Source organism: Streptomyces ziwulingensis (assembly GCF_039542605.1).
Classification (GTDB): Bacteria; Actinomycetota; Actinomycetes; order Streptomycetales; family Streptomycetaceae; genus Streptomyces; species Streptomyces ziwulingensis.
On record NZ_BAABIG010000062.1, the window covers coordinates 1 to 54,437 of the forward strand.

Here is a 54,437-nt window from a genome sequence, read left to right on the forward strand (position 1 = left end):
CCGCAGCCCTCATCTGTCACCGTCGCCTCACCAAATGAAGCGACGTCTAAGGCTGACTGAGCCCGGGAGTACGCCGACGGATTGGCTGTAATACTCCTGCGCGGGGACGGATCAGTACAGGCACTGGCGACTCACGCGTGCATCCATAGGAAGGCCGTGTGGACGGACGGACGACAAGGCGAAGTCGAGGCGATAGCGCCGTGCGCGGCTGATGCCGGCTCCCGGAGGTGTTGTTGTCGGTGGCAGACCGTCGAGAACGGCCGAGTGATCAGGTGCGGCCGAACCCGAGGACGAGACATGTGCTGTGGCGAGGGTCGGGGAGCACGGTCCGGAGCGGTTCGCCATCGCCATCGCCATCGGTAGCCGTGGACGTGGACCGAGGAGGGACGAGGCGGAGTCTGAACGAGGGAAGACTGCTGACTGCCCTGCGTTCAGTCGCCCGATTGCTGGTGGCGACTGCCGCCTCGTGGCCCTGACACTGCATCAACTCAATTCGAGGAAGCTCGGCACGGGTGATTCAGGAGCGTACCTGAGCCGTGTTGGTGTTCTGGTCGGGCACACGGGCCTGGCGCGCAGTGCGACGTGGTGACAAGGGCATTTTGTTACTGTCCGGGTCGGCTGATTCGTGCTGCACCTCGGTGAATCTGCGCGCCGAACCAGCGCGGACGACTTCAGGCATACGCTCGTTGGGTCGGAAGTACGCCATCTCCCAGACCCCGTCAGAGATCCACAGATTCCAGGTCTTGAGCAGCAGCCCCAGCTGAAGTGAGCTGACAGTGTTGCCGCGCCGTGGGCGGGCTGGATTCTGGAAGTATCGGCGGACAACCCATCTGGGGTCGGCTGTGTCCAGGTGGGCTCCGGAGACCAGCCCCTGGAAGAAGTCGTGTGTGTGCGAGGTGCTCCCGCCGTCCCGGTGGACCAGGTACGCGCATGCCAGTGACGCTGCGGGGGCGGAGTACACGCCGCTCTTCAGGGAGGTCATCAGAGGCAGGAAGTCCGGCAGGTCGAGGTACTCCGACTGGAAGAATTTTACGATCTCGGCATTGGTGTAGACGACCGACCGCCATGCGGGCCAGGCAACCTTATTGCGTTCGACGTCGTAAAGTCGCAGCAGCCGGACGGTCGAAGAGATGTCCTTGCGGTGCCGCTCGACGCCCACCAGGGACAGCGCGGTGGCGGCTGAGCGCGCCTTGCCGCAGTCCATAGTGGTGGCTGTCCGGTGTGGCAGGTCCCGGACGACAAGGAAGCTGCGGGGCGTCTTGCTGATGACGACCGCTTCGAGGCGGTGCTGTCCCTGGATTGCGGCTCCGTGACCGCACAGAGACAGGACGTCGGGGTTGTAGTCGTCCCAGCTACCGCTGCACATGTCACGAGCGAGTCGCCGGGCGTGAGAGGAATCCAGCTTGCGTGGGTTGCAGCCGTGCAAGCGGGTCTTCTCAAGGATTTCTGCTGCCACAGCAGGGGTGACGACCTCACGCACCGGCAAGGGGAGCGGTGCAGAGGAAGACGTGCTCTCGTCGTTCATGTAAGACTCCGATGGATCTGGGATAGGGGCGTTTGGGCGGCGCTTTCCGTAGCGACGGTTCGTGTCTGCGCAGTCAGGAGCGCGATTACGTCGCCTGAGCCGAGGACCTTGCTTTGCGGGAAGTGAGCTGAGCGCGCTGAGTGGTGCCCGCCATTGCCGACGGCTCGGCTTCCTTTAGGATTGAGAATCAGGCGCGGTTGACGGTGTGGCGGGCGGTGCACCGTCAGCTCGAAAATGGCCGATTCAGTGGCCGATGGTGTCAGTCCGTATTTTCGTGGAAGAATCCGATGGTTCCACCGAATGCGAGGACTCCTGCGACAAGTCCGGCCAGTGGATCGCTTCTCGCGGACGCTACGATGTAGCCCACGCTGTTGGCAAGGGTGACCGCGGAGCACAACACGAGAAGAGTGCGCTGTTTGAACAATGAATCGTGCTGGGCTGCTCTGAGAGGGGCGTTCTCGGGAGGCTGCGCGTGCGAAGGCACATTGCAGAGCGGTGAAATTTCCTCCGGTTGAGGGACGGCATCACCGGGGGTCCTGCGCCAGCGTGACATGGCTCCGGATCTGGGAGACTGACTCATGACCGTGTTTCTCTTTTCGCTGGATACACGGAAGGTGGTGGGAGCCCTCTCGCTAAGGGCTCCCACCTTTATATGATCAGTCCCACCACCGAAGATCAATTTCTGTCGCGCGAATCGATGTCGTGGCGCGACCACGTGAAACCGGATGGCGCAACGAGGTGCGCCGGAGGTGACCCATCGCTCGATGATTCGGAGCTACGACGGAGACGTGACCGCAGCTTGCCGGTGGCCCTGTCAAAAGACGTTCTGCTTGGATCAGCGTGTTCCTTTCCTGTTCGATGACATTCGGGCTCCACCGACGCCCCGCCGTCCTCGGCGTGGAGCGGGACAACCGCGGAATCACTCCTCGCCGCGCAGCCCGCTGCACGGGTAGCGCCGTGACAGCAGTCCGTCTCGGCTGCTGGTCGCAGCGACACTCCGCGGTGGCCTCGCCGCAGGAGGCGGGCAAGTGTGCTGGTCGGACCTAGGGGGTAGAGCCGAAGGCTCCTGACGCACGTCCACGCCGATGTCCGAGCCGGCAACCACGTCCGAAGCTCGGCGGGGCATGGCGACGCGCGTCCGCCCGTCGAAGCTTTGGTGTCCAGCAGTGCTTCTTGAACAGGTCTGGCAGGGCGGGCAGCCCAACACCATCGCCTTGTCCGGGATACGCCTCTCATGCGGGGAAACCCTCTTTCATGGGCAGGCGCATCATGCTCATCGTCTGTCCCGGAACGCTGGCTCCGTCTCCAGCTCGGCGGCGTGGAATGACGTGTCTGTCCTGGCACGGATTCTTGAAGGCATGCTGCGCTTGTGCAGGACATGGCGCATTGACGATGTCGGGCATGCGCTGTGTCGCCCGAAAGTTGGCGATTCCCCAGGTCTGGCCGGTGACCCAAAGATTCCACGTCTTCAGGAGCAGTCCCAGGTGGAGGGCGCTTGTGATGTTGCTGCGTCGGGGCCGGGCCGGGCTGTGGAAGTACCGGCGAGTGATCCACCTGGGGTCGGCTGTGTCCAGATGGGCTCCTGAAACCAGGCCCTGGAAGAAGTCGTGTGCGTGCGAGGTGCTCCCGCCGTCCCGGTGGACCAGGTAAGCGCATGCCAGTGACGCTGCGGGGGCGGAGAACACGCCGCTCTGCAGAGCGGTCATTAGCGGCAGAAAGTCCGGCAGGTCGGAATACTTGGACTGGAAGAATCTTACGATCTCGGCATTGGTGTAGACGACCGACCGCCATGCGGGCCAGGCAACCTTTTTGCGTTCGACGTCGTAGTTCTGCAGCAGCCGGATGGTCGAAGAAATGTCCTTGCGATGCCCGCCGACGCCCACTAGGGACAGCGCGGTCGCAGCGGATCGAGCCTTGCCGCAGTCCATCGTTGTTGCCGCACCATGTGGAACGTCCCGGGCGACAAGGAAGCTGCGGGGGGTCTTGCTGATGATGACTGCTTCGAGGCGGTGCTGTCCCTGGATTGCGGCTCCGTGACCGCACAGAGACAGGACGTCGGGGTTGTAGTCGTCCCAGCTACCGCTGCACATGTCACGAGCGAGTCGCCGGGCGTGAGAGGAATCCAGCTTGCGTGGGTTGCAGCCGTGCAAGCGGGTCTTCTCAAGGATTTCTGCTGCCACAGCAGGGGTGACGACCTCGCGTACGAGATCAGGCAGCGCTACTGTAACGGGTGCGGCGTCTTCGATCACGGTTGACTCCGGTTTGTGCGGAATGCAGGGCGAGCCGGAGAGGTTCACCGTGCGGACTTTTACGCGCGATCGGGTGACCGTTCTCCGATTTGGCGTCACTTGGTTCGGTGACCTGAAGCGCGGGCAGTGACGCGGCGGCGATGTATCACATCGGGCAGCTTCATCGCCCGCAAATGCCTAGTTCATCGAGCATCCGAGACGTTGTCGCAATAGTGCCGGATGGCGCACTGCCAGTCGGCGATGACACGCATAGCAGCGGCAGGCAACCGTCCACGTACCGAAGGAATAACATGAGTGCCCTCCTGACTCTGATCGAGGAGCCCGTCACGCCACCGGCCGCTGGATTCGATTGCAGGGCGCTTCCGTCGGCCTGCGTTCGGCTTGGACCCCGATGACGGGGAGCGGGCCGGCCGAGCCACGAACCTGTTCGTCGACCAGGAGAGGCACCCCGAGGCGGACCACGTGCCGGAACCGTAGGGCGACGCGGCGCCGGAGGAGGCCATAGTGCAGCTGTGCTGTTTCGCGGCTCTGCCAGGACTGGTGCTCCACACTGTCGACCGGACCAGAAACTTACACGGGCAATTTCGTCAGCGTCAGCGTCAGCGACCTGCTCCAGGGTCTCTCTGAATCGTCCACAACGCGGTGGCCTCTGTGCGCCCCACCGATAGACGCGTACTCGACGGAGAGAGAGGGACCCTCTGGATGTCCAGAACGGCGCTCTGGCACAGTTGACGAACGAGGTGGCCCTTTGTTTTGCCGTGGCAGTCGAGCAAGGCCGCAGACTGAGTGGACAGGGCGGTTCGGGGCCAGAAGCAGGACACTGCACTCGCTTCGGCCCCGGGAGAGTTCGATGCGGGGACGATGGACATGTGGCTCGGCACCTGTCCGGCGCGCTGCTTCTCCTCGGTTGATTGGTCGGTGTCACCCATCTCGGCGTGCAGAGCGGCTTCCGCCATGGGCCCGCTCTGCCCTGGAGAGTCCGAGCCCGCCTTCGAGTCTGAAATCGGCCGGGGTCGACCCCCACCTCGCCAGCGCCTCCTACTGAGGTTGAACTCGTGGTGTCGTAGGGGCTGACGGTCCGGGGCCCCTGCGGTATCACCGGGATAGGCGGTATCCACAAGGGGGCGGGCTGACCGCCGAACGACAGCGGTTCCGCGAGGGGTTACGCCTCCGAGCGGCCGAGCGGTTCGCCCGTGGCGTGGCGAGTTCAGTGATCGCCAAGGATTTGCGCGTCAGTGTCCGGTCGGTACAGCGGTGGCGGCAGGTATGGGAGGAGGGCGAGCCGCGTGCTGTGCGGTCCCAGGGGCCCGCATCGTTGTCGAGGCTGAGTGAGAGGCAGTTCGCGCAACTGGAGGCGGAGCTGGCCAAGGGGCCGGCCGCGCACGGCTGGGAGGACCAGCGCTGGACCTTGGCCGGATCAAGACCGTGATCGGCCGGCGCTTCCACCTGGCCTGCACCCTACAGAGCGTGCGCAAGCTGCTGGTGCGCGACGGCTGGTCCTGCCAGGTCCCCGCCCGACGGGCTGTGGAACGCGACGACGAGGCCGTGGCCGGCTGGGTGAAGGAGACCTGGCCCTGCGGGGAAGACTCGCGGTGGCCCGTGGAGCCTGGCTCGTCTTCGAGGACGAAGCCGGCTTCTCTATACGCCGCCGCAGGCCAAGACCTGGTCACAGCGTGGCCGCACCCCAGTGGTGCGAGTCCGCGGGCGATCCCGCAGACGCATCTCCATCTCAGGGCTGAACTGCTACAAGCTCAGGGCTGAACTGCTACAAGCCCGGCCACCGATTTCGGCTGATCTACCGGGCCCCACCGGGACGACGGCAACCGCGACGGACGCAAGAGCTTCTCCTGGCGCGACTACCGTGACCTACTGGTTGCAGCACACCAGCAGCTCGGCGGCCCGATCGTGCTGGTCTGGGACAATCTCAACGTCCACAAGACCGCCGACCCGCGGAAATGGGCGGCATCCCGGGAGTGGCCGGCCATCTACTACCTGCCGCCCTACGCACCCGACCTCAATCCCGTCGAGGGCATCTGGTCTCTGCTGCGGCGCGGCTGGCTCTCCAACGTCGCCTTCAGCACCCCCGAACACCTCGTCCAGCGCATCCGGCGCGGTCTCCGCCATAACCAGTACCGCAGCGACCTCATGGACGGCTGCCTCACCGAGACGGGACTGATCATCGCCCCCTGACCACCGAGAACGACATCACGCGTTCAAGGTCGACGCCTACGGGCTGATTTCGATGGGCCCCTCAGTGGGCTCCCGGCCGCCCCGGAGGCCGGGACGGCGGGGAACTGTTCATGGGTGCAGCAGAGGGAGCGTACGCAATCGGTCATTGATTGTCGCGGTGACGAAATCCGGTACCGGAAAATCCCGTCGCACACTGGGCCAGGAGCTGGCCATGGCGTCTGCGGTCTCCGCGACCGTGTCGACGATCTGCTCCTCGGGCAGGCCGAGGGCGGGGGACAGACCGAGGAAGTTGTGTCGGGTGACGGCCTCGGACCTGACCGTGCCGCCCAGTGGGAAGGCGAGCTTCGGATCAATCTTCGGATACGCCGTGACGCACACCAGGTCGTACGCTGGCGACAGCCGGGCCTGCCTCCCGTCGGGGTAGCGCAGCGTCCAGTTCTTCAAGTGCGCGTCCGCGTTGCCCATGACTACGACCGCCACCAGCCGCCGTACGTACTCGATCGTGTCCTTGGGCGGACAGACCGCCCTGATCACCCGGCCGATGCCTTCGTACGTCGCCTTCTCGTACTTGGCATCGATGGCGACCTCGCGGACCTGGGCGAAGTCCTCTTGGTGCACTCGGCCTTCGCTACCCGCACGGTCGAAACGGCTGACAGCAAGTGCCTGTTCGCCGGGGTCGATCGATCCCACGGGCAGATTCTGCATGTCCGCGCCGACGACGAGCCGGGACTCAGGAACGTCGATCCCCGACCGACCCGCCCACTGGAGCATCGCGTGCTCGTTGGCAGGCACGCCGGAGAAACGCTGGTCGGCGAGCTTCACGATCCAGTCGCCGCCGATGCCGGTCGCGGGCAGCACCAGCGCCTTGCCCTCGTACCGCATGGAGAACTTCGGCTGTACGCCGGCCAGCGAGAACCGAAGCGCGTGATCGTGCGCGCAGTCGTCCGTGCTCTCATGGTCGGGCAGGCCGTGCAGTGGTACGTCGGGTACAACACGAACTGCCCCCGGAAGGTCGTCTCCGAGGTGGCTGAGCAAGACGAAATCGTGAATTTTCTGCTTGCCCAGTTCATGTGCGATCTGCTGCCGGAGCCCGCTCCCGGTCTCCGGCAGCAGGTTCGCGAACCATTCGGGGACACTGCCGCTTGCCGTCCGGCGTTTGCGCGGGTCGCGCTCGAAGCCTTGTCCGAGGACGGGGTGATCGGCGCTCAGGTCCTGGTACTCGAACCAGGTATTGCCGTCGTGATAACCGAGAACGCCGATCCGGCGCTCACGCAGGAACACGGATGCGGTGACGTCACGCTGCATTGTTGCCTCCGGAGAGGTCGTCCGGGGCAAAGAAGTCGTCCAGGTCGAAGGTTGTCTCGCCGAACCACGATTCCGGATCCGGGTCGTCGGAGAAGCCCCACAGGGCCATGCTCTGGACGTGGTCGGCGATGACCTTGCGGACGACGTCCGCGCGCATGAGGAGGGATCCGGTCCCGTCCGAGTCGTAGAAGACGCGTTCGTTCTCGTCGAAGCAGTGCGAGTGCAGCGCCTCCGGCCCCTGAGCCGCCAGTAGGGACAGCATATCGACCTGCTTGTCCACTGGCGGGTGGACGATTCGGTTCGCCATGCCCTTCTCCCAGCCGCTCAGGATCGGCGCCAGCGGTGAGGTCTTGCCTGCGAGCAGGCCGGTTAGTAGCCGGGGCTGGTCAATACGTGTGCCCGGTGTATACCGGTTGCCGTCTTCGTCCCGGTATTCGGTGAGCAGCACTGGGTGAAGAGACAATAGCCCCAGCATGTTGAGCTTCGCCTGGGCACGGTTCAGTGCCGTCTGTGAAAGGTCGGGGGTCCACTGCTCGCCACCTGACGGCAGTATTCTCAGCAACCGCTGCGCACTCAGGACCGGGTCGCCCGTGATCGCCGTCGCATTGCGCCGCAAGGCAACCGTGTTGCCCTGTGGCGCTGCCCCTATAGCCGACCCGCGCCAAATCCAGCGCCGCAGCAGTTCGGCTCCCCGCCCCTCGGGCCGTCCGAAGAGCGCTGCGTACCGCGCGAGCACCGGCACGAAGAGCGCGTACGGCAGCAAGCGTAGATGGGGAATTCCGGTGTCCTCGCGGAGAAAGTCGACGACCACCCGCAGTGCCTTCTCCGTCACGGCGAACGCTTGCTGCCTGTCCGCGTCGTTTTCGAACTCGTGCCGGAAGTCGCGGTCCACCTTGCCGCCGCGCACTGCCATCACGCTCTGCATGAGTATCTGAGTGGTGAAGTCCCCGAAGTCCAGGCCCGAGACCCGCTCTCGCAGCGCGTCAAGTCCGGACGGCTGCACGTCGAGGGGGCCGGCGTGCAGAGCCTGGAAAATCTCCGCCCGGTTCAGCCGCTTCCCGAATGTGTTCATCCGGTCGAAGATCTCGCGTAGTGCCTGCTCGTCGTCGCCTTCGATCTCGTACATGGGGATCTCGTACGTTCGGATGGCCGTGGTGACCTCGTCGCAGATGTTGTAGTCCTCCGGCGTCAGCCAGCTCCGCTCACGCTGCCAGGCGATCAGCCGACGGTTGTCACCGGCGACCCAGACGGGCAGCCAGTGGTCGCGGGGTTTCTGTGAGTGCGGCGTCGACAGGAACTTCTTGTCCCGCAGGTCATAGAAGATCCGGAACCGTCGGTCCACGGTCTCCTCAGACGCGGTCAGTGCGCCGATGAGCGTGGTGAGGCGCTGCTGGCCGTCGACGACCGACAGCGCGTCCGAAACCGCGGGCGCGTTAATGCGAAGTTCACCGAGATCGATTTCGGCGGCGGGTGCGGGTTTGCGCCACATCAAGAGGTTCCCGATGGGATAGCCACGCAGGATGCTGTCGAAGAGCTTCTCGGCGTCCGTGTACTCCCAGCGGTAGGAACGCTGGAAACGCGGAATGCGGATGCGCCCGCTCCTGGCCCAGTCCACGAGCTGAGGCGGTGCGACGCGACTTACCTTCGGCTGGGTTACTCCCGCCATGATCCACCTCCTGGGACGCACATATGGTAGGTCGCTCCGCGGTGTGAACCTGGCTGCGGCGGTGCGTTCATCGCAGGTCTTTCAGGAAGATACCGGCCTCAGTGGCGAGTACCTTCCATCCGTTTTGCTGGTTGCCCGCGAGGGCGGTCGCCGCGCTGGACGGCGTGTAGTGGACGGTGCCATCGTCGAGCCGGAGGCCGCCGCCCTCGACGACGACCACATGGTGCGTACGGCCGAGGTTGCGCCGGTGCCAGACGAGCCGCTGGCCGACGTGCAGGCGGCCGTCCTCGATGAGCGGGGCGAGCGAGTGCGACGGGTCGCGAGGAGAGCGCGGCGGGTTGAAGGGGGAGGGGGATGACGTGGGTCCCCCTATGGGAGCGGGGGCGAGGCCGAGCAGTCTCCGCAGAGTGCTGTTCGGCGTGTCTACCAACGGCTCCGCCAAGGATTGGAGCTTGGCGAACACTTCGGCGTCGACGTGGAGGGTGTGCGATGGTTCGCCCATCGAGCTCATTTCACTCAGTTAACTGGGTAATCTCAATAAACTGTGGGTCACGTCTCGGCATTTGTCAAGAGTTTCTGATGGGAAACTTCATGAGTGGATGGTGCTGGGTGGGGCGGCAGGGACGCGGGTGCCACGGGCTGCGTCCGGGGGGGGTGGTTCAGGAGTCGAGTTCGGACTGGTACAGGCTCGGGGGGCGGGGTGGCGTGAGTGAACAGCGCGTAGGCCCGACGGCCTCGCATGTAAAGTGCGCGGCGATTCTGGAGCCTGCTGTGAAGGGTGCTTGACCTGCGGCTTTTTGGCGCAGATGGGTCGACCGGACTGTTCCTTCCGCGCCGCGGGTCGAGTGGATGGGGCGATCGCTGAAGGTGGGTGTTGCTGAGGCCATTGCGGAGTGATCTCGGCATCTCGCACCACACCGGGCAGCTCAGGTCCTCGGGCTCTCGATGCCTTTCGGGTCGGTGGGGCAGGCGAGGGAGTCGCGGGTGTCCCGGGTGAACTCGGGGCGTCCATACCTGCTCGGCAAACTCGCCGTGAAAACCGTCCGCCGCGGCCCCGGCCGTGGCTTCACCCCGTCCCTTTGTCGTGGCGAAATTTTGGGCGTTTCGGGCAAGACGCCCAGGCTGTTCGGCGAGCGCGAAGTCACGCCAGGTGAGCATGTTGACGGACCCCTGGTTACGTGCGTCAGTTCGACCGGGCCGGCGCTGCCGAGGCCCAGCGCTGAGGGCACGGAGGTCCCGGTCGGCCCTCGACGTATGCGGACGTACGTAGTTCTTGCCGACGCGAAGGATTCCCCGTCGCGGGAAGGTTTTCCCTACCGGTCCCTTCCGGGTGGACCGTTCTGGACCGTACGTTCCTGAGGAGTCCATCGGCATGCCCTCCATGCCCTCCATGCCGCCCACGCCTCCCGACCGTTCCGGGCCTGCCACGAGGCGGCCCGATCCCCTCGCGCCGGACGTTCGGGCACCGGACCGGTCGCTGGGTTTCGCCGGCTGATCACCGCACCGGACGCTCATGGTCATGCTCACGCCCGTCATCCTCTGGAGGCACGTTGTCCCCCATACCCACCAGCGACGTCGATCTTTACACCGAATCGGCGCGCGCCGACCCGTACGACATCTATGCCGAGCTTCGGGCTCTGGGGCCGGTGGTGTACCTGTCCCGCTACGACCTCTACGCGTTGTCCCGCTACGACGAGGTGCGCGCCGCCCTGATGGACTGGCAGACGTTCTCGTCAGCGCGGGGGGTGTTCGTGGATCCGGGCGTGAACGCCCAACTGGAGGGGATCACGCTGTGCAGTGATCCGCCCGAGCACACGGCGATGCGCTCGGTGCTGGGGCGGCCGTTGCGGCCGGAGCGGATGCGCGAGGTGACGCCGCGGATCGAGGCCGAGGCCGATCAGGTGGTCGCGCGGCTGGTCGACCGGGGCCGGTTCGAGGTCGTCACCGAACTGGCCGAGTACCTGCCCATGACCGTGGTGTCGGACCTGGTCGGACTCCCCGATCACGGGCGGGAGAAGATGCTGGAGTGGGCCGCGGCCATCTGGAACACCCAGGGGCCCGCCGACGAGCGGGCAGCCGCGGCGGGGCCGGCCGTCGAGGAGTTCATGGCATTCGCGATGAATGACGCCGTGCCGGGAAAGATCGACCCCGACGGCTGGGCGGCACAGCTCTACGAGGCCGCCGACCGAGGCGAGATTCCGCACGGGAAGTGCCCGGTGATGATGCTCGACTACGTCACTCCCAGCCTGGACACGACCATCCTCGCGATCACCAACGCGGTCGCGCTGTTCGCCGAGAACCCGGACCAGTGGGATCTGCTGCGCGCGGACCGCTCGTTGATCCCGCACGCGATCAACGAGTCGCTGCGCCTGGAGACCCCGGCACCCCAGTTCAGCCGGGTACTCACCGAAGACCACGAGGTCGGCGGAGTTCCGCTGGCCGCCGGCTCACGGGTCGCGCTGCTCTACGCCTCCGCCAACCGCGACGAGCGTCACTACCCGGACCCCGTGCGCTTCGACATCGCCCGCCGCCCCTCGGACCACCTCGCCTTCGGACGGGGAGAGCATGTGTGCGTCGGGATGCATCTCGCCAGGCTGGAGATGAGCGCCCTGCTGGAAAGGCTCGCCGACCGGGTCGCCCGCTTCGAGATACTCGAACGCCGACCGATGATCAACAACGGGTTGCGCGGTCTCGACCACCTCGAAGTGGCGATCGAACCCGCTGCCTGACGCTCGGCACCGCATCCCCCAGGGCCGGCACCGGACCAAGGGGGTGCGGCGATCGCAACCCCGCGGACCGCCTTGTCGCCGTCCAGCAGCACGTGATTGCGGGCAACGGAGTTTCAACCCCGCCTGCTCGTCACGCCGTTGCGAGTGGCAGCGTGTCGTGCGGTCGCCCCGTGGCGGCGGTCGCCCCGGTGACTCGAATTGATCTATCGTGACGTTGCCGAAGAGCTGCGATGCCTCTCGGTCGGGACAACGCCGGGGCTTGGGCGCCGACTTGACTCGTACGTCCAGGAAAGGCAAGGTCAGTGCATCCGCTCGACGGAACTGATCCGGTACAGATAGGTCGGTACCGTCTGGTGGGCAGGCTGGGGCAGGGCGGGATGGGGCGGGTGTACCTCGCCCGTTCGCCGGGCGGGCGTCCGGCCGCCGTGAAGGTGATCAATGACCACCTGCGCGACGACGAAGGGGTGCTGAGCAGGTTCCGGCGTGAGGTGGAGACGCTGGGCACGGTACGCAGCGCGTACACCGCCACTCTCATCGACGCCGAGGTGGACACCTCCCCGTACTGGCTGGCCACCGAGTACGTGCCGGGGCCGACGCTGCACACGGCGGTGACGGCGGCGGGTCCCTTGCCGGCGGATCTGTGCAGGGTGCTGCTGGCGGCCCTCGCCGAAGGACTGGTCGACATCCACGTCCACGGGGTCTGGCACCGCGACATCAAGCCGGACAACGTCATCCTCTCCGCCACCGGTCCTCAGCTCATCGACTTCGGTATCGCGCGCAGCCTTGGTTCGCCGAATCTCACCCAGGTCGGCACCTCGGTGGGCAGCCCCGGCTACATGGCACCGGAAACGCTCACGCACGGTGAGACCGAGGCGGCCGCCGATGTCTTCGCCCTCGGCGCCACGCTGGCCTTCGCCGCCACCGGCCGCCCGCCCTACGGCCACGGCCCCGCTGCCGCGGTCTCCTACCGGGCGGTGCACCAAAATGCCGACCTGAGCGGCGTGGACCCGGACCTCGCCGGTCTGATCTCGGCCTGCCTGCACCGTGATCCCGCCCGGCGCCCCGCTCCCCAACGGATCGTCGAGATGTGCGCGTCACACACCGATCTCGTACACCATCCCGCCTATCAGCGCGCCCTCGCCTCCGGTGGGACCGGGGCGGCGGCGGTCGCCGCCACGGTGGCCGACGGTGGCGGGGACGGGGACACGTCCGGCGAGTATCCCGCCCAGTCCGCCCAGTCCGCCCAGTCCGCCCAGTCCGCCCAGTCCGCCCAGTCCGCCCAGTCCGCCCAGTCCGCGCGTGCCCTGGACTCCGTGCATCCCACCCGGCCCGTGCATCCCACCCGGCCCGCGCGGCCCGTCCATCCCGCGACGGTCGTCGCGACACAGGTCGATCCCGTTCCGGTCAGCGGCGCGGCCACGGTGCACGCCCCCACCGCGGCGGGCTTCGGGTCGGCGCCCACCGGTCTTCTCCCGCAGCCCGCTTCCGCGCCCGACGCGGTCACCCCGCGCAGGCGGACCCTGCCGTTCGTCCTGGCCGGCGCCGCCGCGGTGACGGTGGTCGCCGTCGCCGTGGTGACGACGGTCGCGTTGGAGGGGAGCGGGAGCGCGAGCCACTCGGCCGCGCCCCGCAAGTCGTCGGCCGCCGCAGACCGAACCGGCTCGTCGGCGGCTCCGACAGGCACCGGGTCCAGTCCGCGTCCGAGTGCGTCGGCCACGGCCGTGGACGCGGCCCGGCCGCCGGACACCCTCGTCGTCGAAGCCCGGCGCCTGCTGACCGCGGGGGAGTTCCTGCAGACCGGGCGCAGCAAGTTGATCATGCAGCCGGACGGCAACCTGGTGGTCTACGACGAGAACGGCCAGGCGCGTTGGGCCAGCAAGACCTCCGGCACGGGCCTGCGGGTCGTCTTCCAGGACGACGGCAATCTCGTGATCTACAACGCTGAGTCCAAGCCGGTGTGGGCCAGTAAGACACCAGGGCACCCGGGGGCCGTCCTGAACCTGCTGAAGGACGGAAACGTCGTCATCCAGCAGGGCGGCGAGGTGCTGTGGCAGACCGGCACCGCACACTGAACCGGATCAGACTCAGGTGGTGACCGGCGAGCCGGCGAGGGCGGTCAGCCGGAGCTTGGTCTCGTCCTCGCTGCCGGGCGCGGCGGTCATGATCACGATCTTCAGCTCGCCCTCGCCGTCGGTCAGGGTGTCGCAGTCCACCGTGACAGGTCCTACCGAGGGGTGGTGGACCGTCTTGTGGTCCTCGCGGTGTGCGGCCACCTCTCCGGTCGCCCACAGGTCGGCGAACCTGGTGTTGCCCGCGTTCAGTTCACGGATCAGAGCGGCGAGGCGGGTGTCGTGCGGGAACCGGCCGGTGGCGCGGCGCAGGTCGGAGACGACGGCGGCGTCGGTGGCGTCCCGGTCCGTCTCGGCCACCGGCCACCGCGCGAGACGGGCGGGGCTCGCGTCGACCGGGAACCTGTCACGGGCGAAGTTGCGCAGGCGCGGCGGTGAGGCGGCGGGTTCGCCCAGGAGCGCGGCCCACCCGTGATTCCACCAGATGAGCTGCCAGTCCGCCGCGAAGACGGCGACCGCGACGTCCGAGAGCCGGGCGAGCACCCGCTGCACCCCGGGCGGGAGGTGGTCGGGGACCGCGCCGGCCGCCGGTGGGATCAGGTGGGCCAGCCGGTACAGGTGGTCGCGCTCGGCCCTGGACAGTTGCAGGGCGCGGGCCAGGGAGGCCACCACGCTCGCCGAGGGCGTGGTGGCGCGTCCCTGTTCCAGGCGCACGACGTAGTCGACCGACATTCCGGCGAGATCGGCCAGCTCCTCCCGCCGCAGTCCGGCCGTGCGGCGCCCCGGGGCCGTCGGCAGTCCGGCGGCCGACGGGGGCAGCCGGTCGCGCCACATGCGGATCATCGCGTCCAGTCCGGTTCCGGTTCTCGCGCTCACGTTCCTCATCCTTCCCTGTCCGCGGCGACCAGGGCGGGCGCGAAGGTGGTACTGCTCTTCCTACCGTCGAAGTCTCCCTGGTGCGCGTCCCGCGGCTCCAGGACCATCGAAGCCATGACGATCACCTTCATCACCGGAGCCAACAAGGGGCTCGGCCGTGAGACCGCCCGCCGCCTGATCGAGCGCGGCCACACCGTGCTCCTCGGAGCCCGCGACCGCGGGCAGGGCGAGGAGGCCGCCGCCGCGCTCGGCGCACGTTACGTTCCCCTCGACGTCACCGACGACGTGTCCGTGGCCGCCGCGGCCGCGGACGTCGCCGAACACGAGGGCAGGATCGACGTCCTGATCAACAACGCCGGGGTGCACGGTGCCGCCGGCGATCCCAGCGGCCTCACCGCCGCCGAGGCGCTCGCCGTCCTCGACGTCAACGTCATCGGCGTCATCCGCACCACCACCGCGTTCCTGCCGCTGCTGCGCCGTTCGGACGACCCCGTGATCGTCAACGTCAGCAGCGGCATGGGCTTCCTCGCCCTCACCCACGACCCCGCCCGGCCCGAGTCGCACGTCGTCGCGCCGCTGTACACCGCCTCGAAGGCGGCACTGACGATGCTGACCACGCAGTACGCCAAGGGGCTCAAGGACATCCGCGTCAACGCCGCCGATCCCGGCTACACCGCGACCGACCTCAACGGTCACAGCGGCCCCCAGACCGTCACCGAGGGCACGGACGCGATCGTCGCCCTCGCCACGGAGGGACCCGGCGCCGGAACCGGTCGCTTCCTCTCCCGCCACGGCGAGATCGCCTGGTCCTGAACTCGGCCGGGCCGGCCCCCCCGATCGCGTCCGAGAGGGAGGGACCGGCGGTCATGCGTCACGCGGGCACGGGCCGGTGTTCGCGCTCACGCACCCGTCCTGTTCACCAGCAGCTCTACGAGGGCGTCGGCCGCCGGCCCTGAGGAGGCCGGGTTCTGGCCGGTGATCAGGTGGCCGTCCTGGACGACGTAGGGCTCCCAGTCGCCGATCTTGGAGTAGCGGCCGCCGAGGCGCTTCAGCTCGTCCTCGACCAGGAAGGGGACGATGTCGGTGAGGGTGACGCCGTCCTCCTCGGAGTTGGTGAATCCGGTGACGTCCTTGCCCTGCACCAGGGGTGTGCCGTCCTCGTTCCGGGCGTGGCGCAGGACGCCGGGGGCGTGGCAGACCAGCGCGAGCGGCTTGCCCGAGCGCAGGGTCGTCTCGATCAGGCGTACGGAGTCCGGGTCCTCGGCCAGGTCCCACAGCGGGCCGTGGCCACCGGGGTAGAAGACGGTGTCGAAGTCGTCGGCCGCGACCGAGTCCAGGCGCACGGTGTTCGTGAGGGCCGCGGTGGCCTCCGCGTCGGCCTCGAACCGTCGGGTCTGCTCCGTCTGGAAGCTCGGCTCGTTGCTCTTGGGGTCCAGCGGCGGGCGGCCGCCCTTCGGGGAGGCGAGCGTGATCTCCCAGCCGGCCTCCCGGAAGCGGTAGTACGGGGCCGCGAGTTCCTCCAGCCAGAACCCGGTCTTGCGGCCGGTGTCGCCGAGCTGGTCGTGCGAGGTCAGAACGATGAGAACCTTCATGTCATGTCTCCTGGTGAGTAGACCAGTCGTATAGGACCGGGTGAGCGGCGGGAGTCCGTGCCATCCGGACGGACGTGTGGTCGCGGGGTGAAGTGGCTGGGTGAAGTGGCCCGGTGGAGTGGCCCGGTGAGGGCGCCGGGTTCAGAGGTGGAGGAGCTGCCGGGTGACGGTCATGGCGGTGTCGAGTGGTGCCGGGCCGCGGTGGATCTTGGCCATGACGCTCGCACCGAGCCACATGTCGTACAGGGCCTGCGCCGTACCGTGAGGATCGCCGTCGACCGCTATCGATCCGTCCGCGAGGCCGCTGGTGATCGTGTGCCCGATACGGTCGACTATGGCGCCTGTGCCCTCCTTCATGGCCAGCCGCATCGTCTCCGACAGGTCGGCGACTTCGGCGCCGAGCTTGACGGCGAGGCACTTGCCCTGGCACTCGTCGACGCTCTGCGTCTCCCGCCACTGCCGCCAGTAGGCCATCAGCCGCTCGGCGGCCGGCTTGCCGGGCTGCGCGAGCACCCGGTCCATGTCGGAGACGTACTCGGCGAAGTAGTTCTTCAGGAGCGCCTCGCCGAAGGCGTCCTTGGAGGTGAAGTAGTGGTAGAAGGAGCCCTTCGGCACGCCGGCCCCCGCGAGCACCTCGTTGATACCGACTGCGGAGTAGCCCTTCTGGGCCATGATCCGTTGGGCGACGTCGAGGATGCTTCGGCGGGTGTCGGTGCTGCGTGCGGTGGCGGGCATGACGTAAACGTAGCAGGTGAGTAGACCAGTCGTCTAGGAGTGGTGCGTGACCTGGTGCTCACCCTGGCGTGCGTGCGGCCCGGGTCGCGCTCGGCGTCGTCGGGCCTCCCGCTGGGCTCGCGGGCTCGATCAGGCGCCCGCGTCGGCCCGCTCCCACAGCGGCAGCCACGCCCACGCCCACAGCCACAGCCACAGCCACAGCCACAACCACGCCCACAGCCACACCCGCGCCCCACCCACACCCGAGAACGGCGGGAAGCCGGTACCGACGCCGCGGACCCAGCTCGTTCCCGGAGTTGACGGGACGCGCCGAGCGGCCGGGCACCCCGTCCCAATACGGCGGGCGCGCGGCGGACGCCTTCACGGTGATCGTGCCCTCGCTGCCCGGTTTCGCCTTCTCTCCCCCCATTCGCCGTCTCCCTCCCCAGCGGCCCGCGCTCAATGGCGCCGAACAGACCCACGACCTGTCCTCGCGCTTCAGCGAGTCCTCAAGCGCGGGCGCGTTGGCGCCGGAGGGGTGCCCCCGCCTGGTGGAGGCTGGTGAGTGCCTGCCGGTAGGAGGCGATCAGCCCCGTCTCCAGGTAGTCCACGTCCAGTTCCGCGCAGTAGCGCCGGACGAGGGTGCGGGCCCGGCGCAGGTTGGGGCTGGGCATGCTGGGGAACAGGTGGTGCTCGATCTGGTGGTTCAGTCCGCCCAGCGCGAGGTCGGTGAACCAGCCGCCGTTGACATTGCGCGAGGTGAGCACCTGGCGGCGCAGGAAGTCCGGGCGGTCGGCGGCCTTCAGGATCGGCATGCCCTTGTGGTTGGGCGCGAAGAGGGAGCCGAGGTAGAGACCGAACAGGCCCTGGTGGACGGCGAGGAAGGCGAACGCCATGCCGGGCGGCAGTACCCAGAACAGCGCGGTGAAGTAGAGCGCGCCGTGTGCGACCAGCAGGGCGGCGTCGAGCGGCCGGTGCTTGAGCGAGCGGTCGGCCAGCGCCCGGCCGCTCGACACATGGAGGTTGAAGCCCTCCAGCGTGAGCAGCGGAAAGAACAGGAACGCCTGCCAGCGGCCGATCACACGGGGCAGTCCCGTGGCGGACCGGGCCTGGTCCTGGGTCCAGACCAGCAGGTTGGGGTCGACGTCGGGGTCGAGGTCCTCGTTGTTGGGGTTGGCGTGATGGCGGGTGTGCTTGTCCTGCCACCAGCCGTATCCCATGCCGATCCCGGCCGAGGCGATCCGCCCGGCCGTCTCGCTGGCTCGGCGCCGGCGGAACACCTGCCGGTGGGCCACGTCGTGGGCGACCAGCGCCACCTGGCCGAAGGTGACGGCGAGGAAGCCGGCGACCGCCAGCGTCCACCAACTGTCGCCGACGCGGACGAAGGCGATCCACCCGGCGGCGTAGAGCGCGGCCACCGCGGTGATCCGGAGCGTGTAGTAGCCGGGACGGCGGCCGAGGAGTCCGGCCTCCGCGATCCTCCTGGACAGCCGGGCGAAATCGCTCCCCGCGTTCTCGGAACGCGGCGGGCGGACCGTGACAGTGGTCATGGTGACAGGCTCTCTGCGAAGTGGGCAGGTGGCGCTGGGCCGCCCTGGGGACCGCTGAGACCGACTGCGGACAGCGAGAGATCCGGGTTCGGAGATCTCTCGGTCGCAGCGCTTCTTCCGGGTCCGGGGGCCGGGGACCGCAGGGTCGGCCGGTGGTGGCAGAGGCCCGCTGAGGGAGGGTGGGTACCCTGCCGGACGGGATTCACACGGGATGGAGGGAGGGAATGCGCGGCGGCCGGCGTGCCGCGCCCGTGACAGTGCCCGTGACCGGGCCCGTGACAGTACCCGTGACGCGCGCCACGTTGCCCTGTCCGGCCGGGGACCCGGAGACGGCCCCCCTCTCCTCCCGTCTCCCCCCTCTCCTCCACCTCCTCCACCTCCTCCTCTCCTCCCCTCCACCTCCTTCTCCTCTCTCCTCGGCCTCCTCCTCTCGTCCTCCACTCCTCCGTCCCTCCCCTGCTCCTCCGCCGTTCCTCCTCGGTGATTTCCGTCCTGGGCGGAGTAGAGATCCCGCAAGCGGGTACCGCCGCAGCGGCGGCCGGGTTCCCGGAGTGATCCATTCCGCAACGCTTGCCCAGCAGCCGGACCTGAGTGGCAGGATGAAACGTATGGACGTACGGCACAGGAACAACGTGAGCATCACCGGCAACCCCGACGGGCCGACCGTCGTACTGGCACACGGGTTCGGTTGTGATCAGAACATGTGGCGGCTGACCGTACCGGCCCTGGAGCGGGATTACCGGGTCGTCCTGTTCGACTACGTCGGCTCCGGCCGGGCGGACCCGGCCGCCTGGAGCGAGCAGCGGTACGCCGGCCTGGAGGGGTACGCCCAGGACGTCGTCGACATCTGCACGGAGCTGGATCTGCGCGGAGCCACCTTCGTGGGGCACTCCGTCAGCGCGATGGTCGGGGCGCTGGCCGTGCGGCGTGCCCCCGAGCGGATCGGCGCGCTGGTGATGGTGGCGCCCTCCCCGCGCTACATCGACGACGCCGACTACCGCGGCGGGTTCAGCGCCGAGGACATCGACGAACTGCTCGTGTCCCTGGAGTCGAACTACCTCGGCTGGTCGGCGACGATGGCCCCGGTGATCATGGGGAACGCGGACCGCCCCGAACTGGGGGACGAGCTGACCAACAGCTTCTGCGCCACCGACCCGCAGATGGCCCGCGTCTTCGCCCGCGCCACCTTCCTCTCCGACCACCGGGAGGAACTGCGGCGGATCAACGTGCCGACCCTGGTGCTGGAGAGCGCCGAGGACGTCATCGCCCCCCGCGAGGTCGGCGCGTTCGTGCAGCGCAACGTCCCCGGCGCGACCCTGGTCACCCTGGACGCCACCGGACACTGCCCGCACATGTCGGCTCCCGAGGCCACCAACGAGGCGCTCACGGCGTTCCTGGCCGGCCTACGGTGATGTGCTGCACGGGCGACGGGCCCGGCGGCCAGGACCCAGGTCCCAGGGGCGCGGGCGACGCCCATGTCTCGAACGCGGCGTTCGCCGCCCTGCTGGAGGACAGCGCCGAGGAGTTGTACGAGACGGCGCCCTGCGGGTATCTGTCGACGCTGATGGACGGCACCGTCGCCAAGATCAACTCGACGCTGCTGGAGTGGACCGGCCTGGAGCGCGGCGCGGTGGTGGGCCGGAGACGGTTCATCGACCTGCTGTCCGTGGGCGGCAAGCTCTACCACGAGACCCACTTCGCGCCGCTGCTGCGCATGCGCGGCGAGATCAACGGCATCGCCATGGAGATCAAGCAGGGTGACGGGGGCCGGATGCCCGTCCTGATCTCCTCGAAGGTCAAACACGCCGCCGACGGCGAACCGCTGCTGATCCGCACCACCGTCTTCGACGCCCGCGACCGCCGCGCCTACGAGGAGGAACTGCTCCGGGAACGGAAGGTGGCCGAGGCGGCGCGCCGGCGGGCGGAGACCGACCGGGTACGGCTCCAGGAGGCGCTCGCCGTGCTCCAGCAGTCGCTGCTGCCGGCGGTGCTGCCCGAGGTGCCCGGCATGGAGACGGCCGCCCACTACCGGACCGCCTCGCCCGACCTGCTCGGCGGCGACTTCTACGACGTGTTCGCCGTCGGCGGCGGCCGGTGGGCGTTCTTCCTCGGCGACGTCTGCGGCAAGGGACCCGAGGCCGCCGCCGTCACCTCGGTCGCCCGCTACACCCTGCGCACCGCGGCCCTGCACGACGCCGACCCCGTCTCGGTGCTGAACACGCTGAACGGCGTGCTCCACGAGCGCTACGCGGACGGCGAACTCCGGTACTGCACCGCGGTCTTCGGCGTCCTCGAACCCGACCCCGCCACCGGCCGCGTCGGCGTCCGGGTGGCCTCCGGCGGCCATCCGCCCACCCTGGTCGCCCGCGCCGCCGGCGGGACGGACACCCTGAACACCCCGGGCGGCCTGCTGATCGGCGCCCTGCCCGGCGCCCGCTTCACCCCGGCCGCCACCACCCTGGGGCCCGGTGACACGCTGCTGCTCTACACCGACGGCCTGACCGAGGCCCGTACCGGCCTCGACCGCTCCGAGCTGTACGGCGACGAGGCGCTGACCCGGTTCGTCGCGGAGCGCGCCGGAGCCTCGGCCCAGGAACTGGTCGACGCGCTGACCGGACTGCTGGACGAACTCGCCGCCGGTCTGGACGACGACGCGGCGCTCCTCGCCCTCGGCGTCCCCGTCCCGGCGGCGGCCTGACGCCCCGCACCTCCGCGCGACCGACCGTCCTGCGCCGCGCCCCGCACGGATCGCCCGCCAGCCGTGAGCCACGAGGCCACCACCCGTGAGCCACGAGGCCACCGCCCCGTAAAGTGCGAGGTCCCCGCCCCGAGACGTGAGACCCGAGACGTGAGCCCCGAGGAACGAGCCGTGCGCCCCGCCCGCCCCGCCCGCCCCGCCACCCCCGCCGCCGTGACCGTCGTCGGGATCGGGGCCGACGGCTGGCCGGGTGTCCCCGCCGCCTCCCACACCGTCCTGCGCGACGCGGAGGTCCTGATCGGCGGCCCCCGCCAACTGGACCTGCTGCCGCCCGAGTGCGCCGGGGAGCGGATCGCCTGGCCCTCGCCGCTGCGGCCCGCCGTCCCCGGCCTGCTCGCCGCGCACACCGGCCGCCGGATCGCCGTGCTGGCCAGCGGCGATCCCATGTTCTACGGCATCGGACGCGCCCTCACCGAGGTACTGGGCGCCGGTGCCGTGCACGTCCTGCCGCACCCCTCGTCCGTCTCCTACGCCGCCGCCCGGCTCGGCTGGCCGCTGGAGGACGTGGAGGTGGTCACGCTCGTCGGCCGCCCGGCGGCCCGGCTCGCCGCCGCCCTGCACCACGGCCGCCGGCTGCTCGTACTGAGCGCCGACGCCACCACCCCGGCCGCCGTCGCCGCCCTCCTGCGCGACCGGGGCTTCGGGCCGAGCCGCCTGCGGGTGCTCGAACGGCTCGGCGCCCCGGAGGAGCACACCGGCGACGAGACCGCCGCCGAGGACTGGACGCACCCGGCCGGCGACCCCCTCAACGTCGTCGCCGTCGAGTGCCGCCGCGCCCCGGACGCCCTGCGCCTGGGCGCGGTGCCGGGCCTGCCGGACACGGCGTACGAGCACGACGGACAGCTCACCAAGCGGCAGGTGCGTGCCGCGACCCTCGGCGCGCTCGCCCCGGCCCCCGGCGAACTGCTGTGGGACATCGGCGGCGGCTCCGGCTCGGTCGCGATCGAGTGGCTGCGCACCCACCCCTCCTGCCGGGCGGTCACTGTCGAACGCGACCCCGGGCGGGCCGCGCGCATCGTCCGCAACGCCGACCGGCTCGGTGTCCCCGGCCTGCGCGTCGTCACCGGCGCCGCGCCCGCCGTACTGACGCAACTCCCGCCGCCCGACGCGGTGTTCGTCGGCGGCGGACTCACCGAACCGGGGCTGCTCCGGACCTGCTGGGAGGCGCTCCCGGCCGGCGGCCGGCTGGTCGCCAACACCGTCACGCTGGAGTCGGAGGCGCTGCTCGCCGACGCCCGCCGGCTGCACGGCGGCGAACTGGTCCGCCTCGCCGTCGCGCACGCCGTACCGGTGGGCGGCTTCACCGGGTGGCGGCAGGCGATGCCGGTGACGCAGTGGGCCGTACAGAAGACCGGTGACGCCCAGGACGGCCCCGCCCGCTGACCGCCGCCCCCGCTCACCCGTCGCTGCGGCCCACCACCGTCCCGGCCCGGTCGATGCAGAGCACGTCCACCGTGACCGGTGCGCCGCGCAGTACGGCCAGCGCCTCGTCGCGGGCGGCCGTGGCCACCAGGTCGCCGAGCGGTACGCCGGCCGCCCGGCACAGCCCCAGCGCCTCCAGGCCGGTGTGGGCGGCGGCCACCGCGGCGGCCAGCGTCCCGTCCGCGCCGCCCTGCCGGGCGAGCCGGGCCAGCAGCGCCTTGTCGACCTGGGAGCGGGCGGAGTGCAGGTCGAGGTGGCCCGCCGCGAGTTTGGAGAGCTTGGCGAAACCGCCGCACAGGGTCAGGCGGTCCACCGGGTGGCGCCGTACGTACTTGAGCACCGCGCCCGCGAAGTCGCCCATGTCCAGCAGCGCCTCCTCGGGCAGCCCGTACTCGGCGACGACCGTCCTCTCCGAGGTCGAGCCGGTGCAGCCGGCGACATGGGTGCGCCCGGCGGCCCGCGCCACGTCCACCCCGCGCCGGATCGAGTCGATCCACGCCGAGCACGAGTACGGCACCACGATCCCGGTGGTGCCCAGCACGGAGAGGCCGCCGAGGATGCCGAGCCGGGGGTTCCAGGTGGAGCGGGCGAGTTCCTCGCCGTCGTCGACGGAGACGGTGATCTCCACGTCGCCGCTGCCGCCGTACCGTTCGGCGACGCGCGCGACGTGCTCGCGCATCATGCGGCGCGGTACGGGGTTGACGGCCGGCTCGCCGACCGGGAGCGGCAGTCCGGGTCTGGTGACCGTGCCCACGCCGGGGCCCGCCCGGAAGACGACGCCGGTGCCGGCGGGCAGCGGCCGTACCGTCGCCCGGACCAGCGCCCCGTGCGTGACGTCCGGGTCGTCGCCCGCGTCCTTCACGATCCCCGCCATCGCGGAGGTCTCCGTCAGCTCCTCGGCGGCGAGCGCGAACGCCGGCGTCTGCCCCCGGGGCAGGGTGATCGTCACCGGGTCGGGGAAGTCGCCGGTGAGCCAGGCGGTGTACGCGGCGGTGGTCGCCGCGGTCGCGCAGGCACCGGTGGTCCAGCCGGGCCGCAGACCGGTGTGCTTCAGTTGGGCGCCGCGACCGCCCCTGGCCTCGCTGCTCATGCCGCACCACCTGGAAGGGAACCGAATGACGAGCCCGCCGCAGGGGGAGCCGTGCATGTGCTGATCCTCGGGGGGACCGGTGAGGCCCGCCGTCTGGCCGAACTGCTGGCCGGCACCGCACGGCCGGACCTGCGGGTGACCACCTCGCTGGCGGGACGGGTGGCCGCGCCCCGGACGCCGCCCGGTGAGCTGCGCGTCGGCGGCTTCGGCGGCGCCGGCGGGCTCGCCGACTGGCTGCGCGGGCACGCGGTGGACGCCCTCGTCGACGCCACCCACCCCTTCGCCGCGGGCATCAGCCGCAACGCGGCCCGCGCCGCCGCCGCCACCGGTGTGCCGCTGCTCGCCCTGCGCCGCCCCGGCTGGACGCCGGTCGAGGGGGACCGCTGGCACGAGGCCGGTTCCCTGACGGAGGCCGCCGCGCTGCTGCCCGCCCTCGGCACGCGGGTGTTCCTCACCACCGGCCGGATGGGACTGGCCGCCTTCGCCGCCCCGGACGGCCTCTGGTTCCTCGTACGGTCCGTGGAGGCGCCCGAGCCGCCGTACCCGCCGCGCATGGAGGTACTGCTCGACCGGGGCCCGTTCTCCCTCGCCGGGGAGCGCGAGGTGCTGCGCCGGCACCGGATCGACGTGCTGGTCACCAAGGACAGCGGGGGAGCGGCGACCGCGCCGAAACTGACGGCCGCCCGCGAGGCGGGCCTGCCGGTGGTCGTGGTGCGCAGGCCGCCGCTGCCCGCCGGGGTGCCGGTGGCCTGCGACCCGCTGGACGCGGTGCGCCGGCTCGCCCTCTGACCCCGCCCCGCACCCGGTTCAGTGCCCGGCACCACGGCCGCCGCTCACTCCTCCTCGCAGGCGAGCGCGTTGACCGCGGCGGCGGCCATCGCGCTTCCCCCGCGCCGGCCGCGCACCACCAGGTACTCCAGGCCGAACGGGTTGGCGGCGAGGGCGTCCTTGGACTCGGCGGCCCCGACGAAGCCGACCGGCACCCCGATGACGGCGGCCGGCCGGGGCGCCCCCGCACCTCCCTGACCGACCATCTCCAGCAGCCGGAACAGGGCCGTGGGCGCGTTGCCGACGGCGACCACGGCACCGTCCAGCCGCTCCCGCCACAGCTCCAGCGCGGCGGCGCTGCGGGTCGTGCCGAGCCGCGCCGCCAGCTCGGGGACGGCCGGGTCGGAGAGGGTGCACAGCACCTCGTTGGCCGCGGGCAGCCGGGCCCGGGTGACGCCGGCCGCCACCATCCGCACGTCGCACAGGACGGGCGCCCCGGCGCGCAGCGCGGCGCGGGCGCGCCGCACCACGTCCGGCGAGTACGCCAGGTCCTCGACGAGGTCGACCATGCCACAGGCGTGGATCATGCGGACCGCGACCCGGCCGACGTCCTCGGGCAGGGAGCCGAGACCGGCCTCCGCGCGGATGGTGGCGAAGGACCGCCGGTAGATCTCCGCGCCGTCCTTCTCGTAGTCGTACACGTGGTCCGCGTGGTCGTGTACGTGGTCGTACGTCGTCACGGTGGCGTTCTCGCTGCTCTCGGTGGTCTCGCCGCTCGCGCTGGTCGGAGTGGTCGTCGGGCGGTGGGCCCGGCCGCGAGCATACCTACCGTCCTCCGGCGTCCCACCGGAAGGCGGCCAGGATCTCCTCGGCCGCCCGGGTGGCCGTCAGCTCCCCGTCCCGCACCCGGCGCTCAAGGCCCGGGGCCAGGGAACGGACGGCCGGATCGGCGTGCAGCCGGCCCAGCAGTTCGTCGCGGACCATGGTCCAGGCCCAGTGGACCTGCTGGTCGCGGCGCCGCTCGGCGAGCCGCCCGGAGGAGTCCAGCAGCGTGCGGTGCTGCTCCAGCCGGTCCCAGACGGTGTCCAGGCCGGTCGACTCCCGGGCACTGCAACTGAGCACCGGCGGGGTCCAGAACGCGTCCTTGCCGTGCATCAGCCGCAGGGCGCCCGCCAGTTCCCGGGCCGCCGCCCGCGCGTCCCGTTCGTGCGGGCCGTCCGCCTTGTTCACGGCGATCACGTCGGCCAGTTCCAGGACGCCCTTCTTGATGCCCTGCAACTGGTCGCCGGTACGGGCCAGGGTGAGCAGCAGGAAGGTGTCGACCATGTCGGCGACGGCCGTCTCGGACTGGCCGACCCCGACCGTCTCGACGAGCACCACGTCGTACCCGGCGGCCTCCATCACCACGATCGACTCGCGGGTCGCCTTCGCCACCCCGCCGAGGGTGCCCGCGGTGGGGGAGGGGCGGACGAACGCCGCCGGGTCGACGGCCAGGCGTTCCATCCGGGTCTTGTCGCCGAGGATCGACCCGCCGGTCCGGCTGGAGGAGGGGTCCACCGCGAGCACCGCCACCCGGTGCCCGAGCCCGGTCAGCATCGTGCCGAAGGTGTCCACGAACGTCGACTTGCCCACCCCGGGCACCCCGCTGACCCCGATCCGCCGGGCCTTGCCGCTGTGTGGCAGCAGCCGGGTCAGCAGTTCCTGGGCGAGCGCCCGGTGCTGGGGGCGGGTGGACTCCACGAGGGTGATCGCCCGCGCGATCACCGCCCGCTTGCCGTCCAGGACACCCTTGACGTACGTGTCCAGGTCCATGGCCATCGCGCCGGTGCCTCAGCCGTCGCCGTGACCGAGGTCCGCCGCGAGGCGCGCCACCAGGTCGTACGCGGCGTCCGGGATCACCGTCCCCGGCGGGAAGACCGCGGCCGCGCCCATCTCCAGCAGGGTCGGCACGTCCTGCGGCGGGATCACGCCGCCCACCACGACCATGATGTCCTCGCGGCCCTCCTCGGCGAGCCGCTCGCGCAGGGCCGGGACGAGGGTGAGGTGACCGGCGGCCAGCGAGGACACCCCGACGATGTGCACGTCGGCCTCGACGGCCTGCCGGGCCACCTCGGCCGGGGTCTGGAAGAGCGGGCCGACGTCCACGTCGAAGCCGAGGTCGGCGAAGGCGGTCGCGATCACCTTCTGGCCGCGGTCGTGGCCGTCCTGGCCCATCTTGGCGACCAGGATGCGCGGCCGGCGGCCCTCGGCCTCGGCGAAGGAGTCCACCAGCGCGCGGGTGCGGTCCACGCCGGTCGACGCTCCTGCCTCGCCCCGGTACACACCGGAGATCGTACGGATCTGCCCGGCGTGCCGCCCGTACACCTTCTCCAGCGCGTCCGAGATCTCGCCCACTGTGGCCTTGGCGCGGGCGGCGTCCACGGCCAGCTCCAGCAGGTTGCCCTCACCGTCGGCCGCCCGGGTCAGCGCCTCCAGCGCGGCCCGGCAGGCGCCCTCGTCCCGCTCCTCGCGCAGCCTGCGCAGCTTGGCGAGCTGCTGGGCGCGGACCGAGGAGTTGTCGACCGCGCGGACGTCGATCCGCTCGTCGGTCTCCACCCGGTACTTGTTCACGCCGATCACCGGCTGCCGCCCGGAGTCGATCCGCGCCTGGGTGCGGGCGGCGGCCTCCTCCACCCGCAGCTTGGGGATGCCGGCGTCGATGGCCTGCGCCATGCCGCCCGCCGCCTCCACCTCCTGGATGTGCTGCCAGGCGCGCCGCGCCAGGTCGTAGGTCAGCTTCTCCACGTACGCGCTGCCGCCCCACGGGTCGATCACCCGGTTGGTGCCCGACTCCTGCTGGATGAGGAGCTGGGTGTTGCGGGCGATGCGGGCGGAGAAGTCGGTGGGCAGCGCGAGCGCCTCGTCGAGGGCGTTGGTGTGCAGCGACTGGGTGTGGCCCTGGGTGGCGGCCATCGCCTCCACGCAGGTACGCGTGACGTTGTTGAAGACGTCCTGCGCGGTCAGCGACCAGCCCGAGGTCTGCGAATGGGTGCGCAGCGACAGCGACTTGGCGTTCTGCGGGTCGAACTGCTTCACCAGCTTCGCCCACAGCAGCCGGGCCGCGCGGAGCTTGGCGATCTCCATGAAGAAGTTCATGCCGATCGCCCAGAAGAACGACAGCCGGGGCGCGAACGCGTCCACGTCCAGGCCCGCCTCCCGCCCGGCCCGGATGTACTCCACGCCGTCCGCGAGGGTGTACGCCAGTTCCAGGTCGGCGGTGGCCCCGGCCTCCTGGATGTGGTAGCCGGAGATGGAGATCGAGTTGTAGCGGGGCATCCGCCGCGAGGTGTACGCGAAGATGTCGGAGATGATCCGCATCGACGGCTTCGGCGGGTAGATGTAGGTGTTGCGGACCATGAACTCCTTGAGGATGTCGTTCTGGATGGTCCCGGCCAGCTTCTCCGGCGCCACCCCCTGCTCCTCGGCGGCCACGATGTACAGCGCCAGCACCGGCAGCACCGCGCCGTTCATCGTCATCGACACCGTCATCCGGTCCAGCGGGATGCCGTCGAAGAGCTGCCGCATGTCCAGGATCGAGTCGATGGCCACGCCCGCCATGCCGACGTCACCGGTGACCCGCGGGTGGTCGCTGTCGTAGCCGCGGTGGGTGGGCAGGTCGAAGGCGACGGAGAGGCCCTTCTGCCCGGCCGCGAGGTTGCGCCGGTAGAAGGCGTTGGACTCCTCGGCCGTGGAGAACCCCGCGTACTGCCGGATCGTCCAGGGCTGGTTGACGTACATCGTCGGGTACGGGCCGCGCAGGTACGGGGCGATGCCCGGGTAGGTGCCGAGGAAGTCCAGGCCCTCCAGGTCCTGCCCGGTGTACAGCGGCTTGACCGCGATGCCCTCCGGCGTCTCCCAGGGCAGGTCGTCGCCGCCGGTGGCCTTCTTCACCGCCGTACGCCACTCCTCGGGCCCGGCGTCGACGGCCGGCGTCCCCAGCTCGACCGACGAGAAGTCGGGGATACCCGGCGCTGTCATCAGGACACTCCCATGCGGTCGAGCGTGGCGGTCAGCACGGACACGGCGTCGCAGCCGGCGAAGACATGGGTGTCGACGCCCGGGTACGCCCCGGGACGGCCGGCCAGGAACACGTGCCCGGCACCCGCGGCGCGCAGCCGCTGCACGGCCGCCCCGGCCTGCTCCTCGTACACCGCGTCACTGGAGCACAGGCACACCTCGGCCGCCCCGCTCTCCTCGAACGGTCCCTCGGTCACCGGCTCGATGCCGCCGGCCTGGAAGAGGTTGGCGGCGAAGGAGAGCCGGGCGGTGTGGGCGGCGGCCGGGCCGAGGGCGGCCAGGTACACCCGGGGCCGGGCGCCGGTCGCGGCGAGGTGGGCGTCGGAACGGGCCCGCAGCGCCTCGAACGCCTCGTCCCGCCGCACCCGGGGCAGCCCCCCGGACAGCGGCTCGGGCGCCGGAGCGCGCACCACCGGCTTCTCGGCCAGGTGCGGGAACTCGCTGACCCCCGTCACCGGCTCCCGCCGCTTCGCCAGCTTCACGCTCCGCGCCGCCCAGGTCTCGGCGACGCGCTCGCCGATCGCCCCGGACCGCAGCGCCGCGCCCTGTCCACCCGCCCGCTCGATGCCCTGGAAGAACTCCCAGGCGGAGTGCGCCAGTTCATCGGTGAGCCGCTCCACGTACCAGGAACCGCCCGCCGGGTCGATCACCCGGGACAGGTGCGACTCCTCGATGAGGATGGTCGAGGTGTTGCGGGCGATGCGGCGCGCGAAGGCGTCCGGCGAGCCGAGCGAGTGGTCGAAGGGGAGCACGGTCACGGCGTCCGCCCCGCCGACCCCGGCGGCCAGCGCGGCGACGGTGGTGCGCAGCATGTTCACATACGGGTCGCGGCGGGTCATCATCACCGGTGAGGTCACCGCGTGCTGGAGCTGGGCACCCGCCCGGGGCGCCCCGCTGACCTCGGCCACCCGCGCCCACAGCCGCCGCGCCGCCCGCAGCTTGGCGACGGTCAGGAACTGATCCGCGGTGGCCGCGTACCGGAACTCCAGTTGCGCGCAAGCCTGTTCGACACTGAGCCCGGCGCCGGTCAGCTCGCGCAGGTAGGCCACCCCGGTCGCCAGCGCGCAGCCCAGCTCCTGTGCCGCCGAGCCCCCCGCCTCGTGGTACGGCAGGGCGTCCACCGTCATCGCCCGCAGCCCCGGATACCGGTCGGCGCGGAGCCGGACCTCCTCGGCCGCGGCGGCGAAGTCGTACGGGCGGCCGGTGCGGGCCTCGTGGCCCAGCGGGTCGGCGCCCAGGTTGCCGCGCACGGCGTCCGCCGCGACGCCCCGCTCCTCGTACAGGCCGAGCAGCCGGCGCGCGGCCGGACCGGTCTCGGCGCCGGCGTCCAGGATCACCGGGGCCAGGTCCAGGTGGACGCCGTCCAGCACGGAGCCGAGCGCGGCGACCTCGATGCCGGACCCCTCGCCGACGGCGAGCCACAGCGAGGTGACGCCGTTCTCCAGATCGGCGAGGACGGTGCTCGCGTCGGCGGTGGTGTGGCGCTGGCGCACGTCCCAGCCGCCGCCGGTGTTCCCCTCGGCGCGGCCTCCGCGGACGAAGGGCGCGAAACCGGGCGGGCCGGGGTCGGGCGCGGTGTCGCGCGCGGTGTACAGGGGCCGGGTGCGCAGCCCGTCCTCCAGTGCGGTGGACAGCTTGTGCTCCGCCTCGGCGTCCGAGACCTCCGCGCCCGACTTGCGCAGCACACCGGCCACGAGGTGCTGCCACTGCTCATGTGTCGGGTCGGGGAACTCGGCCGCGAGGGAGAGCCCGTCGTCAGGCAGGACCGTCATGCTCGGATGCTAGGGCAGGAGGGCGGACGAGGAGCAGAGGGCATGATTGTGACCTTGTTCTCTTCGAAAGCGTGACCCGCGATGCTTAACCGCCCGGGAAACGGGTCAGGCGGGTGGCCGGCCGGTGCGCCGGTCGGCGGCCGGGACCCGGTGCGTTCCGGCCACCGCGGCCAGTTCCTCCGCCGTCCGCGGCCCCTTCGCCGGGTCCGACAGCAGGCCCTGGGCGCACAGGAGGTGCGCCGCCGCCACCCCCCAGGGCAGCCGCAGACCCGCCCGCGCGAGCAGGTCCGTACGGGCCAGCGTGGCGGCCGCGGGCCCGGTGTGCGCGCCCTCGGGGGTGAGCAGGGCCGCGTCGTCGGCCCAGCGCAGGGCCAGGTCGACGTCGTGGGTCGCCATCACCACCGTCGTACCGGCCGCGCGGAGCCCGTCGAGGGTGGCCAGCAGCCGTTCCTGTCCGTCCGGGTCCAGCCCGGCCGTCGGCTCGTCGAGGATCAGCACCCGCGGCCGCATCGCGACGGCACCGGCGATCGCGGCCCGCTTGCGCTGCCCGTACGACAGCAGATGCGTGGGCCGGTCCGCCAGCGCGGCGATGTCCAGCGCGTCGAGCGCCCGCGCCACCCGGGCCCGTACCTCCGGGTCCGGCAGCCCGAGGTTGAGCGGCCCGAAGGACACGTCCTGCGCGACGGAGGCGGCGAAGAGCTGGTCGTCGGGGTCCTGCACCACCAACTGGACCGCGGTCCGCAGCCGGGTCAGCCCCTCGCGGTCGTACCTCACCCGCCGGCCGTCGACCGACAACCACCCCGTACGCGGGCGCAGTCCGCCGCTGAGCAGCCGCATCAGCGTCGTCTTGCCGCTGCCGTTGCGGCCCAGCAGGGCGAGCGCGCGGCCCTCGCGGACGTCGAAGTCCAGGCCGTCGAGCACGACCGGGCCCTCCTCGTAGGCGAAGGACGCGCCCCGCAGGGCGACCAGGGCGCCGGACTCGCTCACGGCAGGGACCTCTCCGGTACGGGTGCCAGTACGGATGTCAGTACGGATGTCAGCGCGGGTTTCAGGAGGAGGGTGAGGGTGGTCAGGGCGGCGAGCAGCGCCAGGCTCGCGGCCGTGAAGCGGACCGAGACGCGGGACTCGGGCACCAGGACGCGCAGGGTGCCGTCGTAGCCGCGCCCGGCCAGCCCCGCCTGGAGCCGCGCCGCCCGGTCGAAGGCCCGCACGAACGCGGTCGCGGCCAGCCCGCCGAGCGAACGCCAGGCCGCCGCCCGCGTGGTGTGCCCGAGCCGCGCCGCCTGCGACCGGCGGACGCGCCGCACCGAGTCCAGGAGCAGGAAGCTCATCCGGTACGTCACCAGCGCGACGTCCACGACCGGTGCCGGCACCCCGGCCCGCACCAGCCGGGGCAGCAGGTCGGACATCGGGGTGGTGAAGGCGAACAGGAGCACCCCGAGGGACGCCGCCGAGGTGCGCAGCAGCAGCTCGGCGGCGCGGACCGGCCCGTCCGGGGCGGCGCCCACGAAACCGTCCGGGCCGCCGACCCGTACCAGCAGCGGCAGCGCGCCCGTCAGGCAGAAGCCCAGCGGCACCCGGTAGGCCCGCCAGAGCGCGCGCGGGGGGACACCCGCCGGGCCGAGCAGCACGGCCACCGCCGTCACCAGCACCAGCGCCGCCCCCGGCCAGGCCGGCAGGGAGATCGCGAGCACCGTGAGGCCCAGCCCGAGCACGGCCTTGTCCACGGGGTGGCGGCGGCGCCAGCGGCTGCTGTGCGCCGCCGCGTCGATCGGCAGCACTCAGGCGTCCTCGTGGACGTCGTGGGCGCCATGAACCTCGACCCCGTGAATCTCGGCCCCGCCGGCCCCGGGAGCCGCGTGGGTGTCCTGCCGGGCCGCCAGGGCCCGTTCCTCGCCCTGGCGGCGGCCCCGGCGCACCCCGAAGTAGTACGCCAGCACACCGGCGCCGAGCGCGGCCTGGAGGGCGAACAGCGCCGACTCGACCTCCCCGGAGGGTGGTTCGTACAGCGGCGAGAACCACGGCTCGTAGTCCGGGCTGATCTCGGTGATCGCCGTCTCCGCCTCGGCGTCCGCACCCGCGAACGGCTCCTCCTTGTGGTCGCCGAGGCCGAACACCAGCGGGAACACGGCGAGCGCGGCCACCGCGAGCAGCAGCAGTGCGTTGATCTTCGTGTGGCGCTTCACGGGGCCACCACCTCCTGCTTCTCGCCCTTCTCGCCCGTCTCGTCCTTCTCGCCGGTCTCGCTTTTCGCCGGTCGCGTCAGCAGCACGCCGAGGCGGGTCAGTTCGCCCTTGCTGGACTGCACCAGCAGCCGCATCACCAGCACGGTGAGCAGCCCCTCGCTGACCGCGAGCGGGATCTGCGTGACGGCGAAGATGGAGCCGAACTTGCCGAGCGCGCCCCAGAACCCGCTGCCCGGGTCGGGGAAGGCCAGCGCCAACTGCACGCTGGTCACGCAGTACGTGGACAGGTCGGCGACGAACGCGCCGAAGAACACCGCCGCCATCAGCGGCGCGTCGTAGCGGCGCAGCAGCCGGTAGACGGCGTATCCGGCCCAGGGGCCGACGATCGCCATGGAGAAGACGTTGGCGCCGAGCGTGGTCAGGCCGCCGTGCGCCAGCAGCAGCGCCTGGAACAGCAGGGTGATGGTGCCGAGCACCGCCATGATCGGCGGCCGGAACAGGACGGCGCCCAGCCCGGTGCCGGTGGGGTGGGAGCAACTCCCGGTCACCGACGGGATCTTCAGCGCGGACAGGACGAAGGTGAAGGCACCGGAGGCGCCGAGGAGCAGAGTGCTCTCCGGGTGCTCTCGGACCTCACGCGTGAGGGAGCGGACTCCGTGGACGACGAACGGCGCGGACGCGACACTCCAGGCGATCGCGTGCGCCGGAGGCAGAAAGCCCTCGGCTATGTGCATGGCTCAGCAGACCCTCTCCAGCACCTCGTGGATGGACGACGCGCCTTGGCCGGTCTCCTGGCTGACGGGTACCACCGCCCGTGCTCCGCCTTCCCGGACCAGGGGGACATCCCCTGGGACCCAGTGGCTGCCCCCGAGGGGGCCGGAGCCGGACTTCCCGATCACAGTGGCGAGGGCCGCACCGGTATCGCACCGATTTCCCGTTCACCAAGGCGTGGTGACAGTAGTGCGCCGACGGGGACGCTGACAAGCAGGTCCGCCTCGCGGGGCAGGCGGACGGGCCCGACGGGCCGGGTGCCAGATCAGCCGCGTCCGTCCCGTTCCAGCCGCCGGACCACCAGGTTGCGCACCCGCTGGGTCAGGGCCGTGGCGGAGGCCGTCAGGAAGACGAACGTGTACACGATCTGCACGACCGTGACCACGCGGGCCGACTGTCCCCGGGGGGTGATGTCCCCGTACCCGACGGTGGCGAGCGTGACGACGGTGAAGTACAGGCCGTCCAGGCGGGTGCGGAGCCCCGAGAACTGGCCCGGCTCCTTGGCGAGGGCGTAGTAGGCGGCCGCGAAGACGTGCAGGGAGAGCACCATCAGCAGGGCGATGGCGAGGCCGGGCCGGGTCTCGGGGCGGTCGGTGAGGACGTGCCGGACCTGGCGCAGCAGCAGCGCCGCCACCAGGGCGAGGACCAGCGTGAACACCACCCAGCTCACGACGGGCCGCTCGGGGCCCAGCCGGTCCAGGGGGAGCAGGAAGTACGCGGCGACCACGACCACCGCGACGGCCCCCCGCAGCAGCCACGGCCGTACCCACCGCCACGCGCCCCGGACCCGCCCCGGCGGGCCGGCGTCCCCGGTGGACCGCCCCCGCCCCCGCCCCGGCCCCGGTCCCGGCCCCCGGGTCACCGTGCCCCTCCCGCCTGCTCCGGCGGCCGGCCGCGCCGCATCAGCCGGGCGACGAGGAAGGCGACGACCGACGCGGTGACGATCAGCGGCGTCTGGTCGTGGGCGTCACCGCCCAGCAGCAGTACCGCCAGTACCGCGCCGGCCAGCGGCAGCCCGGTCACCGCCGACGCGGCGGCGGAGATGCCCAGGGCGAGGGCCGGTGTCGTACCGAGCCCCGGCAGGCCCGAGCAGGCCATGGCCGTCGCCGTGCCCAGCAGGACGGCCGGGAAGATCGGGCCGCCGCGCAGGCTGCCCAGCGCGATGCCCCAGGCCAGCCCCTTGCAGGCGACGAGCGCGAGCAGCGCGCCCACCGACCAGGCGTGCGGAGCCGCGGCGAGCTGGGCGAGCGCCGCCTGCCCGGAGAGCGCCGCCTCGGCCGGGGAACGTCCGGTGACCAGGGCGTAGACGGCGAGACAGCCCCCGACCGCCGTGGCGCACAGCACGGTCCGTGAGGCGGTGTTCCGGCGCGTCCAGGTCACCGTGGAGCGTCCCAGTTCCCGGCCCAGCGCGATCAGTACCGCGATCAGGGCCGCCACCGGCACGCCCCACAGGAAGTCGCCCGCGTCCGGGCCGGCCCGCGGCGGCAGGTCCTGGAGGGAGAGCGCGCCGATCTTCAGCCCGGTCCAGTCGCCGAAGCCGGTGAAGACCAGCGCTCCGGCCGCGCTGGCCAGCAGACAGGGCAGCAGCAGGGCGGCCAGCTTCGCGCCGGCCAGCCCGGCACCCTCGATGAGCAGGACCGCCGCGACCAGCGGGCCGCCGAGGATGGTGGAGATGGCGGCGGTCGAACCGGCCGTCGCGAGGACCGCGCGCACCTCCGGGTCGGGCGGGGCGGACCGGCGTACCGCGAGCAGCGCCAGCCCGCTGCCGACGGCCATCAGCGGCGCCTCCGGCCCGAGCACCACGCCCAGCGGCAGGCCGGCCAGCGCGGCCAGCACCGCTCCGGGCAGCGCCTTCGGGCCCACCGGCGCGCCGCCCAGCCCGTCCACCGGCAGATGGCCGCCGCCGCCCGGCATCCGGGTCACGACCGGCGCCAGCAGCAGGCCCGCCAGGGCCAGCGCGGGCAGCGGCCACCACCAGGGCGGACGGGCGTAGCCGGCCGCCTCGGGCAGCGAGGTCCACACCCAGTGCTGGAGCAGGTGCTGGAGCCCGACGAAGAAGAAGCAGGCGAGGGCCACCGGCACCCCCAGCAGGACGCACAGCAGCAGCAGCCGCAGGTAGCGGGGGTCGAGCACGGTCTCCCGCGGCGACCGCCCGGCCGGTGGCGCGGCCGCGTCCGACGGCGTGGTCATGGGCTCCTCCGCGTTCCCTCCGGGTCCGGTCAGTCAACGGGAGGCGGGCACCGGACGCATGTTCTGCGACCCAAACCGGGTTCACCCGTTCGGCGTACTCCGCATGGCCGGGCGCCCGCACCGGGGCCACGCTCGGAACACCGCCGAGAACCGGTGCAGAAGTCTGTGCGAGAGGACGACGCCCATGAGCCAGCACGCCGCACGTTCCCCCGGCGCCACGGTCCCCGCCTCCTCCGGCCGGTCCGCTGGCTGGGTGACGGGAGGAGTCGTCTTCGCGGGCGTCATGCTGCTGTGCAACGGCGCGCTCGCCGTGCTCCAGGGCATCGCGGCGATCGCCCGGGACGACGTGTACGCCCGGATCGGCAGCTACGTCTACGAGATGAACCTCACCGGCTGGGGCATCCTGCACGTGGTCCTCGGCGCACTGGTCCTGGTGACGGGTTACGGCCTGCTCAAGGACATGGCCTGGGCCCGTTTCGCGGGTATCCTGCTGGCCTCGCTGAGCCTTGTCGCGCAGTTCCTCTTCCTGCCGTACGCGCCCGTCTGGTCCGTGATCCAGATGGCGATCGACGTCTTCGTGATCTGGGCGCTGGCCAGCCGTCAGGACGCGAGAACCGACGCGAGGAGCGACGTACGAGCCTGAGCGCAGCGGTCGCCGACCGTGTCGCTGTTGGGCCGAACGGGTGACTTGGCGTAAGAATTGGCTGGTGCACGCATTGAAGGCGAGTCGGAGCGGGGGGAGCCGGTGAACAGCCACGACGTCACCGATGAACAGTGGGAGGGGCTCGCCCAGGTGGTTCCGTTGCGCGGGCGGGACGCATGGCCGTCCGCGGTGGGTCACCGCGCGCTGCCGGAGGCGCAGACGGAGGCGCGACGCCGCTTCGTGGTGATGCGGGTGAATGTCTTCGCCGACGCCCGCGAGGTCGCCGAGACACTGATGGCGGGCATCCCGGTACTGCTGGACCTCACCGGGGCGGAGGGGGACGTCGCCAAGCGCGTCCTCGACTTCAGCACGGGTGTCGTCTTCGGCCTGGCGAGCGGGATGCACCGGGTCGACCGGAACGTGTTCCTGCTGACCCCGGCCGGCACCGAGGTGACCGGAGTCATGGAGGGCGCCGGCGTCCCCGGGATGTGAGGGACGGCCGGGGCGCGGCGGCCCCGGTCCCCCGATCGTAGGAAGCGGTCGGGGCGGAACGGTTCGCCCGGCGAGCGCGGCCCTACGGTCCGCACATGACCGCGTCCTCCGCCTCGGCCGCCCCCGCCCCGACGTCCGGGGCACCCGCACCCACACCCGCCGCACCCACCGTCGACGACCGGGCGCACCCGGTCCGTCCGCGCGTCACCGAACTGCGGTTGTCCGCCTTCGCCGGGCACCGGCGCACCGTCGTGCCCTTCGGGCCGCTCACCCTGCTCGCCGGTCCCAGCGGCTGCGGCAAGACCAGTGCGCTGCGCGCCTACGAGGCGCTGGCCCGGCTCGGCGGCGGCGCCGCACTCGCCGCGGTCTTCCCCGATCCGCCCGCCTGCGTGCCCGAACGGGCCCGCCCCGACGCCCAGCACCGCCGCGGCTTCCGCCTGGGCTGCACCACCGACGGTCCCGCGGGCCCGGTGCGGCTGGACCTCGCCGTGCAGGCCGAGCCGGAACTGCGGATCGTGGGGGAGCGGTTGACCGCGCGCGGGCTGGTCCTGCTGGAGACCGCCCTGCGCGACCCCGGGCGCCGCTCCGTGCAGGCCGCCTGGCACACCGCCGGGACCGCGCCGGTGACCCGCGCCCCGCTGCCCGACGACCGGCTCGGCACCGCCCTGCTGCCGTTGCGCGTGGCCGGCAAGACGGACGGCCAGCGACTGGTGCTCGCCGCCGCCGAGCAGACGGTGGTGGCGCTGCGCTCCGCCTTCGCCTGCGATCCGCGGCCCGGCCGGATGCGGGCCGCCGCGCCGGTCGGCTCGGGCCGGCTCCTGGGCGGCTGCGACAACCTCGCCGACGTGCTGTGGCGCACCCGCGCCGAGTGCGGCCGGCGCCACGCGCTTCTCGTCGCGGCGGTGCGCGCCGGCTGCGCCGGGCCGGTCGAGGACGTGCTGGCCGAACTGGGCGGCGGCGGCACGGTCCGCGCCATGCTCGACCGCGGCGACGGCCCGCACACCGGCCTGGACCGACTCGGTTACGGCGAACTGCGCTACCTGGCACTCGCGTTGGTGCTGCTCACCGGCCCCGGCGTGCTGGAGGTCGACGCGCCCGGCGAGGTGCCCGCCGCCCTGCGGACGCTCACGGTGCTGGCCGACGGCTTCGACCGGGGCCTGGACCCGTGCCAGCGCACCGCGCTGCTGGAACTGGCCGCCCGGATGTGCGCGCGGGGGCACATCCGGCTGGTGGGCACGGTCTCCGACGCCTCCTGGGCGGCCGGGGCGGCAGGCGCCACGGTGGTACACCTGGAACCGTGAACGACCGACCCCTGGACCTCCTCGCACTCCAGCGCAGACTGGCCGACTTCGCCGCCGCGCGGGACTGGCGGCAGTACCACACCCCGAAGAACCTCGTCGCCGCGCTCAGCGTCGAGGCGTCCGAACTCCTGGAGATCTTCCAGTGGTCGACGCCCGAGGAGTCCGCCCGGGTGATGGACGACCCCGGCACCGCGCACCGCGTCCGGGACGAGGTCGCCGACGTCCTCGCCTACCTGCTCCAGCTCTGCGAGGTGCTGGACGTCGACCCGTTGGCCGCGCTGGCGGCGAAGATCGACCGCAACGAACTGCGGTTCCCGGCGCCGAAAGCGCGGGAGGACTGAGACCGGCCGGCCGAGCGGCCGACCGCCCCCCTCACCGCTTAGTCACTCTTCGTAGTCAAAACCTGTATCGAGACCGATTTGTTGTCCACAGATTTCCCCTCACCTCTGGCTTTTCGCCTCAGGCTCCCTCACTCTGGGTAGTGGACAGTGGAGTTCGGGCGGACGCGTGCGAGCGCGTCGGGACAGACTGGGGCAGCGCATGGATGCGGTGCGGCTCATCCTGACGGGCAGACGCGCACTGAGCGTCGGCGGCGACGTGCCGCAGATCCTGGCGGAGATCTGGCAGGCGCAGGCGCTGGCGCAGGCCATAGGGAGCCGCCTCGCGGTCTCCGGGCCACCGGAGTTGCGCGGTGAGGCACTGGGGCTGACCGAGCTGGCCGGCCGCGGCTGCGGAGTGCTGCGCGCCCCCGACCTGGCCCCCGGCGAACTGCGCGCCGCCCAGCTCACCGAACTGGGCGACGCCCGCCAGACCCTGCTGCGCCTGGGCGCCCTGCTCGGCGAGATAGGCATCGCTCTCGTCGGCCTGGCCTGCGCCGCGGACGACGAGAGCACGTACTGGCAGTGCATGGAGGCCATCGACGCGGCCGACGAGTCCCGGGACCGGGTCCTGCGGATGCTGCAACGCCTCGCGGACGGAGAGGAGGCGCTGCGCCAGCGCGAAGCGGGTTAGGACGCGTTCCGACGCCGACCGGGGGGCCTGGGCGCCGGATGCCGGGTGAACGTGCAGGATGGAGGGCATGGATCTCCGCATTTTCACCGAACCCCAGCAGGGCGCGACCTACGACACCTTGCTCACCGTGGCGAAGGCCACCGAGGACCTCGGTTTCGACGCATTCTTCCGCAGTGACCACTATCTGAAGATGGGTGGCGCGGACGGCCTCCCCGGGCCGACCGACGCCTGGATCACCCTGGCCGGCCTCGCCCGCGAGACCAAGCGCATCAAGCTCGGCACGCTGATGACCGCCGGCACCTTCCGGCTGCCCGGCGTGCTCGCCATCCAGGTCGCCCAGGTCGACCAGATGTCCGGCGGCCGCGTCGAACTGGGCCTGGGCGCCGGCTGGTTCGAGGAGGAGCACAAGGCGTACGGCATCCCCTTCCCCAAGGAGAAGTTCGGCCGCCTGGAGGAGCAGCTCGCGATCGTCACCGGCCTGTGGGCGACCGAGCCCGGCAAGACCTTCGACTTCCACGGCACGTACTACGACCTCACCGAGTCGCCGGCCCTGCCCAAGCCCGCGCAGGCCAAGGTGCCCGTGCTCATCGGCGGCCACGGCGCCACCCGCACCCCGCGGCTGGCCGCCCGGTACGCCGACGAGTTCAACATCCCGTTCGCCTCCCTGGAGGACACCGAGCGGCAGTTCGGCCGGGTCCGGACCGCCGCCGACGAGGCCGGGCGCGGGGCCGACGCCCTGACCTACTCCAACGCTTTCGTCGTCTGCGTCGGCAGGGACGACGCCGAGGTCGCCCGCCGGGCCGGCGTGATCGGCCGCGAGGTGGCGGAGCTGAAGGAGAACGGCCTGGCCGGCTCCCCGGCCGAGGTCGTCGACAGGATCGGCCGCTTCGCCGAGATCGGCTCCCAGCGCGTCTACCTCCAGGTCCTCGACCTGGACGACCTGGACCACCTGGAACTGATCGCGTCCCAGGTCCAGTCGCAGCTCTCCTGACCCCCGTCCCGCACCCCTGAGGGAAGGGCCGGGCGCCGCGCGACCGCACGGCGCCCGGCCCGGTAAAACCGGTGGTCACCGGGGCTGCCGCCCGGGAGACTCGGACGCATGTTCCTGACCGTCACCACCACCGGCACCCCCGAGCGCCCGGCGACCGACCTCGGCTTCCTGCTGCACAAGCACCCCGACAAGGCGCAGGCGTTCGCCACCTCCTTCGGCACCGCCCACGTCCTCTACCCCGAGGCCGGGCCCGAGCGCTGCACGGCGGCGCTGCTGCTGGAGGTGGACGCGGTGGCGCTGGTCCGGCGCGGCAAGGGCAAGGGCCGCGGCGGCGCCCCCGACGCGGCGCTCGCCCAGTACGTCAACGACCGCCCCTACGCGGCCTCCTCACTGCTCGCCGTCGCGCTCGGCAACGTCTTCTCCAGCGCCCTGCACGGCGTCTGCCGGGCCCGCCCCGAACTGCCCGCCGCACCGCGCCCGCTGCGGATCGAGGTGCCCGCGCTGCCCGCCCGCGGCGGCGCCGACCTGGTCCGCCGGCTCTTCGCGCCGCTCGGCTGGACCGTCACCGCGGACAGCGTCGGGCTGGACCCCGAGTTCCCCGAGTGGGGCGATTCGCGCTACGTCCGCCTGGTGCTGGAGTCGGAGACCCGCACCCTCGCGCAGGCCCTGCGCCACCTGTACGTCCTCCTGCCGGTCCTCGACGACGCCAAGCACTACTGGGTCGCCGCCGACGAGGTGGACAAGCTGCTGCGGACCGGCGAGGGCTGGCTGCCCGGCCACCCGGAGCAGCGGTTGATCGTCCACCGCTACCTCTCCCGCCGCTGGTCGCTGACGCGCGAGGCGCGGGAGCGGCTGGAGCTGGCCCGGCTCGCCGAGGCCGACGACAGCGCGCCGGAGGAGATCGACAACGCGGTGGCGCCGGAGGCGGAGCCCGAGGCCGAGGAACAGCCGGCGCCGCTCGCCGTGCGGCGGCGCGAGGCGATCCTCGCCGCGCTGCGGGACTGCGGCGCCGCCCGGGTCCTCGACCTCGGCTGCGGCGAGGGCCACCTGGTGCGGGAACTGCTGAAGGAGCCCCGGTTCACCGAGATCGTCGGCACCGACGTGTCGGTGCGCGCGCTCGGCATCGCCGCCCGGCGGCTCAGACCGGACCGCATGGGCGAGCGCCAGGCCGCCCGCGTCAGCCTCTTCCAGGGTTCCCTCGCCTACACCGACACCCGGCTCAAGGGGTACGACGCCGCCGTGCTCAGCGAGGTGATCGAGCACCTCGACCTGCCCCGGCTGCCCGCCCTGGAGTACGCGGTGTTCGGCTCCGCCCGCCCCCGCGCGGTCGTCGTCACCACCCCGAACGCGGAGTACAACGTGCGCTGGGAGACCCTCCCGGCCGGTCACGTCCGCCACCGTGACCACCGCTTCGAGTGGACCCGCGAGGAGTTCCGCACCTGGGCCGGGACGGTCGCCGCGCGCCACGGCTACCAGGTGGAGTTCCGTCCCGTCGGCCCCGACGACCCGGAGGTCGGCCCGCCCACCCAGATGGCCGTGTTCACCCTGACCACCCCGCACGAGAAGGAGGCGAAGGCCGCATGACCACCACCGGCACCGGCGTACGCGCCCTGCCCGTCACCGACCTGTCCCTCGTCGTGCTGATCGGCGCCTCCGGCTCGGGCAAGTCCACCTTCGCCCGCCGCCACTTCGCACCCACCGAGGTCCTCTCCTCCGACCTCTGCCGCGGCCTGGTCGCCGACGACGAGAACGACCAGGGCGCCAGCGGCGACGCCTTCGACGTCCTGCACCACATCGCCGGCAAGCGGCTCGCCGCCGGCCGGCGCACGGTCGTGGACGCCACCAGCGTCCAGTCGGACTCGCGCCGCGCCCTCGTCGAACTGGCCCGCCGCCACGACGTCCTGCCCATCGCCGTCGTGCTCGACGTGCCCGAGGAGGTGTGCGCCGCGCGCAACGCGGCCCGCACCGACCGGGCCGACATGCCCCGCCGGGTCATCAAGCGGCAGATCCGCGAACTGCGGCGCTCCCTGCGCGGACTGGAACGCGAGGGCTTCCGCAAGGTGCACGTCCTGCGCGGCACCGAGGAGATCGACCGGGCCGCGGTCGTCACCGAGAAGCGGTTCAACGACCTCACCCACCTCACCGGTCCCTTCGACATCATCGGCGACGTCCACGGCTGCGCCTCGGAGCTGGAGACCCTGCTCGGCAGGCTCGGCTACACCGACGGCACCCACCCCGAGGGCCGCACCGCCGTCTTCGTCGGCGACCTCGTGGACCGCGGCCCCGACAGCCCCGGCGTGCTGCGCCGTGTGATGTCCATGGTGAAGTCGGGAAGCGCGCTGTGCGTGCCCGGCAACCACGAGAACAAGTACGGCCGCCACCTCAAGGGCCGCGGCGTCCGGCTCACCCACGGACTCGCCGAGACGGTCGCGCAGATGGACGGCGAGAGCGAGGAGTTCCGCGCGGCGGTACGGGAGTTCATCGACGGCCTGGTCAGCCACTACGTGCTCGACGGCGGCCGGCTCGTGGTCTGCCACGCCGGGCTGCCGGAGAAGTACCACGGCCGTACCTCCGGCCGGGTCCGCAGCCACGCGCTGTACGGCGACACCACCGGCGAGACCGACGAGTTCGGGCTGCCCGTGCGCTACCCGTGGGCCGAGGACTACCGGGGCCGGGCCGCCGTCGTCTACGGCCACACCCCGGTCCCGGAGGCCACCTGGCTGAACAACACCCTCTGCCTGGACACCGGGGCCGTCTTCGGCGGCAAGCTCACCGCGCTGCGCTGGCCGGAACGGGAGATCGTGGACGTACCCGCCGAGCGGGTCTGGTACGAGCCGGTCAGGCCGCTGCGCACCGAGGCGCCCGGCGGGCACGACGGCCGGCCGCTGGACCTGGCCGACGTGCACGGCCGCCGTGCGGTGGAGACCCGGCACCAGGGGCGGATCGCCGTGCGGGCGGAGAACGCGGCGGCGGCGCTGGAGGTGATGAGCCGCTTCGCGACCGACCCGAGGCTGCTGCCGTACCTCCCGCCGACCATGGCGCCGACCGCGACCTCCGCCGTGGACGGCTACCTGGAGCACCCCGAGGAGGCGTTCGCGAGCTACGCGGCGGACGGCGTGGCGCGGGTCGTGTGCGAGGAGAAGCACATGGGTTCGCGGGCGGTGGCCCTGGTCTGCCGGGACGCGGACGCGGCCCGCGCCCGTTTCGGGGTGGACGGCCCCACCGGGTCGCTCTACACCCGTACCGGCCGCCCCTTCTTCGACGACGCCTCCGTCACCGAGGAACTGCTCGGCCGGCTGCGCGCGGCGATCGGCGCGGCCGGACTGTGGGACGAGCTGTCCACCGACTGGATGCTGCTCGACGCCGAGCTGCTGCCGTGGTCGCTGAAGGCGTCCGGGCTGCTGCGCACCCAGTACGCCGCCGTGGGCGCCGCCGCCGGCGCGGTGTTCCCGGGCGCGCTGGCCGCGCTGGAGTCGGCGGCGGGCAGAGGCGTCGACGTCGGCGGCCTGCTGGGCCGGCAGCGGGAGCGCGCCGCCGACGCGGCCGCGTTCACCGACGCCTACCGGCGCTACTGCTGGACCACCGACGGCCTGGGCGGCGTCCGCCTGGCCCCGTTCCAGATCCTCGCCGTGCAGGGCCGTGACCTCGCCGTCCTGCCGCACGACGAGCAGCTCGCCCTGCTCGACCGGATCGTCGGGCACGACACCACCGGCCTGCTCCGCACCACCGGGCGCCGGTACGTCGACACCGGCGACCCGGAGTCGGTACGGGCCGGCGTCGACTGGTGGCTGGAGCTGACCGGCCGCGGCGGCGAGGGCATGGTCGTCAAGCCGCTCGGCGCGCTGGTCCGCGACGACCAGGGGCGTCTGGTGCAGCCCGGCCTCAAGTGCCGGGGCCGCGAGTACCTGCGGATCATCTACGGTCCGGAGTACACGCGCCCCGACCACCTCGCCCGGCTGCGGCACCGGTTCCTGAACCACAAGCGGTCGCTGGCGATCCGCGAGTACGCCCTCGGCCTGGAGGCGCTGGACCGGCTCGCGGACGGCGAGCCGCTGTGGCGGGTGCACGAGGCGGTGTTCGGGGTGCTGGCGCTGGAGTCGGAGCCGGTGGACCCGAGGCTGTAGTCCGCCGGAGGCCGGGGCCGGGAGCGGCGGGGGAGTGGCGTACCCGGCCGGCCGCTCACCCCAGCAGCCGCAGCTTCTCCGCGCACCTGCCCACCCGTACCGTCTGCCCCCAGGTCAGCTCCACCGCGTCGCTCTCCACGCCGTCCCCGAAGACGACCAGGCGTTCGGACTCGACGGTGAGGCGCAGGCGGGCGGCGGCGGTGAGTTCGCCGGCCACCAGGGACGTCCCGGTGGCCGGTGAGGGCCACGCCTCGCGGACGAACCAGAGCAGGCGGTCGTCCGTGGGGTGTGGCAGGGGCAGGGCGCTGCCCCGCTCCTGCCACACCGACCGGAGCCATCCGGTCGCCCCCGTGCCGGTGCCCACCAGCACCCCGGACGACGCCTGGGCCTCGACGACACCCCCGTCGCCCTCCAGGCCCAGGCGGTATCTGGCCGTCTGATGTCCGACGGCGCCGAGATAGATCTCGTTGAGCGCGACCAGCCGCTGGGTGTCGTCGGCGACCGCCTCGACCATGGTGAGTTCGTCCGCGCGGCCGGTGAAGGCGCCCCGCAGCAGCGCCGCCGCGTCGGTGGCCCGGTGCCGCACCAGCACACCGGGGTTGCGTCCCGGCTCGCCATCGACGCCGATCACCGGCTGCCCGGCGAGGTACTTGGCCACGTTGGCCACCAGCCCGTCCTGCCCCACCACGACCACCACGTCCTCGGGGGCGAACAGGAAACGGTCCAGGTCGGCCCGTTCCACCCGGGCCTGCCGCCAGCTCAGCGGAACCGCGGCGGCCACCTCGGCCAGGGCCCGCCGGGTGCGGCGGTGGCGTTCGGCGACCTCCCCGATGTCCCGGCCCCGGGAGGAGAGGAAGAAGGCGGCCTGCCCGTGCGTGCCGTGCCGGGCCACCAGTTCCTCGTACTCCGTGGTGCGGTGGACCAGCACGGCGCGCGGGGCGAGACTCATCCCCGGTCCTCGCCGCCGAGCTTCGCCAGCAGTCCGGTCAGCACGTCCGGCGAGAGCGTCACGTGGTCGATGCGCGGCAGGTTCTCCGCGAGCCGGGTGCCGGTGAGCGCGTGCAGGGTGGCCACGTCGACGTCGGCGTGGACCCGCAGCCAGGCCGCCTGGGCCGCGGCCCGTGCCTCGCCGACCTCGCGCGCGGCCTGGGCCTCCGCGCGGGCCAGCGCCACCGAGCGGGCGGCCTCGGCCTCGGCGAGCTTGACCGTGCGGGCCGCCTCGGCCTGCGCGCGCACCTTGTCCGCCGCCGCGTTCTCCTCCGCCTCGCGCCGGGTGTTCGCCCCCCGCTGCTCCACCAGCCGCTCCTCGCGCCGGGCGAGTTCGATCTGGCTGGCCAGCTCGTTCTCGGCGATGGTCCGCTCGCGCTCGACGGCGACGGCCCGCCGCTGGTAGGTCGCCCGGTCGGCCTCCTCCTGGATCTGCTCCCGGGCCGGCGTGCGCAGCGCCCGCTCCACCTCCGGTTCGGGCCGCAGCGCCACCACGCGTACGGCCACGATCTCGATGCCGGTGGCGGGCAGCCGCGGCTCCGCCGCCAGCCCCGCCGCCACGCGTTCGCGCACCGCCGTCACCCCGTCCACCAGCGCCGCCGCGAGCGGGGTGCGGGCCAGCACGTCCAGCGCGTGCTGCTGGGCGGTCTCGGTGAGCAGCGTGCCCAGTTGCTCCAGCGGCGCCCCGCGCCAGACCCCGGTGTCGGGGTCGACGGAGAAGTCCAGCCGGGCGGCGGCCAGCGCCGGGTCGCCGATCCGGTAGGTGACCGTCGCCTGCACCGACACGTCCTGGAAGTCCGAGGTGCGGGCCCGGAAGGTCATGGCCAGCTCCCGGTCCTCGACCGGTATCTCGGAGAGCGCGGCGGTCAGCGCCCGGAACCAGAAGCTGAGCCCCGGTCCTTCGTGCACCAGCTTCCCGTCGCGGTGGTGGCGGATGTGCGCGGTGGGCGCGCCGCGCAGGTGGCGCCAGCCCAGGCGCCGGGTGATGTCGGCCATCGGAGGAACCCCCTCTTTCTCGTCTGTCCGACGATAAGCGGAACCGCTCTTATCGTCAAGGGGACGAGAAAAGTGGGCGGCGGGTGGCGGGTGTCCGCCGGGCGTGCGCGGGCCGCATTCCGGTCAGGATGGAGTCATGGCATTCCACGTCGACTCCGAAGCCGGGCGGCTCCGCCGCGTCATCCTGCACCGGCCGGATCTGGAGCTCAAAAGGCTCACCCCGAGCAACAAGGACGCCCTTCTCTTCGACGACGTGCTGTGGGTGCGCCGGGCGCGCGCCGAGCACGACGGGTTCGCCGACGTACTGCGCGACCGCGGCGTCGCCGTACACCTCTTCGGCGATCTGCTCACCGAGACCCTCGACCTGCCCGCCGCGCGGGAACTGGTCCTGGACCGGGTCTTCGACGAGAAGGAGTACGGCGTCCTGGCCACGGACCACCTCCGGGCCGCCTTCGAGAAGCTGCCCGCCCCGGAACTGGCCGAGGCGCTGGTCGGCGGCATGACCAAACGGGAGTTCCTCGACGCCCACCCCGAGCCGGTCTCCGTGCGCTTCCACGCGATGGAGCTGGACGACTTCCTGCTCGGCCCGCTGCCCAACCACCTCTTCACCCGGGACACCTCGGCCTGGATCTACGACGGCGTCTCCATCAACGCGATGCGCTGGCCGGCCCGGCAGCGCGAGACCGTGCACTTCGAGGCGATCTACCACCACCACCCGCTCTTCCGCGACGAGCGCTTCCACCTCTGGTCCGAGGGGCAGGCCGACTACCCCTCCACCATCGAGGGCGGGGACGTCCTCGTCATCGGGGGCGGCGCGGTCCTGATCGGGATGAGCGAGCGCACCACCCCGCAGGCCGTCGAGATGCTCGCCCACAAGCTCTTCGCGGCCGGCTCGGCCCGCACGATCGTCGCCCTCGACCTGCCGAAGAGCCGTGCCTTCATGCACCTCGACACCGTGATGACCATGGTCGACGGCGACACCTTCACCCAGTACGCGGGGCTCGGCATGCTCCGCTCCTACACCATCGAGCCGGGCGTCGGCGACAAGGAGCTGAAGGTCACCGACCACCCGCCGGAGCACATGCACCGCGCGATCGCCGCCGCCCTCGGACTGAGCGAGATCCGGGTGCTCACCGCCACCCAGGACGTCCACGCGGCCGAGCGGGAGCAGTGGGACGACGGCTGCAACGTGCTGGCCGTCGAGCCGGGCGTCGTGGTCGCCTACGAGCGCAACGCCACCACCAACACGCACCTGCGCCGACAGGGCATCGAGGTGATAGAGATCCCCGGCAGCGAACTGGGCCGGGGCCGGGGCGGACCACGCTGCATGAGCTGCCCGGTCCAGCGGGACCCCGTACAGGCGGGTTCCGTATAAGAATTCAGCAGGTCGTATAGTATTCCAAGTGTTCGCTGTCCCCGATCCCCGTACTTCTGGAGCGTCCCTCATGGCGACTGTCCCGACCGCCCTCGCCGGCCGCCACTTCCTCAAGGAGCTGGACTTCGGCGCGGAGGAGTTCCGCGGCCTGGTCGCGCTGGCCGCCGAGCTGAAGGCGGCCAAGCGGGCCGGGACGGAGACGCGGTGGCTCAACGGGCGGAACATCGCCCTGATCTTCGAGAAGACCTCGACGCGCACCCGCTGCGCGTTCGAGGTCGCCGCCGCCGACCAGGGCGCTTCCACGACCTATCTGGACCCGTCCGGGTCGCAGATCGGCCACAAGGAGTCGGTGAAGGACACCGCGCGGGTACTCGGCCGGATGTACGACGGCATCGAGTACCGCGGGGACAGCCAGGCCAAGGTCGAGGAGCTGGCCGCGTACGCCGGGGTCCCCGTCTTCAACGGCCTCACCGACGACTGGCACCCCACCCAGATGCTCGCCGACGTGCTCACCATGACCGAGCACTGCGCGAAGCCGCTCGACCGGACCGCCTTCGCCTACCTCGGCGACGCCCGCTTCAACATGGGCAACTCCTACCTGATCACCGGCGCCCTGCTCGGCATGGACGTCCGCGTCGTCGCCCCCGAGGCGTACTGGCCGGCCGCCGCGATCGTCGCCGAGGCGCGCAGGCTGGCCGAGGACAGCGGCGCGGTCATCACGCTCACCGAGGACGTCACCGAGGGCGTCCGGGGCGCCGACTTCGTCGCCACCGACGTCTGGGTCTCCATGGGCGAGCCCAAGGAGGTCTGGGCCGAGCGGATCGAGGCGCTCGCCCCGTACGCCGTGACCGCGGACGTGCTGCGCGCCACCGGCAACCCGGACGTGAAGTTCCTGCACTGCCTGCCCGCCTTCCACGACCTGGGCACCAAGGTCGGCCAGGAGATCTTCGAGGCGCACGGCCGCACCTCCCTGGAGGTCACCGACGAGGTCTTCGAGTCGGACGCCTCGATCGTCTTCGACCAGGCCGAGAACCGGCTGCACACCATCAAGGCGGTACTGGTCGCCACCCTCGGCTGACCAGGCCCGTCCCGACCGGCGGCACCCGGAGCCACCCCTTCCGGAGCCGTTCGGCCGCGACCACCGTCGCGCCCCCGCACCACCGGAAACGAGCACCACCCGCATGCCCCGCATCAAATCCCCCCACGTCCTCGTGGCCGAGTCCGGCGCCGACCGCGCCGGCCACGGCCTGAAGCGCACCATGGGCCTCTTCCACCTGGTCTGCTTCGGTGTCGGCGCGATCGTCGGCACCGGGATCTTCGTCGGCCTCTCCGACTCGGTCGCCGAGGCCGGACCCGCCGTGGTCGTCTCCTTCGCGCTGGCGGCGGTCACCTGCGTCTTCACCGCCTTCGCCTTCGCCGAGCTGGGCGGCGCGATCCCGGTCTCCGGATCGTCGTACTCCTTCGCCTACGCCGGTCTCGGCGAGACCACGGCCTTCCTGGTCGGCTGGTGCCTGCTGCTGGAGTACGGCGTGTCGGTCGCCGCGGTCGCGGTCGGCTGGAGCCAGTACGTCAACGAACTGCTGGACGGCGTGCTCGGCATCCAGCTCCCGCACGCGCTCTCCGCCGGGCCCGGCGACGGCGGAGCGGTCAACCTCCCGGCCGTCGTCGTCATCGCCCTGGCCTGCGTCCTGCTGGTGCGCGGCGTGCGCGAGAGCGCCCGCGCGACGGCCGCGATGGCCGTCCTCAAGCTCGCCGTCCTCGTCGCCTTCCTCGCCATCGGCTTCACCGCCTTCGAGGACGGCAACCTCAGCCCGTTCTCCCCGGCCGGCCTCGGCGGCATCGGCGCGGGCACCACGGCCGCCTTCTTCTCGTACATCGGCTTCGACGCGATCACCACCGCCGGTGAGGAGGCGAAGAACCCCCGCCGGGACATCCCCCTGGCCATCCTGGTCTGCATCGGCCTGGTCACCGTGCTGTACTGCGCGGTCGCCCTCGCCGCGATCGGCGCCATCGGCGGCGACGAGGTCGGCGGCCGGCCCGCCGCGCTCTCCTACGTCGTCGACCAGGTCACCGGCTCCACCGCCGGCGGCGCCGTCGTCGCCTTCGGCGCGGTGGTCGCCATCGCCTCCGTGGTGCTCGCCGTGATGTACGGCCAGACCCGCATCCTGATGTCGATGTCCCGCGACGGCCTGGTCCCGCGGGTCTTCGAGAAGGTCTCGCCGCGCACCGCCACCCCGGTGGCCGGCACCCTGATCGTCGGCGCCGTCTTCGCCCTCCCGGCGGCCTTCGCGCCGCTGGACGCGGTGGTCGACCTGTGCACCATCGGCACGCTCGCCACCATGGCCGTCGTCAACATCGCGGTCCTCGCCCTGCGCCGCCGCGAGCCGTCCCTGGCCCGCGCCTTCCGCGTCCCGCTCTACCCGCTGACACCGGTGCTGGGCATCGCCTGCTGCCTCTACCTGATGTACGAGACGGGCGCGGAGACCTGGATCCAGTTCGCCGTCTTCCTGGTGGCGGGCGCGGTGGTCTACGCCCTCTACGGGCGCCGCAACTCCCGGCTGGCCGCCACCGGCGGCGTCACGCCGGACGCCGCTGAGCGGGCACCGCGGGAAGCGTGAACCAGACCGCCTTGCCGGAGTCGGTGGGGCGGTGCCCGCAGGAGGAGCTGAGAGCGCGGATCAGCAGCAGCCCGCGCCCGCCCTCCTGCCACGGGTCGGGTTCGGCGAGGGTGGGCCGGGTCAGATCACCCGGCGGCTCCGGGTCCGGGTCGTGCACCTCGACCTGGCAGCCGGTCGGCAGCAGCTCCACCACCAGCTCTATCGGCCGCTCGTCGGAGGTGTGCTCCACGGCGTTGGCGACCAGCTCCGCCGTCAGCAGCTCCGCGGTGTCGCAGTCCGCGCCGTGCTTCAGGTCGGCCAGTGCCGTACGGACCAGGGCACGGGCGACCGGCACGGCCGCGGCGGTGTGCGGCAGCGCGATGCGCCAGGAGGCGGAGGCCCGGGGGAGATCTTGCACAGTGGTGTCCGATCGTGGAGCAGGTGGTCCTGTCCTGCTTTCAACCATATGAAGAGTACTGCGCCACTCGACCGAACCTTGCGACGGGCACCGCCGGCACCGGCCGGGACCTTCGGCGCCGCCTCAAGGGCCCTGTCGCGCACCCGTGACGACAGTTACAGAACGGTGATAGCTTCGAAGGGCGGCCCGGCCCAGCCCCGTGCTGCGCCGTGCCGTGCCGTGCTCCGTGAGGTCCCGCCCGCCCGAGGAGGCCGCCCCTCATGAGTTCCTTCACCGGCTCCGCCGCCCCCACCCCCCGCTGGCGGCATCTGCGCGTCGACCTCGCCGCCGGCGTCGCCACCGTCACCCTCGCCCGCCCCCGGAAACTCAACGCGCTCACCTTCGGCGCCTACGCCGACCTGCGGGACCTGCTCGCCGAACTCTCCCGGGAACGGGCCGTGCGCGCCCTGGTGCTGACCGGCGAGGGCCGCGGTTTCTGCTCCGGCGGCGACGTGGACGAGATCATCGGCGCGACCCTCTCCCTGGACACCGCCCGGCTCCTCGACTTCAACCGCATGACCGGCCAGGTGGTCCGGGCGATCCGCGGCTGCCCCTTCCCGGTGATCGCCGCCGTGCACGGCGTGGCGGCCGGCGCCGGAGCCGTCCTCGCCCTCGCGGCCGACTTCCGGGTCGCCGACCCCTCGGCCCGCTTCGTCTTCCTCTTCACCCGCGTCGGCCTCTCCGGCGGCGACATGGGCGCCGCGTACCTGCTGCCCCGGGTCGTCGGCCTCGGCCACGCCACCCGGCTGCTGATGCTCGGCGAACCGGTCCACGCCCCCGAGGCCGAGCGCATCGGCCTGGTCGGCGAGCTGACCGAGGAGGGCCGCGCCGACGAGCGGGCCCAGACCCTCGCCCGCCGCCTGGCCGCCGGCCCCGCCCTGGCCCACGCCCAGACCAAGGCCCTCCTGACGGCCGAACTGGACATGCCCCTGGCCGCGGCCCTGGAACTGGACGCCGCCACCCAGGCCCTCCTGATGACCGGCGAGGACTACCGGGAATTCCACGAGGCGTTCACCGCGAAACGCCCCCCGAAGTGGCAGGGGAGGTGAGCCGGCTTGTCGACCGACGACAGCGCCCGGCGCGTGGCGATCATCGGCGGCGGCCCCGCCGGGCTCTACGCCGCCACCCTCCTCAAACGCCTCGCCCCCACCCGGGACATCACCCTCTGGGAACGCGACCCCCCGCAGGAGACCTTCGGCTTCGGCGTGGTCCTCTCCGACGAGACCCTCGGCGGCGTGGAACACGCCGACCCGGCGGTCCACGCGGCCCTCCGTGAGCACTACGTCCGCTGGGACGACATCCACCTCACCCACCGGCACACCCGCCAGACCGCCGGCGGCCACCGTTTCGCGGCCCTCGGCCGCAGAAGACTCCTGGAGATCCTGCACGCCCGCTGCCACGCCCTCGGCGTCGACCTCCGCTCCCGTACCGAGGCCCCGCCCGCCGACCGGCTCGCCCGCACCCACGACCTGGTGATCGCCGCCGACGGCGTGCACAGCACCACCCGCGAGACGTACGCCGACGCCTTCCGCCCGCACCTGACCACCCACCGCTGCCGCTACCTCTGGCTCGCCGTCGACTTCCCCTTCGACGCCTTCCGCTTCGAGATCGCCGAGACCGAGCACGGCGTGCTGCAACTGCACGGCTACCCCTACGCCCCCGACGCCTCCACCGTGATCGTGGAGATGCGCGAGGAGGTGTGGCGCGCCGCGGGCTTCGACACGCTCGGCGTCCCCGAGGCCGTCGACCGCTGCGCCAGGATCTTCGCGGACGCGCTCCGCGGCCGGCCCCTGCGTACTGCCACCCGCACACCCGCCTGGTCGGCCTTCCGTACGGTGGTCAACGAGCACTGGTCGTACGGCAACGTCGTCCTGATCGGCGACGCCGCCCACACCGCCCACTTCTCCATCGGCTCCGGCACCAAGCTGGCCGTCGAGGACGCGGTGGCGCTGGCCGCGAGCATCGCGGAACACCCGGACGTGCCCGGCGCGCTCGCGGCCTACGAGGCGGAACGCAGGCCCGTCGTCGCCTCCACACAACGGGCCGCGCGGGCCAGCATGGAGTGGTTCGAGGAACTGCGCCGCCATCTCGACCAGCCGCCCCGCCAGTTCGCCTTCAACCTGCTCACCCGCAGCCGCCGCGTCACCCACGACAACCTGCGGCTGCGCGACGCCCGCTTCACCGAGGCGGTGGAGCGCGAGTTCGGCTGCCCGCCCGGCACCCCGCCGATGTTCACCCCGTTCCGGCTGCGCGGCCTGACCCTGCGCAACCGCGTCGTCGTCTCCCCGACGGCCCTGTACTCCGCCGTCGACGGCGTCCCCGGCGACCTCCACTTCGTCCACCTCGGCGCCCGGGCGCTGGGCGGGGCCGGCCTGGTGATGACCGAGATGGTCTGTGTCAGCCCCGAGGGCCGCATCACCCCCGGCTGCGCGGGCCTGTACACCGCCGGTCAGGCGGCGGCGTGGCGGCGGATCACCGAGTTCGCGCACGCCCGGGCCCCCGGCACCGCGATCGGCGTGCAGCTCGGCCACAGCGGACGCAAAGGGTCCACCCGGCGGATGTGGGAAGGCATGGACGAACCCCTTCCGGACGGCAACTGGCCGCTGGTCGCCGCCTCCGCGCTGCCGTACCAGGAGCACGGCCAGGTGCCGCGCGCGCTGTGCCGGGCCCGGCTCACCGACCTGCGCGAGGAGTTCGCCGCAGCCGCCCGGCGCGCCGCCCGCGCCGGTTTCGACCTGCTCGAACTGCACTGCGCCCACGGCTATCTGCTCTCCGGCTTCCTCTCCCCGCTCACCAACCACCGCACCGACGCCTACGGCGGCTCGCTGGAGAAACGGCTCCGCTTCCCGCTGGAGGTCTTCGACGCGGTGCGGGGCGAGTGGCCCGAGGAGCGGCCCATGACGGTACGGATCTCCGCCACCGACTGGGCCGAGGGCGGCACCAGCGCCAAGGAGGCGGTGGAGATCGCCCGTGCCTTCGCCGCGCACGGCGCCGACGCGATCGACGTCTCCACCGGGCAGGTCGTCACCGACGAGCGGCCGGAGTTCGGGCGCTCGTACCAGACGCCGTACGCCGACCGGATCCGCCACGAGGCCCGCGTCCCGGTGATCGCGGTCGGCGCCATCTCGTCCTGGGACGACGTCAACTCCCTGATCCTGGCCGGCCGCGCGGACCTCTGCGCGCTGGCCCGCCCGCACCTCTACGACCCGCACTGGACGCTGCACGCGGCGGCCGAACAGGGCTACGAGGGTCCGGGCGCCGTCTGGCCCGCGCCCTACCGGGCGGGCTCCCGGCCGCCGCGCACCGGCCGCACGGACGGCCCGCGGCCCCGGCTCACGCCGGAGGGCTGAGCGCGACCATGCCGGCGGTGAGGGTGGCCCCGTCGGCCGGGTCGATCAGCAGGAAGGCGCCGGTGCGCCGGGAGACGGCGTAGTCGTCCAGCGGCAGCGGCTCGGCGGCTCGCAGCACGATCCGGCCGAGGTCGTTGGCGGCCAGTGCGTCGGCCCCCGCCAGGTCCTTGACGATCGCCCGCACGGTCCGGGTGGTGTGCCGCAGCAGCACCCGGTCGCCGACCCGCAGCGGGCGGTCGGCGAGATGGCAGACGGCGGCGCGCACGTCCTCGGTGAGCACCGGCGCGTCCACGCCCGCGGTGATCATGTCGCCGCGCGAGACGTCCCGCTGGTCGGCGAGGCGCAGACTGACCGACTGCGGCGCGTACGCCGCCGAGGCCGCCGTGCCGAGCACGTCGATGCCGGTGATCTCGGAGGTCTCGCCGGACGGATGGACCACCACCCGGTCGCCGACCCGCAGGACACCCGAGAGCACCTGGCCCGCGTAGTGCCGCTGCTCACCGTGCCGGATGACGTACTGCACCGGGAACCTGGCCGGCGCGTCGACCGGCTCGGCCGCGACCGGCACGGTCTCCAGGTGCTCCAGGACGGTGGGCCCGCCGTACCAGTCCATGTGCGCGGAAGGGTCCACGACG

The 54,437-nt window shown here is 72.0% G+C and carries 44 protein-coding genes, 1 pseudogene and 1 riboswitch; of the genes and pseudogenes, 21 read left to right on the forward strand and 24 right to left on the reverse strand.

Translation table 11 applies throughout. The features are described 5' to 3' along the window. Positions 1–517: 517 nt before the first annotated feature. Both ABEB00_RS27800 and ABEB00_RS27805 read right to left on the reverse strand, forming a co-directional pair. On the reverse strand, positions 518–1,525 hold the full coding sequence (locus ABEB00_RS27800; protein ID WP_345623159.1) for a hypothetical protein: 1,008 nt from the start codon (positions 1,523–1,525) through the stop codon (positions 518–520). A 1,232-nt stretch (positions 1,526–2,757) separates the two neighbouring features. Continuing rightward, on the reverse strand, positions 2,758–3,774 hold the full coding sequence (locus ABEB00_RS27805) for a hypothetical protein (protein WP_345623160.1): 1,017 nt from the start codon (positions 3,772–3,774) through the stop codon (positions 2,758–2,760). A gap of 1,087 nt (positions 3,775–4,861) precedes the next feature. Here ABEB00_RS27805 and ABEB00_RS36140 point away from each other — a divergent pair. After that, a pseudogene (locus ABEB00_RS36140) lies at positions 4,862–5,964 on the forward strand (IS630 family transposase). Positions 5,965–6,072: 108 nt separating this feature from the next. On the opposite strand, the gene ABEB00_RS27820 reads toward ABEB00_RS36140, so the two are convergent. The 3 genes from ABEB00_RS27820 to ABEB00_RS27830 all read right to left on the reverse strand — a co-directional run bounded on the left by ABEB00_RS27820 (position 6,073) and on the right by ABEB00_RS27830 (position 9,437). Beyond that, the gene (locus ABEB00_RS27820) at positions 6,073–7,269 is read right to left on the reverse strand and encodes a type II toxin-antitoxin system HipA family toxin (protein ID WP_345623161.1); all 1,197 of its coding nucleotides are present in this window, start codon (positions 7,267–7,269) and stop codon (positions 6,073–6,075) included. Further along, complete coding sequence (locus ABEB00_RS27825) at positions 7,259–8,935, reverse strand: DUF262 domain-containing protein (protein WP_345623162.1); 1,677 nt, start codon at positions 8,933–8,935, stop codon at positions 7,259–7,261. The genes ABEB00_RS27820 and ABEB00_RS27825 overlap by 11 nt, the downstream gene beginning before the upstream one ends. Before the next feature lie 67 nt (positions 8,936–9,002). Next, positions 9,003–9,437 carry a restriction system modified-DNA reader domain-containing protein gene (locus ABEB00_RS27830; protein WP_345623163.1) on the reverse strand — a complete coding sequence of 145 codons (435 nt, stop codon included), beginning with the start codon at positions 9,435–9,437 and terminating at the stop codon, positions 9,003–9,005. Between the two features lie 1,048 nt (positions 9,438–10,485). On the opposite strand from ABEB00_RS27830, the gene ABEB00_RS27835 reads away from it, so the two are divergent. Both ABEB00_RS27835 and ABEB00_RS27840 read left to right on the forward strand, forming a co-directional pair. Further along, the gene (locus ABEB00_RS27835; protein ID WP_345623164.1) at positions 10,486–11,664 is read left to right on the forward strand and encodes a cytochrome P450; all 1,179 of its coding nucleotides are present in this window, start codon (positions 10,486–10,488) and stop codon (positions 11,662–11,664) included. Between the two features lie 353 nt (positions 11,665–12,017). Beyond that, positions 12,018–13,736: a protein kinase domain-containing protein gene (locus tag ABEB00_RS27840; RefSeq protein ID WP_345623165.1), complete on the forward strand. Its 1,719-nt coding sequence runs from the start codon at positions 12,018–12,020 to the stop codon at positions 13,734–13,736. A 12-nt stretch (positions 13,737–13,748) separates the two neighbouring features. Here ABEB00_RS27840 and ABEB00_RS27845 read toward each other — a convergent pair whose 3' ends face one another. Next, positions 13,749–14,618 carry a helix-turn-helix transcriptional regulator gene (locus ABEB00_RS27845; protein WP_345623166.1) on the reverse strand — a complete coding sequence of 290 codons (870 nt, stop codon included), beginning with the start codon at positions 14,616–14,618 and terminating at the stop codon, positions 13,749–13,751. Positions 14,619–14,723: 105 nt separating this feature from the next. On the opposite strand from ABEB00_RS27845, the gene ABEB00_RS27850 reads away from it, so the two are divergent. Further along, positions 14,724–15,422: an SDR family NAD(P)-dependent oxidoreductase gene (locus ABEB00_RS27850; RefSeq protein ID WP_345623167.1), complete on the forward strand. Its 699-nt coding sequence runs from the start codon at positions 14,724–14,726 to the stop codon at positions 15,420–15,422. An 86-nt stretch (positions 15,423–15,508) separates the two neighbouring features. Here the strand turns inward: ABEB00_RS27850 and ABEB00_RS27855 are convergent, their stop codons facing one another. The 3 genes from ABEB00_RS27855 to ABEB00_RS27865 form a co-directional block, all read right to left on the reverse strand. Then, complete coding sequence (locus ABEB00_RS27855; protein WP_345623168.1) at positions 15,509–16,201, reverse strand: type 1 glutamine amidotransferase domain-containing protein; 693 nt, start codon at positions 16,199–16,201, stop codon at positions 15,509–15,511. Between the two features lie 141 nt (positions 16,202–16,342). Continuing rightward, positions 16,343–16,936 carry a TetR/AcrR family transcriptional regulator gene (locus tag ABEB00_RS27860; protein WP_345623169.1) on the reverse strand — a complete coding sequence of 198 codons (594 nt, stop codon included), beginning with the start codon at positions 16,934–16,936 and terminating at the stop codon, positions 16,343–16,345. A gap of 488 nt (positions 16,937–17,424) precedes the next feature. Then, positions 17,425–18,465, reverse strand: a complete 1,041-nt coding sequence (locus ABEB00_RS27865) for a fatty acid desaturase family protein (RefSeq protein WP_345623170.1) — start codon at positions 18,463–18,465, stop codon at positions 17,425–17,427. 608 nt (positions 18,466–19,073) lie between these two features. On the opposite strand from ABEB00_RS27865, the gene ABEB00_RS27870 reads away from it, so the two are divergent. From ABEB00_RS27870 to cbiE, 3 genes are all read left to right on the forward strand, one after another. Continuing rightward, positions 19,074–19,877, forward strand: a complete 804-nt coding sequence (locus ABEB00_RS27870; RefSeq protein WP_345623171.1) for an alpha/beta fold hydrolase — start codon at positions 19,074–19,076, stop codon at positions 19,875–19,877. Continuing rightward, on the forward strand, positions 19,877–21,163 hold the full coding sequence (locus ABEB00_RS27875; protein WP_345623172.1) for a PP2C family protein-serine/threonine phosphatase: 1,287 nt from the start codon (positions 19,877–19,879) through the stop codon (positions 21,161–21,163). Before ABEB00_RS27870 ends, ABEB00_RS27875 begins: the two co-directional genes overlap by 1 nt. Positions 21,164–21,334: 171 nt before the next feature. Next, positions 21,335–22,606 carry a precorrin-6y C5,15-methyltransferase (decarboxylating) subunit CbiE gene (gene cbiE, locus ABEB00_RS27880; protein WP_425586579.1) on the forward strand — a complete coding sequence of 424 codons (1,272 nt, stop codon included), beginning with the start codon at positions 21,335–21,337 and terminating at the stop codon, positions 22,604–22,606. Positions 22,607–22,619: 13 nt separating this feature from the next. On the opposite strand, the gene ABEB00_RS27885 is transcribed toward cbiE, so the two are convergent. Further along, a complete protein-coding gene (locus ABEB00_RS27885) occupies positions 22,620–23,735 on the reverse strand; it encodes a cobalt-precorrin-5B (C(1))-methyltransferase (protein WP_345623173.1) in 1,116 nt (371 codons plus the stop codon). Between the two features lie 51 nt (positions 23,736–23,786). On the opposite strand from ABEB00_RS27885, the gene ABEB00_RS27890 reads away from it, so the two are divergent. Then, positions 23,787–24,524, forward strand: a complete 738-nt coding sequence (locus tag ABEB00_RS27890) for a cobalt-precorrin-6A reductase (RefSeq protein ID WP_345623174.1) — start codon at positions 23,787–23,789, stop codon at positions 24,522–24,524. A gap of 44 nt (positions 24,525–24,568) precedes the next feature. On the opposite strand, the gene ABEB00_RS27895 is transcribed toward ABEB00_RS27890, so the two are convergent. The 10 genes from ABEB00_RS27895 to ABEB00_RS27940 all read right to left on the reverse strand — a co-directional run bounded on the left by ABEB00_RS27895 (position 24,569) and on the right by ABEB00_RS27940 (position 35,478). Further along, positions 24,569–25,243, reverse strand: a complete 675-nt coding sequence (locus tag ABEB00_RS27895; RefSeq protein WP_345623175.1) for a precorrin-8X methylmutase — start codon at positions 25,241–25,243, stop codon at positions 24,569–24,571. Positions 25,244–25,328: 85 nt separating this feature from the next. Beyond that, positions 25,329–26,321: a methylmalonyl Co-A mutase-associated GTPase MeaB gene (gene meaB / locus ABEB00_RS27900; protein WP_345623176.1), complete on the reverse strand. Its 993-nt coding sequence runs from the start codon at positions 26,319–26,321 to the stop codon at positions 25,329–25,331. Between the two features lie 12 nt (positions 26,322–26,333). After that, complete coding sequence (gene scpA, locus ABEB00_RS27905) at positions 26,334–28,520, reverse strand: methylmalonyl-CoA mutase (RefSeq protein ID WP_345623177.1); 2,187 nt, start codon at positions 28,518–28,520, stop codon at positions 26,334–26,336. Beyond that, entirely contained in the window at positions 28,520–30,331 is a 1,812-nt protein-coding gene (locus tag ABEB00_RS27910; RefSeq protein ID WP_345623178.1) for a methylmalonyl-CoA mutase family protein, read from the reverse strand. Before ABEB00_RS27910 ends, scpA begins: the two co-directional genes overlap by 1 nt. A 105-nt stretch (positions 30,332–30,436) precedes the next feature. Next, positions 30,437–31,318 (reverse strand): energy-coupling factor ABC transporter ATP-binding protein, encoded by an 882-nt coding sequence (locus ABEB00_RS27915; protein WP_345623179.1) that lies wholly within the window; start codon positions 31,316–31,318, stop codon positions 30,437–30,439. Continuing rightward, positions 31,315–32,112 carry a cobalt ECF transporter T component CbiQ gene (gene cbiQ, locus ABEB00_RS27920; RefSeq protein WP_345623180.1) on the reverse strand — a complete coding sequence of 266 codons (798 nt, stop codon included), beginning with the start codon at positions 32,110–32,112 and terminating at the stop codon, positions 31,315–31,317. The genes ABEB00_RS27915 and cbiQ overlap by 4 nt, the downstream gene beginning before the upstream one ends. After that, positions 32,113–32,517, reverse strand: coding sequence for an energy-coupling factor ABC transporter substrate-binding protein (locus tag ABEB00_RS27925; protein ID WP_345623181.1), 405 nt, complete (start codon positions 32,515–32,517; stop codon positions 32,113–32,115). It abuts the gene before it with no gap. Then, positions 32,514–33,251 (reverse strand): energy-coupling factor ABC transporter permease, encoded by a 738-nt coding sequence (locus ABEB00_RS27930; protein WP_345623182.1) that lies wholly within the window; start codon positions 33,249–33,251, stop codon positions 32,514–32,516. Before ABEB00_RS27930 ends, ABEB00_RS27925 begins: the two co-directional genes overlap by 4 nt. 30 nt (positions 33,252–33,281) lie before the next feature. Next, positions 33,282–33,478: riboswitch (cobalamin riboswitch) on the reverse strand. A gap of 75 nt (positions 33,479–33,553) precedes the next feature. Further along, the gene (locus ABEB00_RS27935; protein ID WP_345623201.1) at positions 33,554–34,042 is read right to left on the reverse strand and encodes a potassium channel family protein; all 489 of its coding nucleotides are present in this window, start codon (positions 34,040–34,042) and stop codon (positions 33,554–33,556) included. A gap of 104 nt (positions 34,043–34,146) precedes the next feature. Continuing rightward, a complete protein-coding gene (locus ABEB00_RS27940) occupies positions 34,147–35,478 on the reverse strand; it encodes a voltage-gated chloride channel family protein (protein WP_345623183.1) in 1,332 nt (443 codons plus the stop codon). A gap of 184 nt (positions 35,479–35,662) precedes the next feature. Here ABEB00_RS27940 and ABEB00_RS27945 point away from each other — a divergent pair, with 184 nt between their 5' ends. From ABEB00_RS27945 to ABEB00_RS27980, 8 genes are all read left to right on the forward strand, one after another. Beyond that, a complete protein-coding gene (locus ABEB00_RS27945; RefSeq protein ID WP_345623184.1) occupies positions 35,663–36,121 on the forward strand; it encodes a DUF7144 family membrane protein in 459 nt (152 codons plus the stop codon). A gap of 102 nt (positions 36,122–36,223) precedes the next feature. Continuing rightward, the gene (locus ABEB00_RS27950; protein WP_345623185.1) at positions 36,224–36,613 is read left to right on the forward strand and encodes a cell division protein SepF; all 390 of its coding nucleotides are present in this window, start codon (positions 36,224–36,226) and stop codon (positions 36,611–36,613) included. A 95-nt stretch (positions 36,614–36,708) separates the two neighbouring features. Beyond that, complete coding sequence (locus tag ABEB00_RS27955; protein ID WP_345623186.1) at positions 36,709–37,914, forward strand: AAA family ATPase; 1,206 nt, start codon at positions 36,709–36,711, stop codon at positions 37,912–37,914. Continuing rightward, entirely contained in the window at positions 37,911–38,255 is a 345-nt protein-coding gene (locus ABEB00_RS27960) for a nucleotide pyrophosphohydrolase (RefSeq protein WP_345623187.1), read from the forward strand. The genes ABEB00_RS27955 and ABEB00_RS27960 overlap by 4 nt, the downstream gene beginning before the upstream one ends. A gap of 199 nt (positions 38,256–38,454) precedes the next feature. After that, positions 38,455–38,925, forward strand: a complete 471-nt coding sequence (locus ABEB00_RS27965) for a DUF6099 family protein (protein WP_345623188.1) — start codon at positions 38,455–38,457, stop codon at positions 38,923–38,925. A gap of 67 nt (positions 38,926–38,992) precedes the next feature. Further along, a complete protein-coding gene (locus ABEB00_RS27970; protein ID WP_345623189.1) occupies positions 38,993–39,916 on the forward strand; it encodes an LLM class F420-dependent oxidoreductase in 924 nt (307 codons plus the stop codon). Positions 39,917–40,024: 108 nt separating this feature from the next. Continuing rightward, the gene (locus ABEB00_RS27975) at positions 40,025–41,500 is read left to right on the forward strand and encodes a 3' terminal RNA ribose 2'-O-methyltransferase Hen1 (protein WP_345623190.1); all 1,476 of its coding nucleotides are present in this window, start codon (positions 40,025–40,027) and stop codon (positions 41,498–41,500) included. Beyond that, positions 41,497–44,040 carry a polynucleotide kinase-phosphatase gene (locus ABEB00_RS27980; RefSeq protein ID WP_345623191.1) on the forward strand — a complete coding sequence of 848 codons (2,544 nt, stop codon included), beginning with the start codon at positions 41,497–41,499 and terminating at the stop codon, positions 44,038–44,040. Before ABEB00_RS27975 ends, ABEB00_RS27980 begins: the two co-directional genes overlap by 4 nt. A 55-nt stretch (positions 44,041–44,095) precedes the next feature. Here the strand turns inward: ABEB00_RS27980 and ABEB00_RS27985 are convergent, their stop codons facing one another. Together ABEB00_RS27985 and ABEB00_RS27990 are read right to left on the reverse strand one after the other, a co-directional pair. Continuing rightward, on the reverse strand, positions 44,096–44,989 hold the full coding sequence (locus tag ABEB00_RS27985) for a hypothetical protein (RefSeq protein ID WP_345623192.1): 894 nt from the start codon (positions 44,987–44,989) through the stop codon (positions 44,096–44,098). Continuing rightward, positions 44,986–46,023, reverse strand: a complete 1,038-nt coding sequence (locus ABEB00_RS27990; RefSeq protein ID WP_345623193.1) for an SPFH domain-containing protein — start codon at positions 46,021–46,023, stop codon at positions 44,986–44,988. The genes ABEB00_RS27985 and ABEB00_RS27990 overlap by 4 nt, the downstream gene beginning before the upstream one ends. Positions 46,024–46,159: 136 nt before the next feature. Between ABEB00_RS27990 and ABEB00_RS27995 the strand changes: the two genes are divergently transcribed. The 3 genes from ABEB00_RS27995 to ABEB00_RS28005 all read left to right on the forward strand — a co-directional run bounded on the left by ABEB00_RS27995 (position 46,160) and on the right by ABEB00_RS28005 (position 50,016). Continuing rightward, positions 46,160–47,398, forward strand: coding sequence for an arginine deiminase (locus ABEB00_RS27995; protein WP_345623194.1), 1,239 nt, complete (start codon positions 46,160–46,162; stop codon positions 47,396–47,398). A 70-nt stretch (positions 47,399–47,468) separates the two neighbouring features. Next, positions 47,469–48,476, forward strand: a complete 1,008-nt coding sequence (gene argF / locus ABEB00_RS28000) for an ornithine carbamoyltransferase (RefSeq protein ID WP_345623195.1) — start codon at positions 47,469–47,471, stop codon at positions 48,474–48,476. A 103-nt stretch (positions 48,477–48,579) separates the two neighbouring features. Further along, a complete protein-coding gene (locus tag ABEB00_RS28005) occupies positions 48,580–50,016 on the forward strand; it encodes an amino acid permease (RefSeq protein ID WP_345623196.1) in 1,437 nt (478 codons plus the stop codon). Here ABEB00_RS28005 and ABEB00_RS28010 read toward each other — a convergent pair. Continuing rightward, entirely contained in the window at positions 49,976–50,461 is a 486-nt protein-coding gene (locus ABEB00_RS28010; RefSeq protein WP_425586580.1) for an ATP-binding protein, read from the reverse strand. The two genes, ABEB00_RS28005 and ABEB00_RS28010, sit on opposite strands and share 41 nt — an antisense overlap. 212 nt (positions 50,462–50,673) lie before the next feature. Here ABEB00_RS28010 and ABEB00_RS28015 point away from each other — a divergent pair, with 212 nt between their 5' ends. Both ABEB00_RS28015 and ABEB00_RS28020 read left to right on the forward strand, forming a co-directional pair. Next, positions 50,674–51,501, forward strand: coding sequence for an enoyl-CoA hydratase family protein (locus ABEB00_RS28015; RefSeq protein WP_345623198.1), 828 nt, complete (start codon positions 50,674–50,676; stop codon positions 51,499–51,501). Positions 51,502–51,507: 6 nt separating this feature from the next. Further along, positions 51,508–53,802, forward strand: coding sequence for a bifunctional salicylyl-CoA 5-hydroxylase/oxidoreductase (locus ABEB00_RS28020; protein ID WP_345623199.1), 2,295 nt, complete (start codon positions 51,508–51,510; stop codon positions 53,800–53,802). Here the strand turns inward: ABEB00_RS28020 and ABEB00_RS28025 are convergent. Continuing rightward, a partial coding sequence (locus ABEB00_RS28025) for an elongation factor 1-alpha C-terminal domain-related protein (RefSeq protein WP_425586581.1) occupies positions 53,786–54,437 on the reverse strand: 652 nt, incomplete at its 5' end. The genes ABEB00_RS28020 and ABEB00_RS28025 overlap by 17 nt on opposite strands.

Coding starts and splice junctions, on each gene's coding strand:
- ABEB00_RS27995 (WP_345623194.1), top strand. CDS start 46,160: ATGGCATTCCACGTCGACTCCGAAGCCGGGCGGCTCCGCCGCGTCATC.
- meaB (WP_345623176.1), bottom strand. CDS start 26,321: ATGGCCATGGACCTGGACACGTACGTCAAGGGTGTCCTGGACGGCAAG.
- ABEB00_RS27985 (WP_345623192.1), bottom strand. CDS start 44,989: ATGAGTCTCGCCCCGCGCGCCGTGCTGGTCCACCGCACCACGGAGTAC.
- ABEB00_RS27875 (WP_345623172.1), top strand. CDS start 19,877: ATGTGCTGCACGGGCGACGGGCCCGGCGGCCAGGACCCAGGTCCCAGG.
- ABEB00_RS27845 (WP_345623166.1), bottom strand. CDS start 14,618: ATGAGGAACGTGAGCGCGAGAACCGGAACCGGACTGGACGCGATGATC.
- ABEB00_RS27860 (WP_345623169.1), bottom strand. CDS start 16,936: ATGCCCGCCACCGCACGCAGCACCGACACCCGCCGAAGCATCCTCGAC.
- ABEB00_RS27820 (WP_345623161.1), bottom strand. CDS start 7,269: ATGCAGCGTGACGTCACCGCATCCGTGTTCCTGCGTGAGCGCCGGATC.
- ABEB00_RS27975 (WP_345623190.1), top strand. CDS start 40,025: ATGTTCCTGACCGTCACCACCACCGGCACCCCCGAGCGCCCGGCGACC.
- ABEB00_RS27955 (WP_345623186.1), top strand. CDS start 36,709: ATGACCGCGTCCTCCGCCTCGGCCGCCCCCGCCCCGACGTCCGGGGCA.
- ABEB00_RS27850 (WP_345623167.1), top strand. CDS start 14,724: ATGACGATCACCTTCATCACCGGAGCCAACAAGGGGCTCGGCCGTGAG.
- ABEB00_RS27970 (WP_345623189.1), top strand. CDS start 38,993: ATGGATCTCCGCATTTTCACCGAACCCCAGCAGGGCGCGACCTACGAC.
- ABEB00_RS27945 (WP_345623184.1), top strand. CDS start 35,663: ATGAGCCAGCACGCCGCACGTTCCCCCGGCGCCACGGTCCCCGCCTCC.
- ABEB00_RS27965 (WP_345623188.1), top strand. CDS start 38,455: ATGGATGCGGTGCGGCTCATCCTGACGGGCAGACGCGCACTGAGCGTC.
- ABEB00_RS27855 (WP_345623168.1), bottom strand. CDS start 16,201: ATGAAGGTTCTCATCGTTCTGACCTCGCACGACCAGCTCGGCGACACC.
- ABEB00_RS27825 (WP_345623162.1), bottom strand. CDS start 8,935: ATGGCGGGAGTAACCCAGCCGAAGGTAAGTCGCGTCGCACCGCCTCAG.
- ABEB00_RS27870 (WP_345623171.1), top strand. CDS start 19,074: ATGGACGTACGGCACAGGAACAACGTGAGCATCACCGGCAACCCCGAC.
- ABEB00_RS27940 (WP_345623183.1), bottom strand. CDS start 35,478: ATGACCACGCCGTCGGACGCGGCCGCGCCACCGGCCGGGCGGTCGCCG.
- ABEB00_RS27885 (WP_345623173.1), bottom strand. CDS start 23,735: ATGAGCAGCGAGGCCAGGGGCGGTCGCGGCGCCCAACTGAAGCACACC.
- ABEB00_RS27930 (WP_345623182.1), bottom strand. CDS start 33,251: ATGCACATAGCCGAGGGCTTTCTGCCTCCGGCGCACGCGATCGCCTGG.
- ABEB00_RS27800 (WP_345623159.1), bottom strand. CDS start 1,525: ATGAACGACGAGAGCACGTCTTCCTCTGCACCGCTCCCCTTGCCGGTG.
- argF (WP_345623195.1), top strand. CDS start 47,469: ATGGCGACTGTCCCGACCGCCCTCGCCGGCCGCCACTTCCTCAAGGAG.
- ABEB00_RS28010 (WP_425586580.1), bottom strand. CDS start 50,461: ATGGTTGAAAGCAGGACAGGACCACCTGCTCCACGATCGGACACCACT.
- ABEB00_RS28005 (WP_345623196.1), top strand. CDS start 48,580: ATGCCCCGCATCAAATCCCCCCACGTCCTCGTGGCCGAGTCCGGCGCC.
- ABEB00_RS27830 (WP_345623163.1), bottom strand. CDS start 9,437: ATGGGCGAACCATCGCACACCCTCCACGTCGACGCCGAAGTGTTCGCC.
- ABEB00_RS27865 (WP_345623170.1), bottom strand. CDS start 18,465: ATGACCACTGTCACGGTCCGCCCGCCGCGTTCCGAGAACGCGGGGAGC.
- scpA (WP_345623177.1), bottom strand. CDS start 28,520: ATGACAGCGCCGGGTATCCCCGACTTCTCGTCGGTCGAGCTGGGGACG.
- ABEB00_RS27980 (WP_345623191.1), top strand. CDS start 41,497: ATGACCACCACCGGCACCGGCGTACGCGCCCTGCCCGTCACCGACCTG.
- ABEB00_RS28015 (WP_345623198.1), top strand. CDS start 50,674: ATGAGTTCCTTCACCGGCTCCGCCGCCCCCACCCCCCGCTGGCGGCAT.
- ABEB00_RS27990 (WP_345623193.1), bottom strand. CDS start 46,023: ATGGCCGACATCACCCGGCGCCTGGGCTGGCGCCACCTGCGCGGCGCG.
- ABEB00_RS27910 (WP_345623178.1), bottom strand. CDS start 30,331: ATGACGGTCCTGCCTGACGACGGGCTCTCCCTCGCGGCCGAGTTCCCC.